Origin of the sequence: Methanosarcina mangrovi, assembly GCF_052057765.1 — an archaeon.
In the GTDB taxonomy this organism is placed as follows: Archaea; Halobacteriota; Methanosarcinia; order Methanosarcinales; family Methanosarcinaceae; genus Methanosarcina.
In genome coordinates this window covers 1,323,978-1,381,648 of record NZ_CP195120.1, presented here as the reverse complement: position 1 = coordinate 1,381,648, position 57,671 = coordinate 1,323,978, and the positions used below count along the sequence as shown (strand labels likewise).

51 protein-coding genes, 1 tRNA gene and 1 pseudogene (2 of these 53 cut by a window edge) are annotated in these 57,671 nt (G+C 43.6%); 22 read left to right on the top strand and 31 right to left on the bottom strand.

The features are described 5' to 3' along the window. Both ACSAZL_RS06305 and ACSAZL_RS06300 read right to left on the bottom strand, forming a co-directional pair. On the bottom strand, positions 1-525 hold the 5' portion of the coding sequence (locus ACSAZL_RS06305; RefSeq protein ID WP_440947857.1) for a hypothetical protein. Its footprint begins 168 nt before the window's first position; only the first 525 of its 693 coding nucleotides appear in the window; its start codon is at positions 523-525; its stop codon lies beyond the left edge, outside the window. A gap of 92 nt (positions 526-617) precedes the next feature. Then, on the bottom strand, positions 618-3,344 hold the full coding sequence (locus tag ACSAZL_RS06300) for a hypothetical protein (RefSeq protein WP_440947856.1): 2,727 nt from the start codon (positions 3,342-3,344) through the stop codon (positions 618-620). A 916-nt stretch (positions 3,345-4,260) separates the two neighbouring features. Here ACSAZL_RS06300 and ACSAZL_RS06295 point away from each other — a divergent pair. Further along, entirely contained in the window at positions 4,261-5,394 is a 1,134-nt protein-coding gene (locus tag ACSAZL_RS06295) for a hypothetical protein (RefSeq protein WP_440947855.1), read from the top strand. A gap of 81 nt (positions 5,395-5,475) precedes the next feature. Here ACSAZL_RS06295 and ACSAZL_RS06290 read toward each other — a convergent pair whose 3' ends face one another. From ACSAZL_RS06290 to ACSAZL_RS06275, 4 genes are all read right to left on the bottom strand, one after another. Next, positions 5,476-5,715: a hypothetical protein gene (locus ACSAZL_RS06290; RefSeq protein WP_440947854.1), complete on the bottom strand. Its 240-nt coding sequence runs from the start codon at positions 5,713-5,715 to the stop codon at positions 5,476-5,478. Positions 5,716-6,065: 350 nt separating this feature from the next. Beyond that, positions 6,066-7,796 (bottom strand): radical SAM protein, encoded by a 1,731-nt coding sequence (locus ACSAZL_RS06285; RefSeq protein WP_440947853.1) that lies wholly within the window; start codon positions 7,794-7,796, stop codon positions 6,066-6,068. A 155-nt stretch (positions 7,797-7,951) separates the two neighbouring features. Then, positions 7,952-8,024 (bottom strand) — tRNA-His (locus tag ACSAZL_RS06280). 165 nt (positions 8,025-8,189) lie between these two features. After that, positions 8,190-8,972 (bottom strand): sulfide-dependent adenosine diphosphate thiazole synthase, encoded by a 783-nt coding sequence (locus ACSAZL_RS06275; RefSeq protein WP_440947852.1) that lies wholly within the window; start codon positions 8,970-8,972, stop codon positions 8,190-8,192. A gap of 364 nt (positions 8,973-9,336) precedes the next feature. Here ACSAZL_RS06275 and ACSAZL_RS06270 point away from each other — a divergent pair, with 364 nt between their 5' ends. Then, positions 9,337-9,630, top strand: a complete 294-nt coding sequence (locus ACSAZL_RS06270) for a DUF5316 family protein (RefSeq protein ID WP_440947851.1) — start codon at positions 9,337-9,339, stop codon at positions 9,628-9,630. A gap of 118 nt (positions 9,631-9,748) precedes the next feature. On the opposite strand, the gene ACSAZL_RS06265 is transcribed toward ACSAZL_RS06270, so the two are convergent. Further along, positions 9,749-10,294, bottom strand: a complete 546-nt coding sequence (locus tag ACSAZL_RS06265) for an META domain-containing protein (RefSeq protein WP_440947850.1) — start codon at positions 10,292-10,294, stop codon at positions 9,749-9,751. Positions 10,295-10,435: 141 nt separating this feature from the next. Then, a complete protein-coding gene (locus ACSAZL_RS06260) occupies positions 10,436-10,732 on the bottom strand; it encodes a VOC family protein (protein WP_440947849.1) in 297 nt (98 codons plus the stop codon). 401 nt (positions 10,733-11,133) lie between these two features. On the opposite strand from ACSAZL_RS06260, the gene ACSAZL_RS06255 reads away from it, so the two are divergent. From ACSAZL_RS06255 to ACSAZL_RS06240, 4 genes are all read left to right on the top strand, one after another. Next, complete coding sequence (locus ACSAZL_RS06255; protein ID WP_440947848.1) at positions 11,134-11,343, top strand: TOBE domain-containing protein; 210 nt, start codon at positions 11,134-11,136, stop codon at positions 11,341-11,343. Between the two features lie 404 nt (positions 11,344-11,747). Further along, positions 11,748-11,882: a hypothetical protein gene (locus tag ACSAZL_RS06250; protein ID WP_440947847.1), complete on the top strand. Its 135-nt coding sequence runs from the start codon at positions 11,748-11,750 to the stop codon at positions 11,880-11,882. 17 nt (positions 11,883-11,899) lie between these two features. Continuing rightward, positions 11,900-12,460 carry a toll/interleukin-1 receptor domain-containing protein gene (locus ACSAZL_RS06245; protein WP_440947846.1) on the top strand — a complete coding sequence of 187 codons (561 nt, stop codon included), beginning with the start codon at positions 11,900-11,902 and terminating at the stop codon, positions 12,458-12,460. 29 nt (positions 12,461-12,489) lie between these two features. Next, complete coding sequence (locus ACSAZL_RS06240) at positions 12,490-12,846, top strand: hypothetical protein (RefSeq protein WP_440947845.1); 357 nt, start codon at positions 12,490-12,492, stop codon at positions 12,844-12,846. A gap of 405 nt (positions 12,847-13,251) precedes the next feature. Here ACSAZL_RS06240 and ACSAZL_RS06235 read toward each other — a convergent pair whose 3' ends face one another. Beyond that, on the bottom strand, positions 13,252-13,440 hold the full coding sequence (locus tag ACSAZL_RS06235; RefSeq protein ID WP_440947844.1) for a DUF2795 domain-containing protein: 189 nt from the start codon (positions 13,438-13,440) through the stop codon (positions 13,252-13,254). A gap of 673 nt (positions 13,441-14,113) precedes the next feature. Between ACSAZL_RS06235 and ACSAZL_RS06230 the strand changes: the two genes are divergently transcribed. Both ACSAZL_RS06230 and ACSAZL_RS06225 read left to right on the top strand, forming a co-directional pair. Next, a complete protein-coding gene (locus ACSAZL_RS06230; RefSeq protein ID WP_440947843.1) occupies positions 14,114-14,626 on the top strand; it encodes a hypothetical protein in 513 nt (170 codons plus the stop codon). Between the two features lie 991 nt (positions 14,627-15,617). Continuing rightward, complete coding sequence (locus ACSAZL_RS06225; RefSeq protein WP_440947842.1) at positions 15,618-16,445, top strand: class I SAM-dependent methyltransferase; 828 nt, start codon at positions 15,618-15,620, stop codon at positions 16,443-16,445. A gap of 162 nt (positions 16,446-16,607) precedes the next feature. Here the strand turns inward: ACSAZL_RS06225 and ACSAZL_RS06220 are convergent, their stop codons facing one another. Both ACSAZL_RS06220 and ACSAZL_RS06215 read right to left on the bottom strand, forming a co-directional pair. After that, positions 16,608-17,198 carry a hypothetical protein gene (locus tag ACSAZL_RS06220; protein ID WP_440947841.1) on the bottom strand — a complete coding sequence of 197 codons (591 nt, stop codon included), beginning with the start codon at positions 17,196-17,198 and terminating at the stop codon, positions 16,608-16,610. Positions 17,199-17,211: 13 nt separating this feature from the next. Beyond that, positions 17,212-17,757 (bottom strand): matrixin family metalloprotease, encoded by a 546-nt coding sequence (locus tag ACSAZL_RS06215; protein WP_440947840.1) that lies wholly within the window; start codon positions 17,755-17,757, stop codon positions 17,212-17,214. Positions 17,758-18,214: 457 nt separating this feature from the next. On the opposite strand from ACSAZL_RS06215, the gene ACSAZL_RS06210 reads away from it, so the two are divergent. Then, positions 18,215-18,997 carry a helix-turn-helix transcriptional regulator gene (locus tag ACSAZL_RS06210; RefSeq protein WP_440947839.1) on the top strand — a complete coding sequence of 261 codons (783 nt, stop codon included), beginning with the start codon at positions 18,215-18,217 and terminating at the stop codon, positions 18,995-18,997. Between the two features lie 441 nt (positions 18,998-19,438). Here ACSAZL_RS06210 and ACSAZL_RS06205 read toward each other — a convergent pair whose 3' ends face one another. The 4 genes from ACSAZL_RS06205 to gatE all read right to left on the bottom strand — a co-directional run bounded on the left by ACSAZL_RS06205 (position 19,439) and on the right by gatE (position 25,515). Beyond that, the gene (locus tag ACSAZL_RS06205; protein ID WP_440947838.1) at positions 19,439-20,776 is read right to left on the bottom strand and encodes an aminotransferase class III-fold pyridoxal phosphate-dependent enzyme; all 1,338 of its coding nucleotides are present in this window, start codon (positions 20,774-20,776) and stop codon (positions 19,439-19,441) included. A gap of 96 nt (positions 20,777-20,872) precedes the next feature. Continuing rightward, on the bottom strand, positions 20,873-22,351 hold the full coding sequence (locus ACSAZL_RS06200; RefSeq protein WP_440947837.1) for an aldehyde dehydrogenase family protein: 1,479 nt from the start codon (positions 22,349-22,351) through the stop codon (positions 20,873-20,875). Positions 22,352-22,630: 279 nt separating this feature from the next. Continuing rightward, positions 22,631-23,011 carry a response regulator gene (locus tag ACSAZL_RS06195; protein WP_440947836.1) on the bottom strand — a complete coding sequence of 127 codons (381 nt, stop codon included), beginning with the start codon at positions 23,009-23,011 and terminating at the stop codon, positions 22,631-22,633. Positions 23,012-23,613: 602 nt separating this feature from the next. Next, complete coding sequence (gene gatE / locus ACSAZL_RS06190; RefSeq protein WP_440947835.1) at positions 23,614-25,515, bottom strand: Glu-tRNA(Gln) amidotransferase subunit GatE; 1,902 nt, start codon at positions 25,513-25,515, stop codon at positions 23,614-23,616. A gap of 506 nt (positions 25,516-26,021) precedes the next feature. On the opposite strand from gatE, the gene ACSAZL_RS06185 reads away from it, so the two are divergent. Next, complete coding sequence (locus tag ACSAZL_RS06185; protein WP_440947834.1) at positions 26,022-26,438, top strand: nuclear transport factor 2 family protein; 417 nt, start codon at positions 26,022-26,024, stop codon at positions 26,436-26,438. Positions 26,439-27,072: 634 nt separating this feature from the next. On the opposite strand, the gene ACSAZL_RS06180 is transcribed toward ACSAZL_RS06185, so the two are convergent. After that, positions 27,073-27,585 (bottom strand): hypothetical protein, encoded by a 513-nt coding sequence (locus tag ACSAZL_RS06180; protein ID WP_440947833.1) that lies wholly within the window; start codon positions 27,583-27,585, stop codon positions 27,073-27,075. 253 nt (positions 27,586-27,838) lie between these two features. On the opposite strand from ACSAZL_RS06180, the gene ACSAZL_RS06175 reads away from it, so the two are divergent. Then, a complete protein-coding gene (locus ACSAZL_RS06175; protein ID WP_440947832.1) occupies positions 27,839-29,266 on the top strand; it encodes a PAS domain-containing sensor histidine kinase in 1,428 nt (475 codons plus the stop codon). A 175-nt stretch (positions 29,267-29,441) separates the two neighbouring features. On the opposite strand, the gene ACSAZL_RS06170 is transcribed toward ACSAZL_RS06175, so the two are convergent. Further along, positions 29,442-30,098: a DUF2284 domain-containing protein gene (locus ACSAZL_RS06170; protein ID WP_440947831.1), complete on the bottom strand. Its 657-nt coding sequence runs from the start codon at positions 30,096-30,098 to the stop codon at positions 29,442-29,444. 172 nt (positions 30,099-30,270) lie between these two features. On the opposite strand from ACSAZL_RS06170, the gene ACSAZL_RS06165 reads away from it, so the two are divergent. Further along, on the top strand, positions 30,271-30,729 hold the full coding sequence (locus ACSAZL_RS06165; RefSeq protein WP_440947830.1) for a universal stress protein: 459 nt from the start codon (positions 30,271-30,273) through the stop codon (positions 30,727-30,729). Between the two features lie 183 nt (positions 30,730-30,912). On the opposite strand, the gene ACSAZL_RS06160 is transcribed toward ACSAZL_RS06165, so the two are convergent. From ACSAZL_RS06160 to ACSAZL_RS06145, 4 genes are all read right to left on the bottom strand, one after another. Next, the gene (locus ACSAZL_RS06160; RefSeq protein ID WP_440947829.1) at positions 30,913-32,385 is read right to left on the bottom strand and encodes a 4Fe-4S dicluster domain-containing protein; all 1,473 of its coding nucleotides are present in this window, start codon (positions 32,383-32,385) and stop codon (positions 30,913-30,915) included. Then, a complete protein-coding gene (gene hdrA2 / locus ACSAZL_RS06155; protein ID WP_440947828.1) occupies positions 32,382-34,763 on the bottom strand; it encodes a CoB-CoM heterodisulfide reductase HdrA2 in 2,382 nt (793 codons plus the stop codon). The genes ACSAZL_RS06160 and hdrA2 overlap by 4 nt, the downstream gene beginning before the upstream one ends. Before the next feature lie 78 nt (positions 34,764-34,841). Next, entirely contained in the window at positions 34,842-35,081 is a 240-nt protein-coding gene (locus ACSAZL_RS06150) for a hypothetical protein (protein WP_440947827.1), read from the bottom strand. Between the two features lie 39 nt (positions 35,082-35,120). After that, positions 35,121-35,255 (bottom strand): hypothetical protein, encoded by a 135-nt coding sequence (locus ACSAZL_RS06145; RefSeq protein WP_440947826.1) that lies wholly within the window; start codon positions 35,253-35,255, stop codon positions 35,121-35,123. 677 nt (positions 35,256-35,932) lie between these two features. On the opposite strand from ACSAZL_RS06145, the gene ACSAZL_RS06140 reads away from it, so the two are divergent. Further along, a complete protein-coding gene (locus ACSAZL_RS06140; RefSeq protein WP_440947825.1) occupies positions 35,933-36,214 on the top strand; it encodes a ferredoxin-thioredoxin reductase catalytic domain-containing protein in 282 nt (93 codons plus the stop codon). A gap of 125 nt (positions 36,215-36,339) precedes the next feature. Here ACSAZL_RS06140 and ACSAZL_RS06135 read toward each other — a convergent pair. Both ACSAZL_RS06135 and ACSAZL_RS06130 read right to left on the bottom strand, forming a co-directional pair. Then, a pseudogene (locus ACSAZL_RS06135) lies at positions 36,340-36,922 on the bottom strand (IS5 family transposase); the annotation flags it as partial. Beyond that, the gene (locus tag ACSAZL_RS06130; RefSeq protein ID WP_440948958.1) at positions 36,856-37,110 is read right to left on the bottom strand and encodes a hypothetical protein; all 255 of its coding nucleotides are present in this window, start codon (positions 37,108-37,110) and stop codon (positions 36,856-36,858) included. The gene ACSAZL_RS06130 and the pseudogene ACSAZL_RS06135, both read right to left, overlap by 67 nt. Before the next feature lie 246 nt (positions 37,111-37,356). Here ACSAZL_RS06130 and ACSAZL_RS06125 point away from each other — a divergent pair, with 246 nt between their 5' ends. From ACSAZL_RS06125 to dps, 9 genes are all read left to right on the top strand, one after another. Then, on the top strand, positions 37,357-37,953 hold the full coding sequence (locus ACSAZL_RS06125) for a hypothetical protein (RefSeq protein WP_440947824.1): 597 nt from the start codon (positions 37,357-37,359) through the stop codon (positions 37,951-37,953). A gap of 50 nt (positions 37,954-38,003) precedes the next feature. Then, on the top strand, positions 38,004-38,333 hold the full coding sequence (locus ACSAZL_RS06120) for a carboxymuconolactone decarboxylase family protein (protein WP_440947823.1): 330 nt from the start codon (positions 38,004-38,006) through the stop codon (positions 38,331-38,333). Then, entirely contained in the window at positions 38,330-38,551 is a 222-nt protein-coding gene (locus ACSAZL_RS06115; protein ID WP_440947822.1) for a hypothetical protein, read from the top strand. The genes ACSAZL_RS06120 and ACSAZL_RS06115 overlap by 4 nt, the downstream gene beginning before the upstream one ends. Before the next feature lie 591 nt (positions 38,552-39,142). Next, the gene (locus ACSAZL_RS06110; RefSeq protein WP_440947821.1) at positions 39,143-39,607 is read left to right on the top strand and encodes a (Fe-S)-binding protein; all 465 of its coding nucleotides are present in this window, start codon (positions 39,143-39,145) and stop codon (positions 39,605-39,607) included. Between the two features lie 10 nt (positions 39,608-39,617). Then, positions 39,618-40,862 (top strand): formylmethanofuran dehydrogenase subunit B, encoded by a 1,245-nt coding sequence (locus tag ACSAZL_RS06105; RefSeq protein WP_440947820.1) that lies wholly within the window; start codon positions 39,618-39,620, stop codon positions 40,860-40,862. After that, the gene (locus tag ACSAZL_RS06100; RefSeq protein WP_440947819.1) at positions 40,862-41,260 is read left to right on the top strand and encodes a molybdopterin dinucleotide binding domain-containing protein; all 399 of its coding nucleotides are present in this window, start codon (positions 40,862-40,864) and stop codon (positions 41,258-41,260) included. Before ACSAZL_RS06105 ends, ACSAZL_RS06100 begins: the two co-directional genes overlap by 1 nt. 221 nt (positions 41,261-41,481) lie before the next feature. Beyond that, the gene (locus ACSAZL_RS06095; RefSeq protein WP_440947818.1) at positions 41,482-41,769 is read left to right on the top strand and encodes a hypothetical protein; all 288 of its coding nucleotides are present in this window, start codon (positions 41,482-41,484) and stop codon (positions 41,767-41,769) included. 299 nt (positions 41,770-42,068) lie between these two features. After that, positions 42,069-42,866, top strand: coding sequence for a ZIP family metal transporter (locus tag ACSAZL_RS06090; RefSeq protein ID WP_440947817.1), 798 nt, complete (start codon positions 42,069-42,071; stop codon positions 42,864-42,866). Between the two features lie 183 nt (positions 42,867-43,049). Next, positions 43,050-43,601: a DNA protection during starvation protein gene (dps, locus tag ACSAZL_RS06085; protein WP_440947816.1), complete on the top strand. Its 552-nt coding sequence runs from the start codon at positions 43,050-43,052 to the stop codon at positions 43,599-43,601. A gap of 169 nt (positions 43,602-43,770) precedes the next feature. Here the strand turns inward: dps and ACSAZL_RS06080 are convergent, their stop codons facing one another. From ACSAZL_RS06080 to ACSAZL_RS06045, 8 genes are all read right to left on the bottom strand, one after another. Then, on the bottom strand, positions 43,771-44,358 hold the full coding sequence (locus ACSAZL_RS06080) for a protoglobin domain-containing protein (protein WP_440947815.1): 588 nt from the start codon (positions 44,356-44,358) through the stop codon (positions 43,771-43,773). 101 nt (positions 44,359-44,459) lie between these two features. Beyond that, entirely contained in the window at positions 44,460-44,627 is a 168-nt protein-coding gene (locus tag ACSAZL_RS06075) for a hypothetical protein (RefSeq protein ID WP_440947814.1), read from the bottom strand. A 334-nt stretch (positions 44,628-44,961) separates the two neighbouring features. Continuing rightward, a complete protein-coding gene (locus ACSAZL_RS06070) occupies positions 44,962-48,504 on the bottom strand; it encodes a response regulator (RefSeq protein WP_440947813.1) in 3,543 nt (1,180 codons plus the stop codon). 72 nt (positions 48,505-48,576) lie between these two features. Then, positions 48,577-48,951, bottom strand: coding sequence for a response regulator (locus ACSAZL_RS06065; RefSeq protein WP_440947812.1), 375 nt, complete (start codon positions 48,949-48,951; stop codon positions 48,577-48,579). Between the two features lie 481 nt (positions 48,952-49,432). Then, the gene (locus ACSAZL_RS06060) at positions 49,433-49,969 is read right to left on the bottom strand and encodes a class I SAM-dependent methyltransferase (RefSeq protein ID WP_440948793.1); all 537 of its coding nucleotides are present in this window, start codon (positions 49,967-49,969) and stop codon (positions 49,433-49,435) included. Between the two features lie 494 nt (positions 49,970-50,463). After that, on the bottom strand, positions 50,464-53,208 hold the full coding sequence (locus tag ACSAZL_RS06055; protein WP_440947811.1) for a NosD domain-containing protein: 2,745 nt from the start codon (positions 53,206-53,208) through the stop codon (positions 50,464-50,466). A gap of 771 nt (positions 53,209-53,979) precedes the next feature. Beyond that, a complete protein-coding gene (locus ACSAZL_RS06050) occupies positions 53,980-55,905 on the bottom strand; it encodes a right-handed parallel beta-helix repeat-containing protein (RefSeq protein WP_440948792.1) in 1,926 nt (641 codons plus the stop codon). A 556-nt stretch (positions 55,906-56,461) separates the two neighbouring features. Beyond that, a protein-coding gene (locus ACSAZL_RS06045; protein WP_440947810.1) for a NosD domain-containing protein crosses the window boundary here: on the bottom strand, positions 56,462-57,671 show its 3' end. It continues 1,541 nt past the right edge of the window; the window shows 1,210 of its 2,751 coding nt (coding positions 1,542-2,751); its start codon lies off the right edge, out of view; it ends in the stop codon at positions 56,462-56,464.

The following is a 57,671-nucleotide window of genomic DNA, read 5'->3' as shown; positions in this document are numbered from 1 at the left end:
ATTTTCAGGGACAGTTTTTTCCTGAACCGTTACGTCCGGTTGAGTTACTGAACTTTCAATGACCTCAGCTCCAGAATCTGCCGAATCATCGGTTTCTACAGATCCGGAACTTGAACTTGATGTTGAGCTCTTTTTAGAACTCCCTGAGTCGGCTACCTCACCGACCGACAGTTCGATGGATAAAAACTGTTTTCCGGATTCCCAGTCATAACTCGCACCCGAATCCTCTTCGTCCACCTTAAAAGTAACTGGCTTTCCCTCGTCCTCGGCTTCTCCGGGAATCAAGAGATAGAAACCTCCTGAGGAACTATTTATGATAGCCTCTTTTACCAGCTCTCCATCAAGGTAAGCTGCAACAACAGTGCCTGTGGGAGCCGGGTCCCCATCAATCAGGGCGACTCCCTCCACTGTCATAGGAAGCAAAGGAACTGCTTCTCCCTCTGCCATACATGTAGGGACAGCTGTTAGAAAAAACAACATAAGTACAGCTGTTCCCAATAAACTATTTTTTAATATCCTGTTCATGATTTACCTCCGATTGCTACGCAAACAAGAAAAAAAGAAAAAACCTTCAGCCTGAATGGCTGAAAAGTTGCTTGCTTTCGAAATTTCACCCCTTAGTTGCCTGTATCATCGGCTCCATCGTCGGCTCCATCATTGGCTCCGTCATTGGCTCCATCGTCGGCTCCGTCATTGGCTCCATCGTCGGCTCCGTCATCGGCTCCATCGTCGGCTCCATCGTCGGCTCCATCGTCGGCTCCATCATTGGCTCCATCATCGGCTCCATCGTCGGCTCCGTCATCGGCTCCAGCTGCGTCGGAGGGATCATCGGGCAAGATATCGTCCAAGACATCGTCGGGCAAGATATCGTCCAAGACATCGTCGACTCCATCGTCGACTCCATCGTCGGTTCCATCGTCGACTCCATCGTCGGTTCCATCGTCGACTCCATCGGAGGGCACGATTCCATCGACGTAGAACTCCACGCATTCGACGGAAGCATAGGTACCGGGTTCCTTCATGAAGATCCAGTATCCCTGTCCTGGAACCATAAGACAATCAGACTCAAGTACTCCAACCGGGCACGGAGCCATCTCTCCTGCAAGACCGTCTGCACCAAACAGGTCTATGACTCCAAGAGAGATTGTACCTCCCCAACCTTCATAGCAAGAATACGTGATGAGGTTGGAGAACTTATACTCCAAACCAAGAAGACCCTGCAATGAACCTAGGGTCTCGGCCCAGGCTACAGGTACTGTGGAGGTGTGCCCTATCATCTGCCATCCACAAGCAAGGTCAAGACATGGTGGTACATCTGGAGTTGTACAGTCAAGTGACATCGGCTTGAACACTACATTGCTTATGCAGGCTTCAGGACTATAAACCCAGTAACCCTTGCATGGTTCGATGCAGTCAGGGAATACCCATTCGCAACCGTCCCAGTAAATTACTGTGCTGCACTCTCCAAAGACCGATTCCGGGTCATCGTTGAACGTAGCCAGAGTCTTGGGCACGGATTTCAGGTTCCAGCCTGCATCAAGCGTGAGGCTCATGTCTTCGTATGTCTGGACAGGCCCGCAAACGGCAAAGCAATCGTCGTAGTTGCCCGCCCAATCCAGGGCAATAACTGCTACCCAGTAGTCCTGACCATAGACGAGGGGTTCTCCACCGCACCCTCCAATATAGACGTCTGTATCAAGGGTACACACGCCGTTTTCATCATATATGGATTCGAGTGGGCTTACAGCATCTGCCAGTTGCATATCCTCAATGCATGAGGGCTCGCATTCGCTGATTAAAACCACATATGGAGTAGAATAAGGATCGTATGGGTCGAAGCAAAGATCGTCTTCGATGTTATTATCCCAGCTAACATACAGTCCGGGCTCATCATATGTATAGTACCATGTAGTCGCGCTCAGCGCGTCAACAACACACAGGTTTGCCACGGCGGCCGGAGCAGTGCAGTCAACAGAGAAAGAAAATGGCTCAGGTTGATACTCCCTGCCTGCACAGTCAGTGATGCACACCGTCCAGAGCAGACCTATACCTTCATCCACTTCTGTATTCACGGAATAGCAGTTAACCACGTCTTCACCGACAACGCACGTACCCTCCTTTACTACCTCGCCGTCAATGAGCAGTTCGTAATCGAAAGGCAGCCCTGCTCCTCCCGAAACACTGAAGTTAAATTCCGGGCATGCAGAAACGAACTCATCATCCGGGAAATTGAGGCAGACTTCAAGCCCTTCACAATTGACATAGAATTCCCGGACACCACTCGTAAAGCAGTTTCCTGCCAGATCCTCAACTTCAACGTACCAGGTGTAAGCCCCATCCTCGAAGAAACCAGATGGAACGTCTATGGCTACGAGCTCATCAGAGAACATAGTCCCGGACAATTCCTCAAGAGGTTCTCCGTTGATGTACACCTGGTAACACAGCTCCAGATCACAGTCGTCAGAGAAATCATCCTCAGCGGTGAAACTGAATGTCATTAAGGGATAGGGATAGAAGGGATCATAGTCAGGACTGCCGATAATCCCGCGGAGATCGAGAGGATCATAGGGATCTGGATTTTCGCTGATGACGCAGCCATCATCCGGAGAAATAATTACTGCACTCGGGCAGTCGGTATCCACGTAAAGGTCGAAGTCGTCAGAGATACAAATATTTCCTGCTTCGTCTTCGAGTTCGATTCTCCATTGATGATAGCCATCAGCCAGCTCAGGCTCATATGTTACATATCCGTCACAATCCACAACCCCTGTTTTCTTCTCAATATCATTGATAAAGATAGCATAGGCAATTGTATCACTCAGTTTATCGACGATTTTGATATTGAAGCATACACAGTTTGTATTGACAGCAACACCCGGTTCAATTATAGTAAACCTCGGAGCTTCGTTGTCAATCACAAAGGCGTAATAATCAGTTGCCTCAACCGCGTCAATCACAAATTCCGCCGGTATCAGTTCCGGTGGCAAGCTGCCTAAGATGGCTACAGGAGCATAGTCGCCATCTAAGATGGCTCCATATACTATCACATCAACCGCGTCGTTTACATCGCCTTGAACGGGATATGTACCACACCAGACATTACCACTGTCATCCACTGGAGTCATTAAAATGACGGTGGGATCCAGATAGTAGTCACAAACAGTAAAAGCCGCATAATTGACGGGTTCGTTGAAGGTTACAGTGATCTCTACAACATCTCCCGCCGCGAAGGGACCTTCGTCGCTGTAGACGATACTATTAACGCACAGATCAACTGGAAGCGATACGGTATCTGTATTCTCCGTATCTCCTATTGCACTTGCTGTTCCTGCTAAAAGGAACATAATTAGCAGTGCACCAAATAGCATTATTTTTTGTTTCATATTTCTGCACCTAGATTCCGCAAATGTTCAATTTGATTCTGAGTCCAACATTGGATATTATATTATATTAAATAAATTTTTAAAGTTGCGAGTTGTAGCAGATTCCAGTTAGCTTGAACACAATCCTACAAACAGTCTAGAAATTCTGAAATTAATTATCGGTTAAAAATTAAATAAAACAAGACTGTAGGAAATTTACAGTTTTTATTTATAAAACTGCTTTTCGTCTCACCTCCTGAGCTTAATTAATCTGATCAATTTTATCCTCGATTAGTAGATCAAAAAGCCACCACTTCTCCGAAACCTTTTCAGGCAGGAATGTGTTAGCCTCTACCCCCGGCGCAACAAGTCTTAACCCCATTAATTCTTGCGTAACAGGGGAATTATAAACCAACCCCGTTTTTATTACCTGAGCTGACGGGTCAGCCCGGTACATCAGACATATACCTATTAATTGCAAACTGAAAATTCGCCACCAGGCAAATTCCTATGAAATACAAATATTTCACATTTAATATAGTATATGTCTTTTTATATTATCTTGTGACGATAATATGATGTAACTTATGCAAATATTTGATATAAATCTTTCTAAAAATTATTAGACACTAAATATAGTCCGAGATAAAAAATTTATGTTTAATAATAATGATTTTTTGAAAAATAATTTTTTAAAAACCAGAGTGTTTTTTAGATAACCACAAAGAAAATATACAAATGTAGACACCCTTTACAAAAAGAGTTCACCGAAAGGAATGGAAAAAGAGTGGAAAATTAAAGGAGTTATTTTCTTCTAAAAAGTATATACTCACAGATTTAAATGTGTAAAAACATTATTTAACAAAGAACATTTCATGCTACAGGGGAGGAATTCAGAATGAAATACACCTTTCAGGACTCTACAGAACTTCCTGTTCAGAGGGACTTTATCCAGGATTTGCAGGACTTCATAAGGATTTCAAAAGAAGCCATACCTCTTGAAAAATCAATTATAGGGATAAAGCAGGGAACTAAGGAAGAGACGGCAATCTCTCAGGAAAAGCTTGAGGAGATAGAAAGGTTCCAGAAAGACGTTATCAGTTATATCGAAGAACGTGCGCAGGGAATCGAATCCGCGGAGATTCTTGAAATTAAAACAAAAACAATCGAGGCCGCTTCAACGGCAGCCCTGTTAAAAAAGAATGAAAGGCTTGAAGACATTGATAGGCAAAACAGGCTGGCACTTATGGAAGTGCAGCAGCTTGAAGCCCGGATACTCACAACTCTTGGCCCTTTTTTTGAAACAAGCATCTATGGGGCCAAGCATGCCTATTATGCTTCAGTTGAAGCCAAAGAAATGAAAGGGAAGCAGGTCAGTTCGGTTAATGGTGTACAGTACGAATTTGAACTGCACTTTGCTCATGATTCACTGAAAGTCGAGGACCTTCAGGAACTTACCTTACCCGTGTGGGCAAAGAGCGGCATCCTTTCCAGAGAAGAAAAAGCAAAGAAGATGGATGTATCCGGTTTCCATATTATGAGCATCGAGTACGAGGGAAACGGTGTCCGGACAGTACTTCAAGACAAGGATGCAGAGCACATATTCAAGGTATCTGCAGATGAAATGAGTCTCCTGATCATGCATGGAGACCATGATATAACAGGAGACGAAAAACTGGCTCCTCTCATAGATAGCGAAGCTCTCTATATGTTTATGGGCAAGCTCAAGGAGTTTTTTACGAAATCCGTTGACTTCAGAAGACTCAAGAAGATCCTGCTGGAAAGGAAAAATGCTGTTGAAGAAAATACCGTGTTTGACTGCCTGAAGATTATAGCCGGCATATACGGGAAGCTCGTAAGGGAATGCGTTGAAAGGGGGTACACCAAAGGGGAAGTCACAATTAAAATGGAGGAGCCAGGAAGCGTACGGACCGAAAAATACATTTCGAAGTCTGAAGCTGCAGGTGAACTCTCATCCATAGGGAGCGAGGGCACAGAGCTTGCCAGAATCCTGGGAGTTGCCGAAACCTGAGAAAACTAAACGTCTAAGGAAAAATCCAGCTGAGACATAAGGAAAGAACCTGCTTTCTGGAAGCTACTGTATATGAAATATTCATGCTTCAAATGGTTCTTCCTTGTAGTCTTCCAGATTTTCGATTTCTTTATAGTCGGTGCCATCAGGCAGAAAAGGCGTGAAAAGGATAACCGAACAAAGGAGTAGAAATGTCCCAAACATCCGGGACTGCGCCTCAACAGTAGCATAAAACATGAGAATTCCAAGCATAACCCACAAAATAAAGCTCAACTGAAAAGCAAGCTTAACTCTACAAATATTTTCATCACTTCTGCTCAAGCAACTCCCCCTTGAATACCCAATTCATAAATGATTCGGGATTGAATAAATAGCTGTTTATTTCAAATATTTGGAACTTTTAGCTCCAGAAATTTGAAATGTTGTCCGACTGAAAATGGATTTTCAGGAATAAAATTTACGATCCTATGAGCCAACGCGTAAAAAAATTAGTAAGAATAGAACACCGGAAAAAGAAAGAAAAAGAAAAATAAGTCTGATTCAGAGTGAAGACTTAGGGCATCGGATTTAGAATATTAGACTTTTTTATTAGACTTTTTTATTAGACTTTTTTATTAGGCTTTTTTATTAGGCTTTTTTATTAGACTTTTTTATTAGACTTTTTTAGTGCATCAAATTTCGATAAAGCTGATAATCCTTTCTCCCTCGTTTATCCTCCTGAGAAAATCCTCTCTGTCTGTATATGGAACTCCAGCAGCTATGGAATCCGCTGCTTTTTTGCCAATCCCGGGTATTTCCCGGATAAGGGCGGGAGATGCGGTGTTTATCTTCAGGGGGTAGGGAATTCCGGTAATCGAACGCATTCCGTGCCCTGTAACAGTAATGTCCGTGAATTTCCGCAGGGGTATAAGGGCAGGAACCCCCACAAGTAAAGGGTAAGAGCCAAGCTGCCTTCCGAAAGTGACCCCCCGGTCATGCACTTCGCACATTACATCCCTCAGTACCGTTCCTTCCGGCACGACCCGGCGGAGCATTGGAAGGTCGATATTCTTTCGGACCTGTTCTTTATAATCCAGAAAGAGTTTCTTATGCTTCCTTGCAGCTTCATCCCTGCCATACATCGGAGTTCCGGGAAATGCCATAACCTGCCGGATATTGATTCTGCGGAGAAGCAGCCCCGAATCAAGCACCTGCTGCAGAAAATCATAGTTCAGCTGGAAGGTTTTTTTCGTTTCCCCCATCAACCCGTGAACGAAATTAATGCCCGGAAGAATTTCCGGAAGCCCGTTTACCCCGCGCCCGGCTCCCAGTCTGTTTACCAGTTTTATCGCCTCAAAAACCTCTTCGGAACTTGCCTTGAGGGAATTTGCTGCAACTACTTTCGGGTCAGCGGTCTCCATGCCGAAGGCTGCTACATCTCCGGAAGTGTGATATTTGATAATCGTCTTCAGGATCTGCTCAGACTCTTCCGGATATGTTGCCAGGGTTATGGGGTTTGCATTATCCATGTGGAGGACAGAAAGCTCGGGTGCGGAATTCCGGATTCCGCGGTAAAGCTTTTCAAGAACCTCAGGCACGGGTTTCGGGACTGGCCCTCCGGCATCTGTCCCGTGGTAAGAGAAAAGATCAGGCTGCCGTCCTATCCTGAAAAAGCGGGCTCCATGAGAATAAAGTGCAGAGACCTCGGAGACAACATCCTCTACAGGCCTGTAGTCCGAAGCCCCATAAAATGGTTCGGTGCAAAAAGAGCAGTGTACCTGCCTGCCGCAGCCCCTGTAGGTTTCGAGTTCGCACATGAAGTAAGGGTAGTCCGGGTGCTGCCGGATCAAAAAAGCCCCTTTCGGCCCCCAGCGCCCGATCTCAGCTGTTGTCCTGAAACGATGGTCAACGGATTCCGGGGTTCTCAGCTTTGCAGGACAGCTTTCACTGCTTCCTCTTTCGCTCCCATCGGCTCCTTCCTCAAAAAGATCGTAAGTAAAAGCTTCGATATCCATTTTTGCAAGTACGGCTTCTCCAAGGCTGATCCCGCCTTCCGTCCCCTTTGCAGCTCTTCCGCCTTCCCTGCTGAAACCGAGCCTGATAGGGCCGCCTATGACCTTTATTCCGTTTGCAGCCCGGAAAATGGCTTCGATCTCTCCCGGCGTGATAGGGGATGCCCGAAGATATTTTCCAGGCACGGTCATGCCTGCAATAATGACCACAAGGTCTGCTTTTCCGATAAGCTCGCCATCCCCGGGAGGGTTTTCCCGCAGGGTATCGATTGTCAGGTAGTGAATTTCTTTTTCGGAAAGCCCGCGCTCTCTCAGAGCTCCTGCTATGTACCGGGCATAAGGAGATAGATAAGGAGGAACCCCAAGGCAGGCGGGTTCGTCCACGTAGCCGTCTATGATGAGTGCTTTCATATCAGTTCTCGTTTCCTTTGTTTGATAACTGAAGATTGGAATATAGAGCGCAGCTGGATATTAAATTACAGGTGATAGAAACTTCATAAAATCAGAGATGAAGAGAAAATCCAGAAAAGATAAGTCAGGAAAAGAAACATAAAAAAAATCTTTAGGGCCGGGACCGAGAATCGAACTCGGGTCGTAGCCTCCACAGGGCCACAGGATGGACCTCTACCCTACCCCGGCCACAGGGTCTGGTACTTCAGGTTTGAAGCAACCTATAGAAGGAGTTTTTTTATATAAAGTTTTTGCCGGAAAAAGCATGAGCCCTTTTTAAGAAGGGGCAGGAATTCTGTCTCCGGCATTAAGAAACAGTAAAAGTCCGGTTCTGGACCGGGCTCAACCATAATATCAGATCTTTTTGAGTCTGTCAAGAGCAAGTTTTGCAGCCTTTTCTCCGGAAAGAAGCATCCCTCCGAAGACAGGACCCATTCTCGGGGCACGGGTTGCGGCATTTGCAGCCATACCTGCGACAATCAGCCCGGGATAGATTTCCTGGGTTGCATCCACAGCCAGGCGCTCGCCTACTTCAGACCACATCGGTTTTTCCCCGAGCAGCCCGAGTTCTCCGATCTTTGCGTTCGGGATCTTCCGGAGAATCGTATTGCAGACAACTGCATCATGGCCTGTCCCGTCAATTACGAGTTTTGTGCGGATCATGAGCGGGTCCACATGCAGACGCTGGGTTGTGACAGGGCCCCAGTTGATAACTATGCCGTTAACCCTGTCATTTTCCCGGATCATGACGTCTTCAAAACTCACAAGGTTAAAAACCTCAGCCCCCGCCGAAGTTGCCCCAGCTATCAGTTTCCCGACGGATTCCACGGAGTTTGCCACATAATACCCGGACTCGTACTCCTTATACCTGATCCCGAAGTCGTCCAGGACATGGCAGGCTTCTTCCTGCACAACAATGCGCGGAAACATCATGCCTCCGGCCCACATGCCGCCCCCGAGTGACAGCTTCTGCTCATAAATGGCAACCTTTGCCCCGGCTTCAGCCAGGTACTTTGCAGCCACAAGGTTTGCAGGTCCCCCTCCTACGAGTGCTACATCGATGTCCGTGTAGTCAAGGAAGGTTTTAGAATACTCATCAAATATTGCCCGTGTGATTATGACTTCGTCGAGTTCCATTTTAATCTCTCATAAAGCTTCTACGGTTGAAAGTCCGGGGGAAATTGCCCGGCGTTTTAAGAGGAAATCAGGGAATTGTTAACCCAGATCCGTAACATTAAAATTCACATTTTGATACAGGGCATTGCTTTTAAAGTTGTTGGAATCTGTGGAAAAAGAAAGTAATTCGCAAAAGGTTCTTCCGCAAAAGGTCTCTTCTCAATATACAGGGACTTCGAAAAGGAAATTCAGATCATGCAATTGCTGAAACCGTGCAGAATACTCGACTATTTTCACAACAAATGACCTGCTTTCCGCTGAGAAAGTCGAATCCACCAATAAATTATTATATTCTCATCACAAAATAAATGAAGCGGTGGAAAGGATGAAGAGTTTACTTATTATCGATGCGGGAATTTTTATTCTTGCAGCTGTCACAGCATTCCTGAAGGGAGACCCCGGGTTTATTATAGACATAATAGGCTTAACCGGTTTGATTTTTTTTGCTATAGCGGGAGTTTTGTCAGGTTCTTTTGTGAGTGGGGACCGGGTAAGGGCAAATTATGAGGACGAATATAAAGAGCTCAAGGAGAAAAATAGATTGTCAAAAAATTTATTTTATGTTGGGCTCTTCAACATAGCTATATCAGTACTTACTTATGAATTCACACTGCAGTGACTTGACATCATGAATTGAAGATCTCAACATATTGTAAAAAATTGTATTGAAGCTATATATTTGTTCGAGCCCCGATCTACCAGATCCATTTTTAGATCAAACATTTTTAGATCAAATTTTACCGCTCAACCTCTCCCCCATTTTTAAAGAACATTCTGTCACCTTCGGTTCCGGGATACAGGACAAGCTGGCCGTCCTCCAGAGCTGCTGTCTCCACACGGGGTAAAAGCGGCAGATATTCCGCCTCCATAGAGTCGGGCCCACAGGCCATAAGCGTCATGGCAGCCGGACCGATGGTTAAATTGTTTCCTTCCAGGGTGTAGTTCCCACTGCCGGTATTGCAGTCAGCTTTGATATGATAAGTGCCGTCAGGGAAGAAGGCAAGCGTATAGTTCTCAGGGTCAGGTATCATTAACTGGTTTCCGGTCATGTCAAAAGACTGGAAACTGGTCCACTGCCATTCGATACCGGTAATATTCTCAACATAAACCGGTTCAAGCCCTTGAGTAGTGTTTTCTGCAGGTTCAATAGTAGGTTCAACAATAGTATTCTCTGCAGGTTCAGCAGGAGTTTCTTCCTGCTCAGTACAGCCGGGCGAGAAGGAGAACAGAGCTAAACTCCCCATAGTAAGGAGCAAAATCATACCAATTGATGCAATTTTCATCTTCAGTATATCCCCTGTAAACTGGTTATATGGAATGATGCATCATTCAAATATATCCCTTGTTTAAGTTGGGGGTTTGATTTGTAGTCATCTGAATAGTTTTTTAACATTTTGAGGAAATTATAAACAAACCTGGTTGCTTCATATTTTGCCTTTTTTCCTTTTGACAGACTGGATGCAGTTGCCCCAGGGGTCTTCCAGTACGGCAAGGTTATCCCCGGGGTCTTCCAGTACGGCAAGGTTGTTCCCGGGTCTTGTGACAGGGCATTTTTCGATAAACTTTGCACCGTTTTCTGCCAGGTAATCTATTTCATTGTCCAGATTTTCACTCTTGAGAGCAGTATGGAACCGGAAATTGTGCATTATTTGTTTTTGCAGAGGCTGCACGTCAGGAAGTTTCCCCAGTTCGATCATTACCCTTTTATCTGCGTCTTCCATAAAGGCAACAGCTTTTTCATCGTCTTCAGCAGCGAATTCGAACTCAAAATCAGGGACTTCCCTATATCAGTTTGCCATTTTTATCGGATCGCTCACAATTATGCCGATATGTTCTATACTATATTTTCTCATTTTTCAGTACCTTCTTTCTTTGAGGCAACATTTTCCGGTTTTTGAAGCAGGATAGAACCAGATATTTACTTAAGTTTCCTTTTTCAACCTGAGGGGATTTTTTCATAGAGCTTTATTCTTCGCACAGATGGAGGAGATCCAATCCTAAACACGAAAAATGAAGTTTGAAAGTTCAGTAACTAAGTTCAGAAAGCCAGATTCCTATGCTTCTTTAATTCACAAGACCAACCTTTATTGATTAACAAATAAAACCTGAATTGGGGACTGGAATGAAAATAAGCGCACGTAACGTTCTGAAGGGTAAAGTCAAAAGGATAACTCACGGAATGGTTAATTCGGAAATCATAGTCGAACTCCCTGGTGGTGTGGAGATTACTTCCATTATCACAAAAAACTCGGCTGAACATATGGGTTTAAAAGAAGGGAGTGAAATTTACGCCGTAATTAAAGCCACAAGCGTAATGTTAGCCTCTGACTAACCGGCATCTCTGACTGACCGACATGTTCATGGCATGAACAGTTCTGATACTGAATGGTTCTGATACTGAATGGTTCTGATGCTGTGAAATTCCGGCGCTGAATGTTTGTGAGGCTGAATTATTCTGGTGCTGCATAATAGAATGTATTTGGCAGGGCAGGTTATTATCGATCTAAGACAGTTCCCTGGGGACTTATTTTTAACAGGATAAATCTATTTAACTTGGATTCATAACAGGACAAATATAACAGACAAATATAACAGAACAAATATAACAGAACAAATATAACAGAACAAATATAACAGAACAAATATAACAGAACAAATATAACAGAACAAACTACATTGATAATTTTTTCCAAAAGTGATATGTAAGTATTGTTATTGAAAAAGGGGGAGTTAATTTTGGAAAAAGAAGATAGAAAACCATCTTTTCAACCTGAACCGATACCTGAACCGGAACCGCAACCGGTTCCTTCACCCGAACCGATACCCGAACCTGAACCGGAAACTGAACACAAGTCCGAAAAAACAGGATAATACAGAGCAAGTACAGCATGATCACAAAAGTTTACATTTCCCATTGCGAGCAGGACGAACCGCTTGCTCAGGAACTTGCACGGGCTCTGTGGACAGTGGAACTGGAGAGTTTCTCAGCCCTGTACAGGAAAGCTCGGATCCTCTCCCTTGCTGAAAGGATACGTTTCGGTATCCGCCAGTCAGACTGCGTTATCCCGATTCTCACCCAGGAAGGAGTTCTATCCCCTGAGGTGAATCAGGAGATCGGGCTGGCAGTAGGAGCCGATCAGTTAATTATTCCGCTGGTAGAGGCAGGAGTCGAACTGCCGATCCTTATACGCCATCTCCAGCCGATTAATTTCTACTCCGAAGCCTATGAGGATGCTCTGGGAAAACTCATACAGAACATGAGGCACCTTACGAAACTGGACTGGCTGAAGATAAAGTGCCCTTACTGTGGTGAGGAAATGACTCAGTATATCTCTCCTGAAGAAGATGTGGAAAGATCGCTTCTTGCAGGAAAACACCTTGAGACTATCTGCAGCTACTGCCAGAGAATTATTTACCTTGACCCGAGAACCTTCAGGCCCACACCCTGAGTCTTTTATACAGGAAGGAAGGCGAATTCATGGAGAAAAGAATCAAATATGAACCCGGTAAACCAGTGATTGCTCAGTCCAAAATGGGAGAGGTTACGGTAAGTGAATTCGAAGTCGGGGGTATAGAAGGTCTTACTCCTGTAGAAAAGAAACATCTGCTGTTACAGCTTTCCAGAGACAGAGTAAAAGATAGTTCTTCCGGTCCATGGGAAATTGTTGATGTCCTCAGGGAAGAATGGAGAACAGTCAAAGCTACCCTGGTTCAACCCATAGAACTTGAGATAAGAGATACGGGAAAAGACGAACTTTTCAGGGTGTGGTTTGATATCACAAAGCTAGAAAGAGACCTTGAGGCAGCAACCTTAAACAATAACCTGGATCAATAAACTGAAGCAATAAACCAGAGCAATAAATTGGATCAATAAACTCGATCGATAACCTGTATTCGACCTATAAATAGGCCATAATAGTTCATAGTATCTGATAAAGTATCTGATAAATATAGAATAATTGGGCTAATAAGACCGTTTTTAATAAATCTAAAAAATGATTTGAAAAAAGGGAAGCTAAAAGCTTCCTTGTTCTTTTCTTGTATCAGGTGGACGGCTGTGAACTTTTTCCAGGTAGCATTAATGCCGGGAATTTCTTGAATCCGGATCTTTTCTCGATCTGTGCGTCTTGCAGGTTATCCTCTGTGTGGAATTCCCGGACAGTTTAAAGCTCTCTGAAGCTCAATCAATTTTATAATTTAAGCTACCTCCCACCTGAGAGCGGACACACTCTGAGCAAAATTATTTTCCTGAGAATGCCTTGCTGACATCGGCAGCGTTGGTGTACTCCTTCTCTGGAAGTTCTTCAAGAACCTCCAGCACCTTACTGTCGGCTTTGTGCTTTTTAGCGTGTTCTATAAGCTGCTTTTTCTTCGCAGGATAATCCATATTCTTTAAAGCTTTCTGAACTTCGATAGGACTTGTTTGCATAAAATTCCCCCATTATGGTTTATTTTCTTGAAACCTTTGTTGATATGAGCAACCATGATTGCTCTCTGCTAGAAAAGGTTATTTCAGAACGCATACAACCCCACTACCGGCATCGTTTTTAAGCTTTAACAGGATTAATCCTGCTACAGGACAATTGATGCCTACATAATGCATTCTGAACCTTTACTGGATTTATTCTCGTAAATCATCCCATAAATTTTCGAATAAATTCAGTATTTAACTCGGTTTTTTCTATCTAAATATTCGAGTTCAAGGATTCGGGTAGCAATTACTTTTTTCCTTAACGTTGCCCACCCTTCATTCAGTATTATGCAATATATATTATAAAAACGAATTCAACTCAAACGTTTGTTAGAAGATAACTATTCTGGGCTGGTAATTTCTCATTTTTTGCTGGTCTGGATGGCTAGTATTTCTGCAGGTTCTGAATTTCTTGAATAAACCTCATTCAAAATGTCCTGAATTAGCTCCGATTTAAGTTTAAATTCCAATTTAAGTCTAAATTCCAATTTAGGTTTAAATTCCAATTTAAGTTTAAATTCCAATTTAAGTTTAAGATTTGTATGGATTTTGTGGTCTAATCCGAAAAATATGCCTGAAAAGGGTAGAAAAAGCTCTCGAATAAAAGTCCTCGTATAATTGATATACCATCGTGACAATTCTTACAGCCATGAATAGCAGCAAATCCGAAGATTCCGTTTTACCTTCTCACCTTTCTGACCGTGCAGCCCGCGAAAATCGTGAAAGGCCACCAGTCCGGCAGTCCACTTCTACCTATGAATCTTCTACTTTTTCAAGCCCTGCCCTTGACCAGCTCAGGGGACTTTTACCTGACTTTAACAACCGGCTCTCTCCGACGCGAGACCTGGGGCTTTCTCCCTTCGGGCACTCCCGCCTGAGTTCCGAAGCCCGCCCAAGGCTGATTTCCGACTCTGCCCTCGGACTTGTATCCGGCACTCTTCCCGGTCCGCTTTCCGGGCTCAAAACCGAAAACCCTGAAATGCCGGTCGGAAAAGGGCTTGAGATCATGCCTGACCTGCCGGGGAGGACTCTTGCAGGAGATAAGGTAGGCTCGCTCACCCTTGGGGCGGACCTTCCGATTGGGCTTATTGAGAGCAGGCTGCTTACTCTCAGGCCGGTTGAAGAGGAAAAGAAAGAAAAGTGAAAGCAGGAAGAAAAAAATCGTCAGTAACTTCAATTCAGGGGCAGTAATACTGTTCTTCTCTTTTAGTAGTCCGTAATTTCGGAAAAACACGGAATCGAAGACCAGGGCCAGTTTCTCGTGTCTCCCGTGTTTTATCTCTTCATTTGAGCCTGGGCAGAAGATTTTCTTAATTTCCGATTTATCCCTTAATAAAAAATAGCTGTTTTTTAGATTTGCTGCAAAAAATAGGTTAGATAACGAGTTACTTCATAAAATGGGTTACTTCATAGCTACCATTATCCCCAAAAGGCTTACAGCCACTGCAATTACAATTATAAAAATAAGCAAAGCTGAACTATTGTTCTCCACCCGGTCATTGCTCTCATAATTCATACTATTAAATATGCGGCTGTGTTTAAAAAACTTTTGTTAGTTTGCTGAGGCTGAGTCTATGAAAATCACAATCATTAGCCTTTTTCATACCTTTGATGGCCGTAAATTCATCCGTTTACTTATTATATTTATTATAATATTCTAGATGACTATCTATCTTTTTAGAGAATTCCTTGCCATCAATTAGGGGTGACAAAAAAAGATGTGAAAGGATAAAAAGGACATCTGGAACTTAAAATCTGAGATTTTTCAGATCTATAAAGTCTGTATTATGACAATAAATTCAGGTAGGATTTGAAATGTTTTCGAATGAAAATAATAAGTGAACTGGGATTTATTAGAAAAAGGAGTTGTACTTCTTACGCAACCCCGGTTTTATATCCTCTCTTTTTCAACGTCTTTTCGGAAAATCCCGGGCTGAGCAAGGTGACAATAACGGTTCAAGACAGCTATTCCAGCTGCACGGTTTTTATTTTCCCTGATGGAACTTTTTTCATGTTGCCTTTATGCCTTTAAGATTCATGACAGTAAAATATCAGGTAAATCACCACGGATGCCATCAGCTTTTTCATTATTGTCTTCTTATCGATATGCAGGGAACTTTTCGGGGGAGGAAGTTATGAAAGATGAACGGGTTGTGAACGATGACCAGGACGCATATGGTCATGGAATCTATGACTGCTTTATAGGGAAAGGTAGCTTTGAGCTTGTAGAATGCGAATACGGGCACTTATGCGTATCCAACGGCCCCGGTGAGTATCTTTCCGGATACGAAGACTGGCCCTTGCACCAGCAAAAGGCTATGCACTACGTGAAAGGGCGGGTGCTGGATATAGGCTGCGGAGCTGGGAGGCATGCCCTTTACCTTCAGGAAAAAGGGTTCGATGTCCTTGGCATAGATATGTCTCCCCTGGCGGTGGAGGTCTGCAAGCTGAGAGGCCTTAAAAAAGTAAAAGTGATGTCCATAACCGGGGTCGGTTCCGAGTCAGAGGGATTCGGAACTATTCTCATGCTGGGAAACAATTTCGGGCTTTTCGGGAGCTTCGAAAGGGCAAAGCTGCTGCTTAAAAAGTTTCATAGAATTACGGAGAATAACGCAAGGATTATTACCGAGAGCACTGACCCGTACAACTCGACTGATCCTTCTTACCTGCAATATCTGGGGTCCAACAAAAAGAGAGGCAGGATGCCCGGCCAGCTGAAGGTCCGCGTTAAGTACGGGAGCTACGTGACCCCGTGGTTTGATTACCTGTTTGTGTCAAAAGCTGAAATGAAAGAAATAGTGAAAAGCACCGGCTGGGAAATTAAGGAATTTATAGATTCGGAAGATCCGGAAGACTCGGTATATGTAGCAGTTATTGAAAAAGAATCTGAAAATGAGTCTGAGAAGGAATCAGGATTTATAAGCAGGCTTGCCGGCATGAGAAAAAGAAACGACTGTCAATAACTCGCCTTTTCCATAAGGAGTTTTTATTGTTTGAAGGACGGATTGAAAACTGCATGATGACCTGGAAAAGAACTGGGTCACAGGCTGTTAACATTAATCAAACCGATCAATTCCCACCAAACTTCAAAAAAATAAGAAGGACTTTTGTGCCCTTTTTGAATTTTACTTGCTTTCTTGGATAACTTCACGCAACTCTTGCAGAGAGATATTCCGGTACCCTTCCATCACCTTCGGTCTGATCGCGTGATCGTCTACTATTTTGAACTTTCCATGTGCCCAGGATGTCACCCTGAAGTGTTCACCACCAAGCTTCTCGGTAAAGGGGTCTTCCCTAGTCAGGAAAAGAAGAACCTTTTCACCGGGTTCGAATTCTGCTTCGTCCGTAACTATAACCCTATCTTCACCTACCTCACCCCCCATTACTCTCACGGTTATTTCTTCTGAGAGTTGTGGGTTCTTAAGGTATTCTTCAACTCCTATAATGACATCTGTATAGATACGCTCGTCATCGACTATTATCGGCTTTTTACCATTTGCAGTCGTCCATTTTCCTGGGAGTATTTCTTTGACTTCCCCTATAACGATCACATCTGATTTATTTGCCAGATAGGAGTTATTCAGCACGCGAGAATCCCATTGTCCTTCAGAATAAATTGTGACCGGTTCCGCAGCCTTTCCATCCATGAAGGTTAGTATACCTCCCGCTACGAAGAACAGGAACAGTGTGCCAGCTAATATATTTTTAGTATTCATCTTACCCCCACCCTTAATAGATATAGTTGATCCCATTAATATCGTCCTGTGACAATGACCTCACAGACCCATCGTAAATCCAAAGCATAACTGTACCATCAAGATATGTATCTCCCAGCGATAGCCAATGACCAAACTCGTGCAATGCGGTAGTTTGAATATCGTAAGGTGGGTACGACGAGCTAGAAGAAGTGGTCCAGCTTAAAGCACTATTAATATCTGTAACAACCCATTGAATGGAAGAACCGTAAGGTGCTATATCTGAAGTTGCACAAGGTCCGTCACTTCCAAGGTTTGTCCAATCAACCTTAGAAGTAACTTCCCATGAATCGTAGTTGAATGAGAAAGATGATCCAGCGTCACTCCATGTATCTGCTGCATCTCTCACACACTGCTTATAGTCACTTGGAAAATCCGTACTAAATCGCCAGTCAGCTGTTCCAGAAGTCCACTTGCAACCATTGTATTCGTAAGCATTAGCAACTGGTAATAAAGCTGTTAACACGATAAAAATAACTGTTAGCCTGAAAATTTTGCCCAGTTCTTTACTTCTTTTCATTTAATCTCACCTCTATATCTTATTCCCGAGGCAAGATCAAGTAAGCTTTAAATATTCGCAAAGCTATCGTTCCCTTGCCTCAGGGCATGTGAGGTTCAAATTTACTTTGGAGGGTTCGTTTGAACTTCACATTCAAAAATCTCTCTTAATCTTCTCCTATACATTTATTACGGTGATGAATTTTCATCGCTCTGATTAACATTCATTAAATCGGTTCTCTTTTTCATCAAAAACAACGAAATTTTATAGCTCTAATTGATGTCAAGAATTTGACCTACTTTTAGCAAATAATCTGTATATTTTTTCTTCACTAAGCTATAAAATTAACAAAAAAATAGCAACATGCATGCCCCAACAAAAGAAAAGAATATATTACGTCAAAACAATTTGATAAGAAAGTAAGAAAAAATCTGCAGATGCGGCAACAGGAATGAATCATTTCAAAGTTTATAAAGAAATGAGGGATGATGTTCAGGCAATATACAGGTCAAGACTTCTAACAGAGATACTTCTATCATTAAATGAGGGCAGCAGAAAACTTTCCCAGCTGCGTGAAAATACCGGAAGCACGTCTCAGGCAATAATTCCGAAGCTCAGGAAACTCGAAGCAGATCACCTGATAGAAACAAAAGGACGTGAGTATTTCCTGACGCCAACAGGAAAAATTGTGGCTTCAGGAATAGCCGACTCTTTTGGAACAATTGGTACAATCAATAAATTCAGATATTTCTGGTCTACGCATTATATTGAAAGAATCCCTGATCCCCCGCTAAAAGAAATCAGATGTCTTTACGAGTCCGAAGTCCTCAAGGATCGAGGTATTAAAGTCCTTAATGTCTACAACAACCAGTTAAAAATGATTAAAGAGGCAGATCATATATACGGCATATCGTCTGTGGTAACCGAAGGATATGCTGATGCTATCTCTGAAAGAGTGAAAGAAGGAATCCCTGTCGAGCTTATAGTTCCTCTTCACGTTGCAGAAGAATTGAAGCAATCACCTTACGTAGAAAAACTAGCCGCATTGAAAAATTATAAGAATTTTAAATTAATGCTTATGAACGAAGATATTAAAGTCGGGCTCATTGTTACGGATAAACGCCTGGCTTTGAGCCTGTGCAAAAAAAGTGGCATTGAGTACGACATCAGTACAGGTTTGTTCAGTTCTGACCCGAAGGCTATTAAGTGGGGAGAGAGGCTTTTTGGATATTATAATACTCCCTCCATAACTTATCTGTGAATTTATCATTTTTGTCTTTGGTTATCGGTATTTACCGTGATTTATAGATCGCATCTGAAAAAGTGCGCGCACCTCAGTATTTGATTGGCATCTCAGTATTTGGTGAATTTAAAGACTCTTTCTTTTTGTTTTTTTCATTAGCTGACGCCCAATGATCTGAAAAGTCAATTCCAAAAATCGATTTGCAGAAAAAGCTCGCAAATCTTTGATCTTTTATTCTATCTCTATCTTTTATTCTACCTTTTTATCCTACCTCTTTTCCACTTCTTTCCGGAAAGGCCCATGCTGCGCATTGTGTCAATAACCATTTGAGACAGCTATTCCGGTTACAATCCGACTTCACGGGCTTTTTCTACCTGACTGGCTTATCGGGATTTACTTCGAGGGCTTACGGGATTTTTTCGAAAAATCTTAATCTTTTTCTCTTTAACCTTGCCACCCTTACTTTGCTGCTCTTCTCAACGCCTTCTCAAATTTATCAAGCCCGAGGTCGGCTTCTTCATCGGTCATGACGAGGGGAGGGGAAAAGCGGATTACGGAGTCTCCGCAGGGGAGGAGCAGGACTCCTTCTTTAAACGCTTCCCTGATGATCCTGTCTCTTCGGATGGGGTCTATGGATTCGTCGGATTTTACGATTTCTGCACCTATCATCAGGCCGAGGCCGCGCACGTCTCCTATGCAGGGGAAATTTTCCTGTAGTTCCCTCAGACGCTGCCGGATATGCGCTCCCATTTCTCTGACGTGGTTTTCCGTATTTTCCTTTTCCAGAAATTCAAGGGAAGCCAGGGCTGAAGCTGAGGAGAGGAGGTTTCCGCCGAAGGTGTTTGAGTGGACACCGGGAGGCCAGTCCATGAGGGTTCTGTCTGCGAGCATTGCGCCTATGGGGAGGCCTGAGCCAAGGGCTTTTGCAAGGCAGGTAATATCAGCCCTTACCTCAAAGTTTTCCATGGCAAGGAAGGGGCCTGTCCTGAAACAGCCGGTCTGGACTTCATCGGCTACAAGCAGGACATCATTATCCGTGCAGATCCTTTGCACTTCTTTATGGAACTCCTGGGGAGGGACTATGTACCCCCCTTCCCCCTGGATAGGCTCGATGAAAACGGCAGCAGTATCTTCGGGGCTCAGTTCTTTTCGGAAAATAAGGTTTTCAATCTGCTTTGCACATTCGACTCCGCAGGAAGGATATTCAAGATTCAGGGGACAGCGGTAACAGTAAGCGTAGTGGGTGTGCACTGTACGCATGATGGGGAAGTGCTCCCTTTGCCGGACTTTGGAGCAGGTCAGGGAAAGAGCTCCCAGGGTCCGGCCGTGAAAAGCATTATAAAAGGCGATGAAGTTCTGGCGCTTTGTCTTCCACAGGGCAAGTTTCATTGCAGCTTCCACAGCTTCGGTCCCGCTGTTGCAGTAAAAGACTTTTGAGTAGCCTGAAAGCTCCCTTAGTTTTTTGGCAAGCTTTAACGGAGGCTCGGCAAAAAAGTCCCCGTACCCGCAGTGGACCATTTTCTCCAGCTGGGCTGAGATGGCAGCTTTAACCTCGGGGTTTGAGTAACCTGCATTCATGACCGCAATCCCTGCAATGAAATCGATGTACTCTTTTCCGTCTATGTCTTTGACGATGGAACCTTTTGCCCTGTCAACAACAAGCGGATAGGGTCGGGATACGCATGCGGACATTACATTGCAGTCCTGTCCTACGATCTCCCTGGCTTTTGGGCCAACCACATCAAGCAATCCGATTTCCTGTTCGAAAAAGTCAAGTTCTGTTTCCTGTTTCCTCATTGAGTCCTCTGATCTTTCTGTTTTTTCTGAATTTCTCCGTTTTTCAAGCCTTTCCGGTTTAACGTAATCCAGAATACTTCCCCCTCTTCCCACATTTCATTCCGTATCTATCTGGGCTCTTTGCAGCTTGCCGCTGTAGTCTACGTACACGGCTTTTACCTCTGTGAATTCTTTGATTGCTTCTGTTCCCGCTTCCCTGAAACCGTTTCCTGTCCCTTTTACGCCCCCGAAAGGGAGGTGGACTTCAGCCCCTATTGTAGGGGCATTGACGTATGTGATTCCTGCTTCTATCTTTTTAACTGCCCTGAAGGCTTTTCCGACATTTTCAGTGTAAATCGCCGAGGAAAGCCCGTATCTGGTATTATTGGCGACTTCAATTGCTTCTTCAAGCCCTGAAACCGTAATGATGCCGAGCACAGGCCCGAAGATCTCTTCCTGTGCAATCCTCATATCCGGCCTGACATCCGTAAAGATGGTCGGCTCAAAGAAATAGCCAGGAAGCCCGGGATCCATGGTATTTCCTCCGAGCAGGAGAGTTGCACCTTCTTCTTTTCCTATCCTGACGTACCTTTCTATTTTCTCAAGCTGAGCTTTATTGATTACAGGCCCTATGTCCGTTTCAGGCAGAAGCCCGTTTCCTACCCTGAGAAGTTTTGTTTTTGCAAGCAGTCTTGCCGTAAACTCATCCTTTATTTTTTCGTGCAGGATCAGCCTGCTTGTAGCCGTGCAGCGCTGGCCTGTCGTCCCGAAAGCCCCCCAGAGTACGCCTTCAAGGGCAAGTTCAAGGTCCGCATCATCCATGACAATTACCGGGTTTTTGCCTCCCAGCTCCAGCGAGACCCGCTTCATGGTTTTTGCACATTCCTCCATGATCCATTTCCCGGTTTCAAGGCTCCCTGTAAAGGAAATTGCTTTGATCCGGGGATGCCGGACTATGGCTTTTCCGGTGCTTCCTCCGGGTCCGAGCACAATGTTTACCACTCCCGGAGGCAGCCCGGCTTCCATCAGGATTTCGACGAGTTTAATTGCAAGCAGGGGCGTATCGCTTGCAGGCTTGAACACGACTGCATTTCCTGCTACCAGGGCAGGCATGATCTTCCAGCTGGGAATTGCCATAGGAAAGTTCCAGGGGGTTATCATGCCCACAACTCCTATCGGCCTGAGCACGGTCATGCAGAATTTATCTTTGAGTTCAGAGGTCGTCGTCTCCCCAAACATCCGCCTGCCTTCCCCTGCGGCATAAATGGCAATATCTATTGCTTCCTGCACATCTCCCCTTGTTTCGGGCAGCACCTTTCCCATCTCTTCCGTCATGAGTCTGGAAAGGTCTTCCTTCCTTTCCTGTAAAATGCGAGCCGCCCTGAAAAGCACTTCAGCTCTTCTGGGTGCCGGAACTTCGCTCCATACCCTGAACCCCTCTTCTGCCGCCTCAACTGCCCTATCCACATCTTCACTTCCGGCTACCTGTACCGTGGCAAGGTTTTCAAGAGTAGCCGGATTGATGTCATCAAAAGTTTCTCCGGTTGCCGAGTCTCTCGACTCCCCACCTATATGCAATTTATACTCCTGAACCACATAATCCCCCTGAAACAATGAGTATAATACCACTTATATATATCCAGAAAATGGTTTCGGCTGAATAGAAACATTTTCAGGGTCTTCCAATGTTATTTTCCTAACTTTCCTGCAGGAATAGCAGGGAAAGCATGGATGAGTTAAAAATGGGTAGTTAAAAATGGGTAGTTAAAAATGGGTAGTTAAAAATGGGTAGTTAAAAATGGGTAGTTAAAAATGGATAGTTAAAAATGTTAAGTAAAAGTGCTCAAAGATATCCAATCTGTATTTGTAATCTTACTAACCCGAATTATTGTTAGCTATCTGCCAGATCCGCTGTGAAAGTTCGGAGTACTGAGCTTTAGGGTCTCCCCTTTTCTGAATAAAGGAGTCTACGCCGTTTTCGATAGCTTGGCTCTTGATTTCCTCTTTGCCCACTCCCGTAAACAGGATAAATGGGATATCAATTCTCTTATCACGGATAGTTCTCAGAAACGAAATGCCGTCCATATAAGGCATATCATAATCCGAAACTACTACGTCATAGGAGAGTTTGTCTAGCTTCTCAAGAGCCTGTCCTGCGGATTCCACGGTATCAGAATTTATATCATGGAACACCTCTAAAAACGTCTTTGACAGCTCTAAGAATACTGGGTCGTCGTCTACAAGCAATACTTTCATGGGGGTTTTCTCCGCAACGTTATGATTTGCAATATATAAGGAATATCGCGTTCTTCATATATTGTTAAGAAATTTTGCAATTCAGTTGCATTTTTGGTGGTTTCTATATGAGACCAATATATGCTAAGCTAAGGTATAATTTCATACTCATATCCCCCTTTTGCAAGCTCAACCCCGGCAGACAGGAATTAAGTCGTCTGATATCGTATGGTTTTGAAATACCATTAGAGCATACTTCTCAACTGAGTTTTTATGCTATAAGTAAGAAGATCTTTTAGTTAATATAAAAAGTTATCTTACGTAAATAAGTTCTCCTATAAGCTACCTGGATTTTATAACAATTTTATTTGTTTTCTGCAAAGAATATTTTTTTATTTTTAAAAAAATTCTGGAAGATACGAAAGAGTTAAGATAGAAAAAGTAGGAACGAAAAATAAGGTAAAATAACCGAAAAGCAGAACCTGAAGATACTAGAAAAATTGAAATTAAAATCCGGAAGGAAAAGAAAAACAGAAACTGAAGATACTAGAAAAATTGAAAGTAAAATCCGAAAGGAAAATAACAGAAAACCTGAAAAGAAAAAGAAAAAACAGGTCAGGGTTTTATCCCTGATTGATAAAGTTATCTATCTCCTTTTTCAGCATATGGCTCAGGATCTTTCCGTCAACTGTGCCTCTGTACTCCTTCATGACAATGCCCATGAGTGGACCGAGGGCAGCAGGCCCTTTATCTTTGATGAAATCTCCTTTTTCCATAACCATCTGTTTTATGAAGTTTTCGACTTCCTCGGGGTCAAAGGTGTTCAGGCCGAGCTTTGAAATTGCCTGCTGGACTGTCAGTTCAGGCTCTTTTGCAAGGGCGGTCAAAAGGTCCTGAATGGCTTCTTTTGCAATTTCCTGGTTTGAAATGGCTGCAAAAAGACCTTTGAAGTGTTCATCTGTGAGGTTATCCGTCTCAACCCCGTTTCTCCGGATTTCGGGGACGATTCCCACAAGGGTCCTGGCAATAAGGGTTGAGTTAACATTTGCATCCTTCGCATAGGTCTCCAGAAGGATCTCGAAGAGGGGAAGATGCCTTGAGTAAGCCACTTTTTCGGCAAGTTCTTTATTCAGGCCGCTTTCGGAGGCAAACCTTTTTGCCCTTTCGGTCAGAAGTTCCGGACGCTCTATGGAATCAAAATATTCCTGTGAGATTTCTATCTGGGGGACATCGGTTTCAGGGTACATCCTTGCCGCACCCGGGAGGGGGCGCATATAAGCAGTGTTTCCGTCGGGAAGGGCTTTTCGGGTCTCTTCAGGGATTCCCTCAATGACTTCCTTTGCCCTGTTAATTACTGCCTCAATTGCAAGCCTGGCTTTTTCGGGTTCATCTGCAACCATGATGAAAGCATCATCAGGGCCTGCGCCGATCGCGTCCCTCACAGCCTGGACTTCCTTTTCGGTTATCCCATAGTTCGGAAGCTCATCTGTGTGGAAAAGCCCTCCGACACCTGCAGTCTTTGCCCTGTCCGAAAACTCGGTTCCCAGCCTTCTTCCGGGCTGGACTTCCTTGCCCACAAGCCCGTTAAATTTCTTCAGGAGAGCAGCAAGGATTGAACCTTTCTTTACGCCCTTTTGCAGGACTTTGGACTTCGTGTCCATGAAAAGCCCTGTTACATCATAAATTTCCTCGCAAACAAAGGCTTTTCTCTCAAGGAGTTCCTGCCTGATAAAAAGAAGGTTCAACTGCCGTTCAACTTCCCTGCGGACGATGTCTTCTATGAGGTCAAGGGCCTGTACTCCCTTGATTTCAACCCTTGCCCCTCTGGCAATTGAGATGTTTACGTCCTGCCTGATCGTGCCAAGTCCTCTTTTTACCTTTCCTGTAGACCTGAGCACCATCCCTATGTATTCTGCAACCTCCCTGGCGTGCCTTGGGGATTTTATATCAGGCGCGGTTGCAATCTCGACAAGCGGAATCCCTAGCCTGTCCAGGGAATAGACTATCGAGTCTCCTATTTCCTCGATTTTCTGGGCGGCTTCCTCTTCCACGCAGAAGCTGTCAATCCCGCAGCGCCCGTCCGAGGTTTCAATGTACCCGTCGCTTGCCAGAAATGCGGTCCGCTGAAAGCCACTGGTATTTGACCCGTCAACAACGATCTTTCTCATCACGTGCATCTGGTCGACAGGCTTCATGTTGAAAAGCTTGGCAACGCCGAGGGAAATGTCCAGGGCTTCCTTATTGAGTTCACGAGGAGGTTCCTCGTCGTTTTCCACAAGGCAGGTCGAGTCGTAAGCCTTGTAAATGTACTTCCTCCTGATCTTTGTCTGCTCCACCGCAGCCCTGTCCTTTTCTCCCATCTCACTTTCCGTAGCCCTGAGATACCTGAAAAACTCGAAGTCCGAATCCTCGATGTCCCTGATCAGGGTAGGACACCTGCAGAACAGTTTCTCTTTTGAGTCCAGCTGCTGGTGAATTTCAAGCCCGGCTTTCAGCCCAAGTTCACTGTAATCGTATTTTTCCATATTTTCACCCGAATCTAAGCAGGAGGCGCCTTAATCCTTTTCAAATCTCTCTAATTTTTTCCTTTAGTCTTCCCTTTAGTTTTTCTTTAGTTTTCCTTTAGTTTTCCTTTAATTTCCCTTTCAAATCCAGCTCTCTTTGCTCTTCCTTCACTTTTAAGCCCGTCGGCTCGCTATTTCCTCTTCTTTTTAAACCCTCTTTCTGCGCTTGTTTCCTCTCTTAGCTCTTTTAGGTGCTGCATTAGCAGTTATCGGGAATTGTCAATAAGAAACTGAATGTAAAAGGTGCGGTAGAATGTATAAAGGTATCTATTCCGGAAATCCGGAAAAAAGACAGAAAAAGGAATAGCAGAAGGTATTGAACTTTTTCCTTTTGCTTTTTGTGTGTGGAAAAGGAATATCTCACATTTTTTCCCTGCAAACACGGACCGTACAAAACTGTCAAATGTTTTATATACATTCTTTCCAATCTATTTGCCAAACTAATAGATTATCTTGAGGAAGATAGTGTGAAAGCAGATAATGTGACTGAAAAAGCAGTCAAAGCTGTCCTCGACAAATTTGCAGAGAGTTACGCCAGTCGCGACCTGAATAGTGCAATGTCCCTTATTGCGCCAGATGCTGATGTTGTTATTTACGGCACCGGTGCGGACGAGAAGCGGGTAGGTCCGGAAGAGATTAAAGCTCAGTTTGAACGCGATTGGGCTCAAATAGAGGACCCAGCTCTCGAGTACAAATGGATTTCTATCTCAGCAGCCGGTAATGTTGCCTGGGCAGCTATTGATGCCGTTTTCATGGGAAAAATGGATGGACAGAACCTTAAATTCCAGTCAAGGGTCACAGAGGTGCTTGAGAAGCGCAAGGACAGATGGCTCATAGTACAGGGGCATTTTTCTTTCCCGGATCAGAGCCAGTTTTTTGATTAAATGATCCTTTCGGGAAATTAAAACGATATTTAAAATTTAGGTCGTCCCTCTTTACATGGTTGATATTTTTGAAAAAATAAGTCTGACTCAAATTCCTGAATTTTGCCCCGTACAATGTCATTCGCTTTATTGTGTCGTTCTTGTCCCGCTCGACGCAGGAGAGCGGTCTTTCCCAAAAAGACAAAGAAGATATAGAAGAATGAAAACAACAGATTAGCAAGTAAAAGCTGCTGTAGGCGTTTGTGAGTTTAAAAGAAGAAAAAGAGCTAAAACGGTACCAATTTCAGTATCATTTCTCATTCATTTATTCTGCTTTTTTTCTTTTGTGAAGGGCCGCCAGACAAACTGGCGGAGGCGTTTATGTTTACCTGTGAGTTTTAAAGAGATCCCCCAGATCAAGATATAAAATTCGCTTGTTCATTTTTTGCGTTGTAGAAGAGAAAAGTTCAGCCCTGCAAAAAGTAGAATCAAAAAACAAAAGATCTTAGTTTCAGATATAGGAATAATATCAACTGATTAATACAGGACCACCAAAATTTATTATTCTATTTTTTTACCTATTCCGGATCACACTCTCAAACTTCCAAGATACCTCTTTTCATACTTACTCTAATAATCAGATTTACTCTAATAATCAGATCCAGTAATTATGGACGTAAGATTTTGTCTGCTGGATATATGGAGTGGCGTACTTGAGGCAAAATGGTACGATCGCCAGTGTAGCAATAACATTGCCAATGAACCATCCTTCAAATGTCACCAAAAATTCAGTCCACGGGACCATGCCGTCCATGACTAACATTAAGGCACCCCACAAAGCACCGATAAAATTGTTAAGCAGACACCCGAACAAAAGGAATATTCCCATGTCCCTTGTTGTCCTTAGCCTTATGTTGACCCCGAAGTATGCAAAAGCCACCAGGGGTATTAGGACCTGCCAGAGATCGGCAAGTGACCATACAACATTTAATGAAAAGGGCATGTCAGCAAGGATTCCTGCTCCTATCATACAGCCAAGATAGGCAGAAACCCCTCCCCATATTCCATACCAGAGGGCGAAGACGATCATAAAAGCGACTGCAAAATACATAGTGGATACGCCGGGTGCAGGTGAGATAGGAGAGGTTACCACTGCAAATCTTGACAAAAGTGAATTTACCAGTATTAAGAAAAGAAAAATATTCAGGTGGGTTGATACCGACTCTATATCGGGGATTATATCTTCTCCTTTAATTTTATTATAGATTTAATGCATAGCCAATCCTCTAAAAGAGATATCGGTAATGGTATAATTATATATATAACATTCTTATTATATATCATATCTGCGGCAGATCTAAAATAGTTGTATCGGCATTGCAGAGATTCATTATTTTGCGGAAATTGCATTACTGGAAGTTATGGCAATGAAAAGCGATCAAGAGGACATGGACCCGCTCCGACTAAAGGAATGGTTCGCAAAACCATATTCTGTGGCTGTGACAACAATCTTGCTTTTTTTTATAGTCCTTTATCGTGCCTGGTTGTATATTGCAAATTGGCTCGAAAGTGTCCTTGTAAATGGACTCACTCCCGGTGATGTGACTTTTATTAAGACGCTTACATTTATTCTGGTTCTTCTGATTGCCAATATAATATATATGGTTCTCAACAAGCAAGTAGGTCTTTTAAGAACTGTTGAAGTTCAGGAGAAAAAGCTTTACCTGTGTGAACTGAAATTTCAGAATTTTATTGACAATGTGCCAGAGGTTGCAGTCCAGGGCTTTGATCCGGATTATACTGTAATTTACTGGAACACTGCAAGCGAAAAAATGTACGGGTATCCCAAAAATGAAGCCATGGGGAAGAAACTGACCGAGCTTATAGTTCCCTGTGAAAATAAAAATGATTTTTTAAAGATCATTGGTTCCATGCAAAAAGATGGAACTTATGTCAGTGCATCGGAAAATACTTTTTTAACGAAGAAGGGGGAAAAAATCCCTGTATTTTCAAGCTATTCAGCCGTCCAGATACCTGAAGACCAGCTTGAGATATTCTCCATGGAAATAGACCTTACCGAAAGGAAAAGAATGGAGCAAAATCTTCTGGAAGCAAAGGAACTTGCTGAGGCTTCAAACACTGCTAAAAGCAAATTCCTGGCAGGTATGAGCCATGAAATTCGAACGCCTCTTAATGCGATCATTGGCTTTTCCGATCTGCTTATTGAGAACTACGCAGGACCCTTAAATGAAAAACAGATGAAGTATGCAAAAAACATATCCATAAGCGGCAAGCATCTGCTCGGCCTCATCAATGACATACTTGACTTATCAAAAGCAGAAGCCGGAAAAATGGAACTACAGTATGAAGAGATCTCGGTTCCCCTGATAGTCAGGGAGATAACAGAAGTTATGAGGCCGGCTACAGGCAGCAGGGGAATAACTATCAGCACCGACATAGAACATGATGTTGATATAGTAGAGGCGGACTGTGGTAAGTTAAAACAGATACTGTACAACCTCATAGGGAACGCTAGCAAGTTCTCAATTGATGGGGGAAACATTACAGTAAGGGTCAGAATAGTTGAAGAGTTTATTCAATTCGAGGTTGAAGATAGGGGCATAGGGATAAAGGAAGAAGACCTTTCCAAACTTTTTAAACCTTTTTCCCAGATTGAAGGGTCCGATGAAAGGAACACTGAGAAGAAGCATGAAGGCACAGGTCTGGGCTTATCCCTTGTCAGGAAACTTGTTGAACTCCATGGAGGGGATGTCTGGGTCAAAAGTGAGTATGGAAAGTATAGCATCTTCGGTTTCAGCCTTCCACTTCAGCGCTCTGCTGTCAAATGAGCAATTTAGCTTTGATCTCTCTCCATGAAATCATATAAAATCAACTGAAAATTGATATGTAAAAATCCATCAGGCTATTCAGTTCAAATTAATGGAAATTTGTTATTTCAAAGAATTTCTACAAAGCCATAATTCCCTATTTGATGGTCTGTAAATGGATTAGGGATTTCCCCCTTCAATCCAGCAAAATCAGCGTATACGGTACCGGAGCCGTATCATCCATCGGGAACTTTTGAAGCGGAGCGCCAATTTTTTCCAGGGTTTTGTCCATCCTTACCCCGAGCCCCATAAGGCACGGCCTGCGGAGGGTCGGGTGATGGCAGGGCCCGCCTGCGCCCGCGCACTTTACGTCGGAGTAGTCTTTTGTAGCACACCAGGTACACATACCTGGAAAGGTGGCAAGGGCGGTGTTATATCCCAGGGTCCAGGCGAGTTTTTCGAGTTCCAGAACTCCGGGCTGAATCATTTCTTTTCGGTCTTTCATTATTGTTTTCAGGTTATTCTGGAACTGCTGTTTTACAGCTTCGTCTTCAGGCGGTTCGAAGCTGTATTTTACGAAATTCTCGCTGACTTCCCGGGAGAAGACGTTATCGGAGTTCCATTCCACGAGAAGGGCCCATTCGTAGTCGGCAAGCATTTTTTTGAACTCGTCCACTGTCGGGATAAAAGGGGGACAGACACGGCTTCCGTAGCCATTGCAGCCAAAAATGCATTTCAGGACAGTTCGATCTTCTACCACGATATTTTCTGCGGGCAAGAGTCTGAGACTTTTTGCACCCAACTTTTTTGCCTTTTCTTCCAGAAGCCTATAGTTTTCATCATCTATCTTCATAGTTTATATTCGTATAATCAAGAACAATAAGTTATGCTGCACCGGGATGACCTTTGTCCAGTTTTCTGCCCTTTTCACTCTTCCAGAAATTAAATTTCTCTTCCCTTTTACTCCTTATAAATCCGATGCAATTATATTTCTTGCAGGTGAATAAAGTAATTGGGGTTACTGAATGGGAATCGTCAATTTCAGGAAAATAATGATCGCAACCGATGGTTCGATCTGTTCCAGGATAGCTGCTAACTATGCGATAGAGCTTGCCCGTTTAAGCGGAGGGACTGTTTATGCGGTATATGTGGTGTCCACGGATTATTTCTCTTCGATGGCTGTGGATTTTGACTGGGAAAGGATGAATGAAGCCCTGAAAAAAGAGGGACATGCTGCCGTCAGTTATGTAAAAAGAGCAGGAGAGATGGACAGGGTCGATGTGGACCCCATTCTGCTCGAAGGGCATCCGGCAGACGAGCTGATCCGTTATGCTGAAGACAACGAAATGGACATCGTTGTCATGGGGTCCCTCGGTAAGACCGGGCTTGACAGGCTGCTGCTCGGCAGCGTGGCAGAAAAAGTTGTCCGGCACTGCAAGGTACCGGTAATGGTTATAAGTGAAAAGTGCAAGGCCCGAAGTTGATGGTCCCAAGAATTACATTCAACCTCAGGCTTCTATTTTCTGCATCCGGCATCAATCGATTTTTATTCAGCAGACCTTCTTTTGCATTTCTTCATTTAGCCGGCAAAAGATGGTTTTTTAGCTTAGATCCAGTTTACGTCCGGTTCAATCCAGCCCTCAATTAGCTTAAATTCAGCTTTCAATTCAGCCTTCGATCTTCTTTTTCACGGCTGCGGCAGTGCTTTCCGGAGAATCGGTTTCCCAGAGTTTCCTGACCTTTGCACTCTTAAGGACAGGCATGAGAGAATCGATTTTTTCCTGTACGGCTGCAAGCGCCTCTTCATCGGTACACGGGGGCTCTATACCCATAAACTTCTGGGCTTTGATGGTTTCCGTTTCTCTGAAGACGGCGCGGTCAACTCCTTTCCTAACTCCGGTCTTCAGGGACTCGATTGCATCTCTCCACTGGGAAGCCCAGGGGGTATCCGGGATCTCGGTGTGGTGGACATCGGTTCTTTCCACTTTTATGGCTCCAAGGTGGCAGGCTTTCACACAGGCCCCGCAGTACATGCAGAAATCCTCGGCAAAAGCAATCTTTCGCGGGTCTTCGGGGTCTGTAGGCACGTACCAGAGTTCCGAGGGGCAGACATTAAAGCAGCCGCGGCAGCCCTGGGGGTCGCACTCTTTCAGATTAAGCTCAATAAGGCTCAGTTTCCCTTCCATAGGCTTTTGCAGGTCCACAGCTTCGTAGGGACAGACAGCCTGACAGCGGGCACACTGTGTGCATTTCATGTCGTCAACTGTTACCTTGCCTTCCACCTTCGGGGCTTCGCAGGGACGTTCCCCTTTAACCTTTATTGCCTCTTCCGGGCAGAGGTCCTGGCAGAGTACACAGTAGTCACATTTATCCTCGTCCACAAGGAGCTGCTCAAAAGGCACAGGGTTATCAGGGGTAGGTTCGCGTTCAAGCAGGATGAAAGCGTCGCAGAACCGGGCGCAGATCCCGCAGAAGTTGCATTTGTCGGGGTCAATTTCGATTTCGCCCTCCGCCCCTTCCTTAAAGGGAGCTATCTCTTCTTTTTTCGGGAAGGTGAACTCGACTTCGATTGCGTCCTGCGGGCAGGCTCCTTCACAGAGGGCGCAGGGGAGGCATTTCTCATTAATGTTTACAAACGTATCGTATTTTGGGTACTCTTTTTCATCGGGGACCTCTCCTACGGCTTCGAAAGTAATGGCATGCACAGGGCAGAGATTTGAGCACATCCTGCAGAAGGTACATTTATCAAGGTCCATCATGACAGGAGGGGCATCAAGCCCGGTTGCGATCTCATGCATGGGGCCCAGTTCAAGAGCTTTTGTGGGGCAGATATCCACACAGATCCCGCAGCCGTTGCAGCGTTTGTAATCGTAATCGAGGGTCTTGAGGGACTTCTCGGTGGCCTGCGTATAGAGGAAATGGCTTCCCTGCAGGTCCATGCTGGTCGTAACCGTGAGCTTTTCCTGGTTTTCTTCTTCTGTCTCCGCCTCTGCCTGCTCCTCAAACTCTTCGGATTCGATATTTTCAGTTGTTTCATTTTCTCCTTTTTCGGACTCTTCATTTTCTCCGGCTCCGCAGCAGCACCCGCCGCATACCTGAGTTTCCTGCTCCGGGCACTCTTCGGGATCTTTTTCACTCATTGTGCCACCTCCTCTATCCCGGTTCCAGCACATTCCTGCTTGAACTCGCTTCCTATGGGCCCTATTTCTTCGAGTTCCTTTACAAACTCGTTAATCGTGTTTGAGAAACGTTCTCCTTCGGCAGCCGAGATCCAGAGGGTTCTGAGTCTTTTCGGGTCAAGCCCGATTTCCTTTATGATCTCTTTTAAGACGTCCATACGCTTTTTCGCATCAAAGTTTCCGTGAATATAGTGGCATTCGTCCATCCTGCAGCCCGCAACAAGCACGCCGTCTGCTCCGCCTTTGAGGGCTTCAAGCACGAATTCGGGGTTTACCCTTGCCGAGCACATGGTACGGATTACCCTGATGTTTGTCGGGTAACGGATCCTTGACATCCCTGTAAGGTCAGCACAGGCATAACTGCACCAGTTGCAGAGGAACGCCACAATAAAGGGGCTCTGGGACTTATGCGCAGTTGCCTCCCTGACCTGGGCAAGGATCTGCTCGTTTTCAAAGTTCCGCATCTGGATTGCCCCTACAGGGCAGGCGGCACTGCAGTCCCCGCAGCCGTAACAGGAGACTTCGTCCACTACAGCTTTCTTATCCTCAATGCTGATCTTTCCGAACTTGCAGACTTCCACACATGTCCTGCAGCCTATGCACTTATCAGGGTCAACATGGGCTCCCATGGGATCGGCTTCAAGTTCCCCCGTCCCGAGAAGCTGCATAACTTTGGAAGCACAGGCACTGCCCTGGGCTATGGAGACCTGGATTTCCTTGGGGCCTGAGGCACAGCCTGCAAGGAAGACTCCGCTTACAGGGGCATCCACTGGACGCATTTTCGGGTGGGCGCTTGCAAAGAAGCGGTCAGGGCGCCGGGCAAGGTTAAGCATCCTGCCTATTCCTTCCGCAGCCTTTGTCGGTTCGTAGCCTGTGGAGAGTACAACAAGGTCGTGGGCTTCTTCTTCAACACTGGACTCCAGGGTATTTTCGTAGCGGACAACGGGCCTTCCGTCTTCGCCGGCATAGACCTCGGCAACCTTTCCGCGGATGAAGTCAACACCCATTTCCTGAGTCCTTGTGTAGTATTCTTCGTACATCTCCCCAGCAGCCCGGATATCGATATAGTGGATCGTAATGTCAGTATCGGGATAGCGTTCCTTTACCATCTGGGAATTTTTAAGAGCTGCCATACAGCAGACCCTTGAACAATATTCGTTGCCTACGGTTTTGTCCCTTGACCCCACACACTGGATGAATGCAACGCTTTTCGGGGGCTGGCCGGTAGAAGGCACAAGGACTCTTCCTCCTGTCGGTCCTGCAGAGTTCAGCATCCGTTCAAGCTGCATATTCGTTATGACATCGGGATATTTCCCGAACCCGTACTCCTTTTTCCGGGAGGCGTCAAAGAGCTGGTAGCCTGTAGAAACTATTACGGCCCCGGCTTCGAATTCTATTTCCTCCGGTTTCTGTTCGTAGTCCACGGCGTCGGCAGGGCAGGCAAGCTGGCAGAGCCCGCAGCCCACACAGTGGTCGGGGTCTATAAGCACAACCTGCGGAACGGACTGGGGGATTGGCATATAGATAGCCCGGGTCTTTCCGATCCCGTAATTCATGGGGTTTTCGATTTCAACGGGGCAAACCCCGGAGCAGAGGTCGACGCAGCCCTTGCATTTGTCTTCAAGCACGAATCTTGGTTTGCGTTTGACTTTAACATGGAATTTTCCGACCGATCCGGAGATATCGGTAACCTCGGAATATGTGTAAAGAGTAATGTTGGGATGGTTCTGAACTTCCGTCATTTTAGGGGCAAGCACGCAGATAGAGCAGTCGTTTGTCGGGAATACTTCATTCATCAGGGCCATTTTGCCTCCGATTGTAGATTCCTTCTCGACCATGGTTACGGGAAAACCGGCTTCTGCAAGGTTTAAAGCGGCTTCGATTCCTGCAACCCCTCCCCCTATGATAAGGACATTCCGGCTGGCTTTTGAACTCGTTGCACTCAGTTCCCTGAGGAACCGGGCTTTTGCAACCCCCATCCTTATCAGGTCAAAAGCTTTCTGGGTCGCCATCTGCGGGTCATCCGCATGCACCCAGGAGCACTGCTCCCTTATGTTTACCATTTCCATAAGGTAAGGGTTAAGGCCGGCTTTTTCCATGACGTGCCTGAAGGTCTTTTCGTGCAATCTCGGGGAACAGGCAGCTACCACAACCCTATCGATTTTGTTATCCTTTATGTCCTTGATGATGCCTTCCTGCCCGGAATCGGAACATAGAAACTGTACTTCCCGGGCAAGCACCACATCTTCCAGTTCGTTTGCCATTGTCTCAAGGGCTGAAACGTCGATTACTCCTGCAATGTTCAGTCCGCAATGGCAAATGTAGACTCCGATTCGCATGCTTGTTGACTCCTTATATTTGCAAATATTCTTAGGATTGAGTTCTGATATATCTTTTGATGTACCCAAATATATAATTTATAAGTTAAAATTTCGAAAATTATAATTCAAAAGACTTTTCTGCACATAATTTACGCCTGTGCAGTAAAAGTAAGGTCCTGTATGGTTCCGGTTCAGCTTATTTTTTTCAAGAACCTGGAAAAGCTTTCCTTTGGTTCCTCCTTTTAGTTCTCCATTCAGGTTTCCGTTCGGGTTTCCGTTCAGGTTTCCATTAAGGCTTTCCGGGCACCTGTGGACTCTGTGTTTTATAAATCCCAATATAAATTTTCCCTCAAACAGGATAAAAATGTAGCCGTTTTATACAAAATCAAAACCTTTATTTTGTAAAGGTTTTCCGAGCCTCTGCCCTGAAGCTTTTCCATAATAAATTCTATCAAATTCAAAAACACTAGCCTGAAATCGTAGCTTTTTAGTTTCTCCGGTGGCTTTCATATTACCTTTCCTTATCTTTATTTGTAGATATGAACAGAAATATTCAGGAAAGCTGCAATTTCATCAATATTCAGGGCAGCTACAATTTTATCATGCTGTAACCCCGGAACGTTCCCGGATAAGAGAGCAGTTTACGCTACACCATTTTGCATTACATCATTTTTACACTATAACACTTAATGCCGGATGATGAGCTATTTAATTGTAGAATCTGTTTGATTCACAATTTTGGAGAAAATATTTATACATATTTTATATATTATGAGTAATATTTATATTATGGTTATGCTAATTACATATATATTAAGTTTCGGATTCCTGTCAAGGCATGTGTTTAAGTTCCCTTGAGAGAGTCTGGTTGATCTGAGAGAACAATCTCAGACTGACTGGTCGAAGATTTTTGGGGCTCACCAATTAATTTATAGTTTGAGAACTTAATCCGTAATCTATCAGTCAGCGTCGAATTGTTATTTAATAACTTATGTATGCGGGAATTTTCCTGAGAGCAGGGGTCTAATATAATTCTCCAAAATAATTCTCAAAAAATCTGAACGGGTTACAGTTCTCCGGCAATTGTGCCAGAATAGGAGGGCTCCTGACACTCTACCTAACATTTCCGTGTACGATCTTCTACGAATAACCAGTATCACTCTTACAAAAACAGGAGGGAACTCTACATGAGTGGACATGACGAATTAAAAGATAAGATGTATGAATGGACAGAAAAATACGCAAGCAAAGCAGGTTACAGGCTTAACCCGGATAAAGAGGCTCTTGATTATGTTCTTGACGGGCTTGCTTCAAGGATTGAAAAGTTTGGGAGACGTTACTGTCCTTGCAGGATAGTAACTGGGGACGAGAATGAGGATAAAAAGATAGTTTGTCCCTGCATCTATCATAAAGATGAAATTGAAAAAGACGGAAACTGCCACTGCGAACTTTTCTTCAAGCCCTCCTGATCGGACTTCGTTCTGCCAGACCTGCTCCAAAGACGGGCTTTAAATGTTATCAGCGAAGCTGTGAGAGGACAATCTCTATAAATACTTTTTGTCCTTCCAGCCTCTCAAAGCTTTTCACTTAGAACCTATCCGAAAAGTCCTGCTGCTCCGAAAGTTATCCATGCGCATGCTAAATGAAGCATAGCAAGGTAATTCTTAATTTTCTATTCCCATCTAATCAGCAGCCTTCTGAATCTATTCAGCCATGAATGTGTCCTTTCTACAACCCACCTTCTTGCCCTAAAACCTGGTATCTCTTTTCTTATGTTTTCTTCTCCCCGGCTCTTTATATGTGCAGTATAGCCATAGTTGTTGACCAATTCTCTGATATCAGGATAATCATATCCCTTATCCATACAGATATTTTGAATTCCATCTTCTGGAAAAGATCTTTCAAAAATTATGGCATCTAATGTCTTTTTCACAAGCATTTAATCGTGACGATTAGCTCCATCCACAACAACAGAAAGTGGTATTCCTTTTGCAGCAGTTAATATACTTCTTTTTGTGCCTTTTTTGCCACGATCAGTAGGATTAGCACCTGTTCCAGCTCCACCCAATGGTGCATTTATCAAGCTCCATCAATTGCTTGCACTCCCACTCTAGCCCTTTTTCATTATCGTAATCCAGCAGACCAGCTTGCCACATTCGTTCAAATAATCCATCTTTCTACCACTCTTGACCCTGCCCTTGCTACAGGAAAAGCCATGCAGGAAGAGTTTATTGATTCTTATGAAAAGAAGGTCCAGATCCTCAAAGAAAGAGTATGCGAATGCCGGGTCTGACCGGAAGTTTCCAGAAACCCGCGAATCCACATAAAACCCATAAACTCCGAATTTTTTCGAAGAACATCTCAATATTTGAGAATTTTCTTAGTTTTATCAAGGCGTCGATTTTACAAAATATTATATATATTGTTATCGATAGTTATTAATATAATGATAGAAGAGATAGAGAGACAAAACGGATACAATGAGAAAAGCTGTTAATGACCAATATAAGAAGCAAGAGAATGGAAAAGTAAGGCATCAAGACAGTGAGTATTCAAAATACTACTCTGGACCGAATAAGAATCTAAGGAACTTCAAAGGACTTCAATTTCAATGGCTCTTGTGCTGGATAAAGAAGAGATATGGGTTTTTGAATGCATAAAAGAAGCCCATATAGACAAGGGATTTCATATTCGGGACGTTATAAAGAAAGCCAAAACCGGATATGGATTATCAAGGTCGACAGTTTACGAAATAGTTGGTTATCTGGAGTTTCACGGCCTTATAAAGACTAATAAAGCCGGGAACAGAGAAATTGACGAGTCAGTAACTTATTTTGTAACTTGTCTTGGATGCGGGAAGGAAATTCCGGGAAGCGAATACGTCAAAGAAAACGGAAAGCCTGTATGTGAGGACTGTTACCTGGAAGGGCACCAGAAAATAAAGTTCGCAGATCCTCTAGCAGTGCGTTCTAAAAAACTCTTCAGAAAACATCACGGGTTTGAAGGAACCGACGGCCTGACCGACCTGCAAAAAGAGATCTATGACTTTATCCTGGAGGAAGGAGGAGCAACCCCCGAAAAGATATCGAAACTTTTCAAACTCACCCTGCAGGAGACCAGGAACCAGCTTGCATTATTGCGGCACTGCGAACTTTTGAAGTGGAGAAAAATAGGAGAAGAAATGTATATGGTACCTTTTGACTCTTGAATTTCTTATATATTGTATATATGTACTTTGAAGCTTTTTGAGGTGAGAAGTTGACAGATAAAACAGAACTGAACGAAAGGATGAAAGAAATGGCCGGGGAACTCCCGGGAGTGATGAACGCTATGATGGGGCTTCATTCCGAAGTCGTCAAAGACGGAGCTTTAAGTGCCCGGACAAAAGAGCTGATGATGGTGGGGATTGCAGTTGCCCTGCGCTGTGAGCCCTGCCTCTGGAAGCATGTTCCCGAAGCCGTAAACCTTGGAGCAACAAGGAAAGAGATCATGGAGGCGGTCAGCACTGCAATAGTGATGGGAGGAGGGCCTTCAGTAGCTTACGGGTCAACGGTTGTTCTCAAAATTCTTGATGAAATGAATGTTTGAAACTTCGGAGGGATAAAAGATTACAGAAGAAAAAACCGAGTGTTCGGTCTGCGGATGCAAACTGGAAAAAGAAGACATTTACGAAGAAAATGGCAAGGTTCTTTGTGAAGACTGTTATATCGAAGGCCACCATAAAATCCAGGCATGTGACCCCTGGGCTGTCCGCTCGAAAAAGATTTTCAGGGAAGAAGCCGGGCTTGAGGGGGCTGAAGGCCTGACTGAACTGCAAAAAGCCATTTATGATTTCATCGTCTCCAGGGGAAGAGTAAAAAAGGAAGAAATTGTCGAAAAATTCGAAATATCTTCCCGCGAAGCCGAAAACCAGTTTGCTCTCCTGAGACATTGTGAGCTGGTAAAAGGCCAAAAAAGAGCCGACGGCGTATATCTTGTACCATTTGACGCCCGATAGATTAAAAAACATGAATTCTTATAAAAACGTAAATTCTTATTTTTTCCTTTCCGGATGAGCAGTTAAATTGAAATTCATGTCCTTCAGTCTGCAGAAGGCAAAAACCTTATCTGGGAACATGAAGCCTGTTAACATTGGAACTCAAAATTAACATTGAGAATTAAAAAGCAATAGTTTAAGGTGGATTAAATTCATCTCTTTAATAAATCAATTAACATTGTATTCCAATGCTCTTAGACACTCAATATTCTTAGATCGCATTTCCTTCAAACCGGATATTCTAATGAGTAATTTCCGGTTCACACTACTGGCCTTTACGGATACTATTTCCATGGTGTGGTATTGACCTGCCATTTCTTTAATTTACTATAGGATAAATTTGATTCAAGGGTGACCTGAAATGACAAATGCAATGGAACTCTATCAGATGCTTCCAAAGACAAACTGCAAAAAATGTGGAAAAACCTCCTGTATGGCGTTTGCAGTTGCCCTTATGGCCCGTGAGCTGACGCCTGAGGACTGCCCGCCCCTGAAAGAGGAACCAAAATATAAAGAAAACTACGAAAAGATCAGCGGCTTTTTCAAGCCGTCGGAAGGAGCAACCGAAACCGGACTGATAGTGCATGAAGACCTCTGTTTTGGTTGCGGAAACTGCGTCGTTGCCTGCCCTCCTAATGTAGCAAACGATCCCTATGGAGTGGGCTCGGGAAATGCCCCTACGAATCCTAATAAGCTGGTCCTGACCGTCGAAGACGGAATTGTTAAAGCCCAGAACCTGGGGGAGTGTCGCAGATTCGGGAAGAACAAGATCCTCTGTAATGGCTGTATAGTAACCTGCCCAGTAGAGGCAATCGAGTTTGTGTGAGGCGGAAAGGATGGAGAAAAATTATTACGTATGCACAGGCTGTGGAATGCTCTGCGACGATATCGAGGTCGAGACTGAAAAGAACATCGTAAACAAAGTCCATACCGCCTGTCGGGTTGGGGTAGCCCACATGAAAGAAGGCAGGGAGAGTGCAATCTTCCAGGTTGACGCTAAGCCTGTTGATGAAGCAACTGCTATAAGCGAGACTGCAGCTATCCTGAAGAATGCAAAAAGCCCCCTGATATTCGGGCTTGGGACCTCCAGCAATGAAGCGCAGAAACTTGCAATCGAGCTTGCAAAAAAAACCAATGCAACCATTGACGATCCTTCTTCATTCCGCCTGGGGAGTGTGGTTGAAGCCCTCCTCCAAAACAGGTTCAAGACCTGTACTCTTGATGATGTAAGGAATAAAGCTGATGTTAATATTTTCTGGGGGACGAACCCTTCGGACTCTCACCCCCGCCACCTTTCGAAACATTCCTATTTTCCCAGGGGTAAGGAAAAGCAGCGGGGCTGGGAAGAAGAGAGGACTGCAATTGCAATAGATGTCAGGAAGTCCCATACTGCAAAGATCTGCGGAAACTATTTCTTCGAGATCCCGCCAGGGGGAGATGCCGAGTTCATCGATGCCCTGATTGCAGCCCTTTCAGGAAAGCTTCCGAAAACCTCCTATAACTTCCCCCCAAAAAGAATCCTTGAACTGGCAAATATACTTAAAGGGGCAAAGTTCGGAGTGGTCTTTGTAGGGCTTGGTCTGGTTTACTCCCTGGAAAACCTGGAACCTCTTTTCCGGCTTATGGATATCCTGAACGAAAAAGCAAATTTCCACCTGATACCCATGGTAGGGTACTCCAACACGCGGGGCTTCAATGAAAACCTCTTTGAAGAAACAGGATACGTAAACAGTGTAAAGTTTGAAGACGGAGCCGCGAAGCACGGGCCCGAGTATTCGATCGTTGAATCTCTTAAAGCAAAAACCGCGGACACCGCCCTTATAATCGGTTCCGACCCGTTTTCAAGCCTTCCCAGGTCTATTGCAAAGAACCTGCTTGAAATTCCCGTTATCTCGCTAAACCCCTGCGAAACCCTGACTTCCAGAAACGCGAAAGTCTATATTAATACTGCAATCAGCGGAGTTGAGTCCGGGGGGACTGCCACGCGTATGGACGGGGTAAAGGTAGACTTCAAACCTGTTGTTGAGACAAACCGGCTCTCGGATGAAGCTGTTCTCAAAAAGATAATGGAGGCTCTCTGATGGATTTCGGATCTTTTCTTAAAGCCCCTGAAATAAAGGTAAGGATCATAACCTACAGTGATATCTTCCAGGACAAAGCGATGGTTGAAAACCGTTTTGGAGAAGAGTACAGGAACCTTTCTGCCGTAATAAAACTGGATCCTGCCGACCTCAAGCAGTTGAACGTGAAAAAAGGCGAAACCGTAGTCCTGAAAAACTCCTTCGGAACGATTGTGGTCAAAGCTGAGGAGTCCGGATACGAAACCCCTCACAGGGGCATTGCGTATATGCCTAACAGCCCCTGGTCCAATATGCTGGTCTCGGACGAAACAGGCGGTACGGGTGTTCCCAAATTTAAAGACATTTCCGTAACCGTTACCAGTGCAAAAGGAGAAAAAGTAACCGAAATAGGGCTTTAACTGTTTTTGACAGGCTCATAGGTTAAGAGAAGCCAAAAGGTAAACTCCAAAAAGTAGCTTTCAAAGGACAGCTTGCAAAAGACAGCTTACAAAGAACAGCTTGCAAAAGACAGCTTACAAAAGAGGATTTCCAAAATAAATCTTAAAAACGGAAATTTACTTTTTCTGTTTTTATTTTTCCCCCTTTTCAGTTTTTTCTAAAAACCAAACCGGATGAGAGTATGGCTGACGTACTCCTGAAATTTAACAAGATCTTGAAAAACGGAACCGTTTTCTACAATTTTGAAGGCTTTGAAAATGTAAAATCCAGGTGGGAACTGCCCTGTGAATACCTGTCTGGCTCTCATTTTGCGGCCTGGAATGGAATTTTACTTTACTCTAACGGGAATGCTGTAAAAACTTTACCTCCAGGCAGTGTGATCTCAGAAAACGAGCATCTGGAACTGATGAAAATCGTCGAGCTCGGGAAAAAAAGACTGAGAGAAATACAAGCTAAAATGAAGATTTGACGGAAGAGTACCGAAAAAAAACATGCCGAAAAAAAATGTAGCTTCAGAAATGATGGATCTTAAATTCGAAACAATATTTTCTATTCTTATATAATATTACCGTAACATATTCATTTACAGATCTTAATTTCAGGTTTTCAATGTTAGTCAGATTTAATTTTAGTTCCCAGCTGTCATGCTTCCCAGGATTTTGATGTGAACTTTGGAAACGTTTGTATTCAAAAAATGTGGCTGCGAATACTTTAGAAGGATTACTTATCCTGAATGTACATAAGGGGGTTGGAGATATTATTTATTTTTTGCAGCAGTTGCACCCACTGGAACAGGCACTGCTTGCAGGAATTTTCACATGGGGAATGACTGCGCTCGGAGCAGCATCCGTATTTCTCACCAGTGGGGTTAGCAGGAGAGTGCTTGACTTGATGCTGGGGTTTACAGCTGGTGTAATGATCGCTGCTAGCTACTGGTCCCTGCTCGCTCCAGCTATTGAAATGTCGGAAGGCAGGAGTGTTCCGGCATGGCTTCCTGCCGTACTGGGCTTTCTTCTGGGAGGCCTTTTCCTCAGGGGGATAGACAAAATACTTCCTCACCTTCAATTTGGCTCTACGACTGAAGCTGCCGAAGGCTTAAAAACATCCTGGAGGCGAAACACCCTGCTGGTTCTTGCCGTAACACTGCACAATATCCCTGAAGGACTTGCCGTCGGGGTTGCCTTTGGAGCTGCAGCTTCAGGCTACATGTATAGCCTTCCGGCAGCCATTGCCCTGACTACGGGGATCGGGATCCAGAATTTTCCGGAAGGGCTTGTGGTTTCCGTTCCTCTTCGGCGTGAAGGCATGTCCTGTTTTAAAAGCTTCAACTACGGTCAGGCTTCCGCAATAGTCGAACCTATTACAAGTGTGATCGGGGTCGCAGCAGTTATTCTGGTACGGCCTATCCTGCCATATGCTCTTGCCTTTGCCGCAGGCGCCATGATCTTTGTTGTGGTCGAAGAAATAATTCCCGAGTCCCAGCACGGAGGGAATGCCCCCCTTGCAACAATAGGTACGATGATGGGCTTCTCGGTGATGATGGTTCTTGATGTGGCTTTTGGCTAAGAATTTATTTCAAACAATAAATGACAGAATAAGGTACTTACTTTTTTTATTTTTAAGATTATAGATGTAGGATTGTTTCAAAATGGATATATAAGGCCAATTGTAATATATCAATAATTTAATAAAATCATAATAATAAAAAGAAAATAGATAAAATCGAGAACTACAACAGGAGTGATTAATATGGCAAAAGTGGCAAGAGAAGTTGTAGAGAAGGCCGGAGTTGACATTGAAAAGCTACTAGAACTTTTAATCAAGAATGCTTCTGCCGAACTCACAACTTACTACTACTATACCATACTGAGGTTTAATTTAATTGGCCTGGAGGGGGAAGGGATAAAAGAGATTGCCGAAACGGCCCGGGTCGAAGACCGGAACCATTTTGAAGCTCTTGTACCCAGGATTTACGAACTGGGTGGAAAACTTCCCAGAAACATGAATGACTTCCACGATATTTCCGCCTGCTCACCGGCGTATCTCCCGGAAGACCCGACAGACATACAGGCAATGCTGCAAGTGCTTGTCAACGCAGAAAGATGTGCGGTGAGAGGATACACCGAAATCTGCAACTTAACTGCCGGTAAAGACCACCGCACCTATGACCTGTCCCAGGCGATCCTTAACGAAGAAATCGAACATGAGTCATGGTTCTCCGAATTCCTCGGAGAAGGACCTTCCGGACACTTCCTGCGCAGAGGCGATACTTCTCCTTTTGTCTCCAAGTTTTTGAGATAATGCCAGGATTTCAGATAGTGGTAAGGTAGAAGTGGGAATGCAGACAAAGAGAAGCAGATAAAGAGAAAAACAAAAAGAGCCTTAATTTAATTAAGGCATTTCTCTATTTTTTGAAAAAATTTCCCAGGCAGTATCGAAATAATAAAGAAGTTTTGAGCTTTTGTACCCCTCAGAAATCACCAGATTTCACATATGGGTAGCTCCATAAAGCTACCTGGAGTGTAGTTGCTTTAAACCAGGCCTGATACATCTTTTCTACTTCCTCGGGAGTGTGTCCCTTCCTGGCAAGGAAAGGTTTCATCGTTGCTGTTATCGGGTAGATAAAAGCTACAAGGTAACGGTAGCCGATGTTTGGGACGGACTCTACATTATCGGTCCGGTTCTTCTTGGTTCGATGATGCCGCAGACCAATCTCATATTGATAGTCCAGCCAGGCCTGGTCATAGCTACGGTTGCAGGTATCAAGAATCCACCTGGAGAAACGTTTTCGAACGGCAGCAAGGTATTTTTCATCAGGTGTGCCGTCCGGACTGGTAAAATAATACAGTAAATGAGGATGTGAGCCCACAAATCCATACCAGGTATCAAGGATCTCCTCGACCTGGTCTTCCAGCACTTCTCCGGCTTTCTGGAGGTACTCTTCATCTTCTGCTGCAAACATTACGGCTTCTTTTAAAAGTTTCAGGTCTTCCAGGTTGAAAGGAGCCCTGTTTTCGGTTTCTCCATAGGTGTAGCCCGAAATTTTTTCCATAGACATGGGTCTTAACCCCCCCAGTTTTATTATTCCCTTTAAAAATATGAGTGAAAAATACTCTGTTTTTTTCATTTATTATTATATTAATCCTGGATATTAAACTTTCAATCCCCGAATCCACAAAATGTTTTTCTTGCTGAGATAACCGCAAAACTCCCTGTCCCTGACCCTTTTTGTGGGAGTTCTGTCCGCTCTATTTTCCCCGGCTGCCTGAAAAGGGTCTGGCAGGTCTTAATTTCTTCAAATCCGAGTTTTATAAGCCAGTCTGACACTTCCGAAGTCGAGAGAAATTTCGCCTTAGAAGAGAACCTGCCCTCTTTTTTTCTCGATTCGTAAAAAATCTCTGTCTCCGGGTAGTGTTGTCCCGGTAAATGAGTATATGAAGCTGATGAACCTTATTAAGATCGGAAAAAAAGGTTAAGCGAAATACAAAGTAGGCTGGAGGTTTGACAGCATTTCGCTAAAAAAGTATCGAGAGCAGGAAATAGAACTGCCTGTAATAATACTCCATGCCCAATACTTAACCGATGACTCATGACATGCGCTTAAATTCTGCATACTGCCCAGGCCCGGCATCCGATCTAGCACTGTCAAAAGTTCATTATTTTACACATTACAGTTGTCTGATTCAGATTTCTGTATGTTTCTCATATCTTTCAGATTCACTTTTCGAATCTGCCTGATGCACATGAGCAGGTCTTCCCTGGTAAACATACCTTTATGCACGATACTGGACACGTGCTCATCCAATTCCTTTATTTCACACGGACTCAGGTCCTTTGCAGTACAGATAATTATGGGAGTATCTATAGTTTCCGGCCTGTTCTTAAGAGCTTTTATCACATCAAAACCACTGATATCAGGCATCATGAGGTCCAGAATAATCACTTCCGGTTGTTCTTTGAATGCAATATCTATGGCTTCCTTTCCTCCATAGGCCTTTAACACATTGAATTCATTTCCATTTAGCATTTCAGCTACAAGTTCCACTGCACTTTTTTCGTCGTCCACCACAAGCACACTGAGAGACGATTTTGCCACCTTTTCTTTGATCTTTCCCAGTGTAGAAAGGAGTGTATCCTTTTGAATAGGTTTGATGAAGTGATCCACAGCTCCCCATACGACACCCAGATCTCTTTCATCCAGCATGGAAGTGATTATTACTGGAATGCCACGGGTTTGTTCTTCCAGTTTCAAGTACTTAAGTACATCCCAGCCGTTCATTCCAGGCATCATAATGTCCAGAGTAATTGCAAACGGTTTCATCTTACTGGCAAGTTCGAGTGCCTCTTTTCCATTGGAAACAGATGCAACACGGTAACCTTCCTGAGTCAGGGTAACCTCCAACAACTCCCTTGAAGCATCATCATCCTCTACCACAAGTATCAGTGGCTCATCACTGTTACTATTCACCGGTTCGATTATTTGCGGGATGTGGATAGTTTGTGCAGGGGTACTCTCAGTATCCTTTATTTCAGTATCCTTTATTTCAGTATCCTTTATTTCAGTATCCTTTAACTCAGTATCCTTTATTTCAGTATCCTTTATTTCAGTATCCTTTATTTCAGTATCCTTTAACTCAGTATCCTTTATTTCAGTATCCTTTATTTCAGTATCCTTTAACTCAGTATCCTTTTTTATCGCTTCTGCATTCTCTTTTATCACTTCTTCGGGGATCCTTTTATTTAAGCCAGCTACTAAAGGTATCTCAAAAGTAAAAGCCGTGCCTTTCCCAACTTCACTTTCAAACCACATCTTCCCCTTATGCATCTCTACAAAACTTTTAACAAGGGAAAGCCCAAGCCCTGTTCCTTCATACATGCGGTTTGTAGCAGAATCAAGCTGTATGAAAGGTTTGAACAGCTTATACTGGTCCTTTTCAGCTATCCCTATGCCAGTATCTCTTACGGTAAACTGTACCGTTTCTCCATACATTTTTGAGGAGATGATTATCTTTCCACCCTCAGGAGTAAACTTAATGGCATTGCTTGCAAGATTGAAAAGAATCTGTTTAAACCTTATTTTGTCAGCATATATGTTTACAAGTTTTTCGTCCATGCAGAACTCCACTTTAAGCCCCTTTTTCTCAATAAGGGGAGATATTAGCTGTTTTACTTCATTAAACGTTTCTGTAACAGCAAAGGTTTCATAATTCAATTCCATCTTACCTGCTTCGATCTTGGAGATATCAAGTATATTGTTTATGAGAGCAAGCAGATGTTTCCCGCTTATGGATATATTGCCCAGGAACTTCTTCTGCTTCTCAGAAATCTCTCCAGCGTTGCCTGCTATCATCAGGTCAGAGAAACCTATGATGGAATTCAGTGGAGTCCGCAGTTCATGACTCATAGTTGCAAGGAACTCGCTCTTGGCACGATTTGCAGTCTCTGCCGTAATCTTGGACTGGATAAGGCTATCCTCTGCTTGCTTTATTTTAGTCAGGTCCACAAAACTCTCTACCAGATACTTTTTATCTGAAATTGATATAGGCACCACGGATTTCAGGATGGGAACCCTGTTTCCATCCTTATTGATCAACACACGTTCAGATCGATCAATTTTCGCCCTCGAATCAAGGATGGGGCATTTCCCTTTATCTGCAGGGCAGATGAAATTATGACAGGCTTTACCAATGATTTTCTCCCGGGGGAGACCAATCATCTCCTCAGCAATGGGGTTTGCATCAACTATAGTGGATGTTTCAGCGTCTATGAGAACAACACCGCTAATGATGCTTGAAAGTACAGTCTCCAGCCTCTTTTTGTTTTCCTCTTCAAGTTCTCGGAGTCTCACACTTGTAATATCAGTGGTGCAATATACGGTACCTATCATCATCCCATTCTGGAGTAATGGTCCTGCGTCCCAGTCATAGACAGCTTCATAATTTTTAAGGCACAATGTCGCCTGATATTTATCCGAGACGCTTTTTAATTCCTTAATCTTTGCAGAACCTCCACTGCCATCACCCGACTGTGCGATTACATGCTCTATCACTTTTGCCGCACTGTTCTGTGAGAGTAGATCTGCGCTTATGTTCCACATTTCAATAAATTTATTATTCATTATGAGCCTGGAATTCACACAATCTATCATTATGCCTGCGTTCATGGATTCAAGACTTGATTCGATTATGTCGAGGTTCTTAAGGACTTCCTCCTTTTCTTCCAGGGTTTTGAGCATGCGGTTTATATTCCCAGCAAGCTCGGAAATTTCGTCTTTACCTTCCATATTTATGCGGGAGGAAAGTGATCCCTTTTTAGTGATATCTGTAAGGTTAGTGCTCAGCAAAGATATGCGAGATAACACAGATTTTTCTAGAGAAAACGAAAGGACAAGTTCAAATACCAGTCCCATAACAAGAATTGAAACAAGCAGATATTGTATTGCAGACCGACCCTCTTGATAGACATCTCTCGGCATCTCAACGTCCAGGGACAATACGGGTTTTCCATTTATATCGTTCAGTACGGTTGTCCCTACAACCGAAGATTCGCTCACATAATTTATATCAAGGCCACTATCATCTTCTGAAGTATCTGCTGTGATGGTAGATGATTTTACACTGTCAGATGGTACTGAACTTTCTTGATTGAGGGCTTCTGCATTCAAGGACAGACTTGTTGTTTCTGCAAGCTCTTTTATCAATTCCGCATCAATAAACTTTGCAAATATGAGGGTACCTGCTATTGGTCCCTCTCCGGAACTCTTTGTAATAGGGTGGGAAGCGATCAGTAATGGTCCTTCAGGGGAATTTATGATTCCGGATATCTGGCTGTCGGGTGCAGGGTGAGAAAAAAGAAGTTCATTTGCAGCGATGTAATCAAGAACCGTGGTCGAGACGTTTGCGTGTTCAGTAGTACCCTGCTCTACTACCGTAGCATAGTGGAGCTTGTTTGTCGAGTTATAAAATAATACTATATTGGCATCAAAATTGGTTACTACCTCAGGGCCAAAGTTACTGTCGACGTAGCCGCCATATTGCCCCTGGACAAAAAGATATGTATCGTCCCATATAGCGTAATCATCGACAGATGCCTTCAACGTCTCTAACCTGGCATCCATTGCTGCTGCTGCCCTTTCCATATTCCTGGCTATGTAGTCTTTTTCCAGTTGTTCAAAGCTTTTTCCCATTATCTGTTCAGTAGCCACTAACATAAATACAGATAGAAAAATGAAGGTTATTCCAAGAATTGCCAGTGTCTTTTCGCGTATCTTCATGGATTACGTCTTCCCATTGCCTAAAAAAGTATTTAGCTCATCCATGAACTGGAATACATCTATGGGTTTGGAAATATAACCGATGCATCCTGCATCGATGAAACGCTGTTTGTCACCTACCAGCGCCTGTGCGGTTAAAGCCACAACCCCTATTTGCTGCGAAGCTGGATTCTCCTTAATGTGTTTTAAGACTTCCAGCCCTCCCATTCCTGGCAACTGGATATCCAGTAATATAAGGTCAAAGAGAGAGTTACTGATCCTGTCGAGTGCCTCTAGCCCGTCTACAGCTTGTGTGACTTCAATTCCGTTCGATTCCAGAAGACATGTCACCAATTCCATATTCATAGGATTATCTTCCACTACCAGTATGCTTGTCATGGAACCTCTCAAATTAAGGAATTTTCTTATCTATGTGCTATTGACTTTAGAGCAAAAATTAGTTCCAAGTTTCGAGCATTAATACTAAAATCGATTCCCTGTTCCATCTTCGCATCAATACACGTTTTTGAGAAATGTCGTTGAATAGAGCAATTTGTCTTAATCCCTTACTTAATTGAAAATTGATGGATTTATCGAAATTATCAAATATATATTATTTATTCGCGTGCAATTGAGATCAATATTTAGAAAACAATAGATATATTATTATTTAGATAAAACTTTTTTAATATTGATATATTATTATACAACCCGTATTACATAGGGACACAGTTGCAGGATCAACACATCTTTATTATTCCCAAAATACCCTTAATGGTGTTACTCAGCCTTTTGCTCTGCGCTTCTGTGGGATAGAAACACAGATCCCGTGCATGAAAATGTAAGCATCCTTTATACTGGAAACTTAATTATGAAAACATCAGGCATGCAATGATGGACGACAAAACAGTGAAGAGCCTGGTTTCCTTGCTGAGATAACCGCAAAACTCCCTGTCCCTGACCCTTTTTGTGGGAGTTCTGTCCGCTCTATTTTCTCCGGCTGCCTGAAAAGGGTCTGGCAGGTCTTAATTTCTTCAAATCCAAGTTCTATAAGCCAGCCTGACACTTCCGAAGTCGAGAGAAATTTCGCCTTAGAAGAGAACCTGCCCTCTTTTTTTCTCGATTCGTAAAAATCTCCATAAAGGCTGTTTCTGTCAAGTATCCCTATGACGATCTGCTTACCCGGCTTAAGGACCCCTGCAGCTTCACGGAGCGCATGTACCGGATCTTTGAAAAGAGAAAGGGCAGCTACGATCAAAATAAGGTCAAAACTCTGTTTTTTGAAGGGCAGGGACTCGGCAACTCCGAGCAAGGTTTGAATGCCTCTTTTTTCTGCTATCTCTGCCATTGACCTTGCGGGTTCAAGCCCATACTTTATTCCGAGAGGAACTGCAAATCTGCCTGTGCCGGCTCCAATTTCAAGGGTTTTAAGATTTCCCGGATTTTCCGGGATGAAAGTTTTCAGGGCAAGAAGCTCGGATTCGTATGCAGGTTTATATTTCTCATACCAGGCATCGTATTCTTCTGCATATCCTTCAAAGGCTTCCCAGGGCTTTATTAAGGTCCCTCCTGATGAATTTTCACCTTTTGATTTACGGTTATTGTAATAAGTTTGGAATCCGTACCATCCCTACCGGATGAGATCTGATTTACCGTACAGGTTCCGGGTGAATATTTGATTGTGAGAGAAAATAAGGTGAAAGGCCACTCCTTCACCATTTGTTTTTCAATATCCGGGCCTTTCAGTTTTTCTTTTGCTTCAGGTTCTATTTTTGCTTCAGGTTCTATTTTTGCTTCAGGTTCTATTTTTGCTTCAGGTTCTATTTTTGCTTCAGGTTCTATTTTTGCTTCAGGTTCTATTTTTGCTTCAGGTTCTATTTTTGCTTCGGGTTTTACTGATGCTTTCGTTTTTTACTTTCTTTTACGCAGAAATACTGCAAGCAGGCAAGCTATTCCGAAAGCCGTTTCAAACCCCGGAGCCCTTACAGGTTCTTCCTGTTCAGGCTCTTTTTCAACTTCGGATCCCATACTTTCCATGCCTTTTTCTGCAATTGAATCGGTTTCCTGTTCAGGCCCTATTTCGGTCACATCTTCTTCAGGAAGGTGTTCCAACTTTCCTGTTATTGCAAAGGAAGAGAAGCCCGTCGTTTCGGCTGTGAAATACAGGTACCTGTCATCCTCCCCTGAAAGGCTGGCTGGCAGCTGTTCCCATTTTGTATCGTTATACCGGTTCAGGGTAATGGAAGTCTGATCTATCATTTTATCCTGCAGCCAGGACTTTTCAACCTTGAAGCCGATTGCAGGGTTTTCGATGTTCTCTGAGCTTGCAATTTCGCCATTTCCGACCCACACGTTAAAGGACTTGTAGACCTCATCCGAAGGAAGTTCGGAAACCAGTGCAGACTTATTCTTTAACTGCTCAACTATTGTTGTGGTTTTGCCCAGGGTCTTTTTTGCATCAAAGCTCACATATGCAACGCAGGTTGCGTTCTTTGTGAAGTCAAACCTCACTTCTTTTCCATTTGTAATGAAGACCTGGGAAAGCTCTTTAACCTCAACGTTTTTTGCAGGTTCGGGGGAACCGCCACCACCACCTCCACTGCTGCTTCCGCTGCTGTGGCTGCTTCCTCCGGAACTGCTCTCTTTCAGCACCTTTATTTCGAGGGTTTTTGAGACCGTGCCGTTTTCATTGCTTGCAATCAGGTTAACGGTATAGGTCCCCGGAGATGTGTACACATAAACGATGGTAGGGGAGCTCACTTCGATCTGTCCGTCATCGTTAAAGTCCCAGCCGGTTTCGGTTGCGTTTTGCGAGAGGTCGGTGAGCAGGATGGAAAGTGGTGCGTAACCACTGGTGACATTGGCACTAAAATCTGCTACAGGAAGCCATGAATTCACGTTTTCCGCTTCCATAACAACTATCGTATCAGTTTTTGAACTCGTGCCGTTCCCGTTGCTCACTCTCAGGTTAACGGTGTAGTCTCCTGGAACTTCGTACACATGAACAGGATTTTGAAGATCCGAGTCCCGAGTCCCGTCATTATCAAAGTCCCAGCTCCACGAAGCTGCGTTTTGCGAGAGGTCTGTGAACTGGACGGAAAGAGGTGCATAGCCGCTGGTGATATTGGCGCTAAAATTCGCTACGGGAGGCACTGACTGAGCCGGAGCATAAACAGTTATCGTAGCAGTCTTAGAAACTGTACCGTTTGCATTGATTGCAGTCAGTTTAACTGTGTAGGTTCCTTCAGTCGAGTACACATGAACCGGATTCTGCGTGCTGGAATCTACCGTACCATCATTTTCAAAGTCCCAGTTCCTTCCGGTTGCATATTGAGAGGTGTCGTTAAACTGGACGGTAAGAGGCGCGTTTCCACTGCTAACATTGCTGTTGAAGTTTGCAACAGGAAGTATAGCCTGCTGTTGGCTGGATACGGATACAAGGGGGAGATAGTCGGTAAAATACTCTTCAGCATATTCGTTATTTGCAATGCCGTCTCCATTATCATCCTGTGCTGTCTGAGAAAAACCCTTTCCTGCAGGAGCTGCCCAGAAATTGCCGCCGATATAGGATCCTCCGACAATGTTTGTGTCTTTGGTTTTCGTTGTATTCCAGGTATTTTTTTTGTTGCGAATATCTGCATTATAGGTATTATTGAGATAGTTATTAAAAACAAGGTTATCATTGCTTCCGGCACACATGAATAAGCCGGAAACACTATTTAAGGCGACCGTATTGCCCAAGACCTTATTTCCGTCGGAGGAATCCAGATGAATCCCCCTGTAGGTATTATTAGCTGTATTTCCAGAAATGGTATTGTAATTAGAGTATGAGATCAAAATCCCGTAGTAATTATTTTCCGAGACATCATTCCCTGAAATTGTGTTAGTGTGCGATGTTCTCAGGTAAATACTTCTACTGTTATTGGTTGCTATGTTGTCGGTTATTTCGCAATTGTTGGAATTTGTAAAATATATACCATAATTACTGTTTGAGTTTGCAGTGTTTCCGATAACCTTGTTGTAATTGCTCGAATTCTCCAGTACAATACCGTATCCGTTTAAATTTGCAATATTGTTTGAAAGTATATTTCTCTGGGAGCGTACGAGATGCATTCCATATTGATTACTCGAATCTGCCCTGTTGCCGGATAAGGTGTTGTATTTTGAGTCCTGCAGATAAAATCCCTTGTTCTTTCCGAGGACGACATTATCGAGAACCCTGTTGTAATCCGAATACCTCAGATACACCCCAATGTAGTTGTCCGAAAGATCGTTATTGGTGATATTGCAGTTACTGCATCTGACGAGGTAGATCCCTGCTGCACTTGTAGATTCCACTCCCGTAATTTTAAATCCGCTAATTGTTGTGTTATTTACTTCCGTGTAAAATACATTTGTACTTGAACTCCTGGCCGTAATTATTGTGTCTTCAGGTTTCCCTGTTTCTGACCTGATAACCAGATTTGGTGTTGTAGTGATCCTGATATTCTCGGTGTATGTTCCGGGTTTTACGATTATTACATCGCCTGAGCTTGCACTGCTCACCGCAGCCTGTATAGATTTTCCTTGCTCGACAACAATCTCATCCGCCGTTCCCATACTCGAACACGCAATGAATATCAGCATACCCACCAGTAAGGTGGCTAATCTGCGCATTTAATTTCCCCCACATCTAAACAAAGTTACCGTTGATACTTCTGATAATAAGTCGGAAATTAAGCGTTCAACAATATAAATATATTGGATTACAATAATATTAATTGAAAGTTATAATTGTACTATATTATTGGAAGAACTACAAAACTAATAGTCTGATTTATCAAAATTAATGCAGATACATTTATGAAAGTTCTTAAGCCAATTTTTAGATTTAAACTACATGTCAAAGGATATCGAAAAAATTCCAGTTTCTTCCACTTCTCCAAAGTTGCATGTTTTCCAGCTATTTAATAAATCAGCTTTACTCTAAATGTAAAGAAATTTTATCATGCCTCAAAACAGGTGTTATCTCCTGTTTACTGATCAATTTTAGTAACCAGGAATTAGATTCAGATTTTTAATAAGTAAAATCGAATAATGGGATATTGTAAACAAATTTTTTCATATTAAGTGGAAAAAATATGTGGCTTTCGGAGCCTGCAGGACGACCTAACAAATACTTCCTTCAGGAAAGAACTTTAAAATTCGGAAGATTAAGATCTTATGAAAAAGGTAAAGGAAAAAAGTATAAGATAAAGAAATAATCGGGATGAAGGGAGTCATTCCTTAATCCCGTCTCTTTTCGTGTTGGTCGAGTATTTGGTTGCGGTCTCTATGAAACCAGGCTTTATGTCAGCTCCTTTTCGTTGATTCGCAAGTAATTGTTTTTGCTTAGTTTGCAGCTGTCTCTAATCAGTCTGTAGATCTCTCTGATTAAACTATAGATGTTTACATTTGGTCATCCGTAGATTCTGTTTGATTATCTATGGATATTTCCGTTTGATTATCCATAGACTCCGTTTGGTTATCTGCAGATATCTCAGATCCATCTGTGGACTCCGTTTGGTTATCCGTAGATTCTGTTTGGTCATCCGCAGATATCTCAGATTCATCCGTAGATTCAGTTTGGTTGTCTGTTACATCTACAGCAGTTGTGGATTCTCCTGGTTTAGAGGCAGCTACAAGCGGGAGGTAATCCGTATAGCCACTGGTTGCGATATTGTACACTCCATCTGCAATGCCGTCTCCGTCCGCATCCGTTGCAGTCTGCGAAAAGCCCGTGCCGTCGGGTTTTGCCCAGAGGTTTCCTCCTATATAGGATCCGCCCGCAATATTCGTGCCTGCAGTTTTTGTTGTGTTCCAGACGTTTCCAGAGCTTCCCGGTTTGATATCTGCGTTAATGTTGTTGTTCAGGTAGTTATTGAACACGGTGTTGTTGTTGCTTGTGGAAGTCATATAAAGGCCTGAAACACCGTTTGAAACAATATTATTGCCTGAAATCGTATTATCACTTGAAGTGCTCAGGTGGATACCCCGGTTGCTGCTGGAAGCTTCGTTTTCTGAGATGTTGTTTTCTAAGGAATAAGTCAGCAGGATTGCATATTCGCTGTTGTCCAGAACAGTATTGTTCAAAAGCGTGTTCCTGTTCGATTTTGTAAGGAAAACTCCCCTATTATTGCCGGAAGCTTCGTTGCTGTTTAAGTTATTGTTGCTCGAATCTTTGAGGTATATTCCGTAAGCACGGTTATAGCTGGCTATGTTGCCGGTCAGGTCGTTATAGTTGCTTGAGTTTTCCAGAACAATGCCATGATCAGCGTCTTCGCTTACATTGTTGTTAGAGAGGACGTTCCATCCCGAGCGCAGCAGGTAAGCTCCGTACCTGTTTCTCGCAGCACTGTTGTTTAAAAGCGTATTGTAATTGGAATCCTGCAGGTTAAGCCCTCTTCCTCCGTTCTGCACACTATTATTAAGGACGGTACTGTTGCTTGTAAAAGCCAGGTCTATTCCAATTGTGTTGTTCGCCAGTATGTTCTCGCTTACATTACAGTTAGTAGAGTTCAATAATGAGATTCCGGAGACGATGTTATCCGAGACCGAATTCTTTAATACATTGTTGTTTCCTGTGGATGTGATCTGGATACCTTTTCCGTTATTTGAAGCCAGATTTCCGGAAAGCATGCTTTCCCCAGCCCTTAACAGGAAAATGCCCCTGCTGTTGTTCAATGCTGTGTTGTTTACCAGGTTGTTACCACTGGAATCCTTCAGGTAGATGCCGTAGACCGTGTTGGAATCTGCCATATTGCCTGTCAGGTTGCTGTTACTTGAACTTGCAAGGTAAATGCCATAATCTCCATTTGAGCTTACAGTATTGTTTTCAAGGCTGGCATTACCGGAGCTTTCCAGGACAATTCCGTGATCAGCGCTCATACTTACTGTATTATCTGAGAGCAGGTTACCCTCGGAGGCGAGCAGATATATTCCAAACCTCTGATTCGAAATCGTGTTTCCTGAAACCCTGTTATAGTTTGACCTCTCGATATTAATTGCCCTCTTACCATTTACTGCCGTATTATTGAGGATAAGGTTATAAGTCGACTGTTTAAGGTATATTCCCAGGGTATCGTTTTCTAACCTATTATTTTCGATGGTACAGTTACCGGACCTGATAAGGTAAACCCCTGCACGGTCGGTTCCGGCACCATTAATGCTGAACCCTGTAATTGTTACGTTATTTGCTTCGACATAAAATACATCCTCAGCTTGACTGTTTGCTATAACTGTAGTATCCCCGGGGTTCCCGGAAGCTGATCTTATTATCAGGTTTCCCGTTGTTATCCTGAGATTTTCAGTATAACTTCCGGGACTTACGACAATCTCATCCCCCGGAACAGTATTGTTAACTGCATCCTGTATTGATCCTCCTGGCTGGACAATAATTTCAGTTGCAGTTCCGATGCCCGAGCTTAACGTAAAGACGGTTAAGGCTAAAAATAGAGCGATAAATCTGTGTATATAAATCCCCCACGCCGATATTTTTTATTATTTAAATTTAGATTCTCCAACATAAAATAAACATGAAATAATATAAATCTATTAGAAAATAATATCAGAATAATATCAATAAAAGTACACGGAGAAGAGCATCAATCCCAATCCACTGAGCCAAACTCAAGAATATGAGTCATAAAGTAAGACGAAAGCAGTGCCGGAAAAAGAATAAGGTAGAAACAAAAAGAAAAGCAAACCGAAAAAAGAAAAGAAAGAAAAACAAAAAGAAAAATGAAAAGAAAGAAAATCAGAAGCAAAAAGAAAAACAAAAAGAAAAAGAAAAAAAAGAAAGGAAAAACAAAAAAAGAAAGACGAAGGCATCAAACCTCCATCATTCTTTTTTTTGCGCCTAAATTTACTATTTTTTTCTTTAATTTGCTGCTTATTTTCTCTTATTCAGGAATACTGCAAGCAGACCAGCCACACCGAGAACCATCTCAAAGCCCGGCATGCCTCTACTTTCTCCCGGTTCGGTTTCTTGTTCAGCTTCCGATCCCGTATCCTCTGTGTTCTCTTCAGAGTTATCAGGCTCGCCTTCCGGCTGTATTTCAGATACGACTTCTTCCTGAGAGGCACTTGCCTTTCCTGTTATCGCAAAGGGAGAAAATCCCGGGGTTTCGGCTGTGAAATACAGGTACTCGTTATCTTCCCCTGAAAGGCTGGCTGGCAGCTGTTCCCAGGTTTTGTTGCTGTATCTGTTCAGGGTAATGGAAGCCTTGTCGATCTTTTCATCCTGCAACCAGAATTTTTCAACCTTGAAACCGATTACAGGGTTCTCTATGTTCTTTGAGGTTGCAAACCCGCTGTTTCCAACCCATAAGTTAAAGAATTTATAGACTTCATCCGAAGGCAACCCGGAGACAAGGGTAGATTCATTCTTTAACTGCTCAGCAATGGTTGTGACTTTACCTGCGGTTTTCTTTGAATCGAAGCCTATAAACATAACACAGGTTGCGTTCTTTGTGAAGTCAAACTGCACAGCTTTTCCGTTTGTAACGAAGACCTGGGAAATTTCCTTTACTTCAATGTTTTTTGAAGATTCGGGAGAACCGCCTCCACCGCCACCACCGCTGCTTCCGCCACTGCTTCCGCCACTGCTTCCGCCGCTGCTCTTCCTCTCCACGGTTATCGTCGTGGTCTTTACGTCCGTACCGTTTGCATTGATTGCGGTCAGTTTAGCTTCGTAAGTCCCCCTGGAAGTGTATGTATAAGCAAAACTTGCCTCATTAGAGTCCTCTACTCCGTCATTGTTTACATCCCAGCTTCTTGAGGTTGCATTCTGTGAAGTGTCAGTAAAGAGGACTGTAAGGGGATAATAGCCGCTGGTGACATTCGTACCGAAGGCTGCTATGGGAAGAATTTTAGTTTCATTTTCAGTTTCATTTCCTTCGTTTTCTTCCAGCACGGTTATAACAGCAGTTTTCCAATCCGTGCCGTTTTCATTCCTTACCGTCAGATTAACTGTATAATTTTCTGCTACTGAATAGATGTATGTTGTATTCCGATCAGTTGAACTGTTCCCGTCTCCAAAGTCCCAGTTCCATTCTGTTGCATTTTGAGAGGTATCTGTAAACAGGACTGAAAGAGGAGCA

Coding starts and splice junctions, on each gene's coding strand:
- ACSAZL_RS06300 (WP_440947856.1), bottom strand. CDS start 3,344: ATGTTCCTTTTAGCAGGAACAGCAAGTGCAATAGGAGATACGGAGAAT.
- ACSAZL_RS06295 (WP_440947855.1), top strand. CDS start 4,261: ATGAAATACACCTTTCAGGACTCTACAGAACTTCCTGTTCAGAGGGAC.
- ACSAZL_RS06285 (WP_440947853.1), bottom strand. CDS start 7,796: ATGAAAGCACTCATCATAGACGGCTACGTGGACGAACCCGCCTGCCTT.
- ACSAZL_RS06275 (WP_440947852.1), bottom strand. CDS start 8,972: ATGGAACTCGACGAAGTCATAATCACACGGGCAATATTTGATGAGTAT.
- ACSAZL_RS06270 (WP_440947851.1), top strand. CDS start 9,337: ATGAAGAGTTTACTTATTATCGATGCGGGAATTTTTATTCTTGCAGCT.
- ACSAZL_RS06265 (WP_440947850.1), bottom strand. CDS start 10,294: ATGAAAATTGCATCAATTGGTATGATTTTGCTCCTTACTATGGGGAGT.
- ACSAZL_RS06260 (WP_440947849.1), bottom strand. CDS start 10,732: ATGGAAGACGCAGATAAAAGGGTAATGATCGAACTGGGGAAACTTCCT.
- ACSAZL_RS06255 (WP_440947848.1), top strand. CDS start 11,134: ATGAAAATAAGCGCACGTAACGTTCTGAAGGGTAAAGTCAAAAGGATA.
- ACSAZL_RS06245 (WP_440947846.1), top strand. CDS start 11,900: ATGATCACAAAAGTTTACATTTCCCATTGCGAGCAGGACGAACCGCTT.
- ACSAZL_RS06240 (WP_440947845.1), top strand. CDS start 12,490: ATGGAGAAAAGAATCAAATATGAACCCGGTAAACCAGTGATTGCTCAG.
- ACSAZL_RS06235 (WP_440947844.1), bottom strand. CDS start 13,440: ATGCAAACAAGTCCTATCGAAGTTCAGAAAGCTTTAAAGAATATGGAT.
- ACSAZL_RS06225 (WP_440947842.1), top strand. CDS start 15,618: ATGAAAGATGAACGGGTTGTGAACGATGACCAGGACGCATATGGTCAT.
- ACSAZL_RS06220 (WP_440947841.1), bottom strand. CDS start 17,198: ATGAATACTAAAAATATATTAGCTGGCACACTGTTCCTGTTCTTCGTA.
- ACSAZL_RS06215 (WP_440947840.1), bottom strand. CDS start 17,757: ATGAAAAGAAGTAAAGAACTGGGCAAAATTTTCAGGCTAACAGTTATT.
- ACSAZL_RS06210 (WP_440947839.1), top strand. CDS start 18,215: ATGAGGGATGATGTTCAGGCAATATACAGGTCAAGACTTCTAACAGAG.
- ACSAZL_RS06205 (WP_440947838.1), bottom strand. CDS start 20,776: ATGAGGAAACAGGAAACAGAACTTGACTTTTTCGAACAGGAAATCGGA.
- ACSAZL_RS06195 (WP_440947836.1), bottom strand. CDS start 23,011: ATGAAAGTATTGCTTGTAGACGACGACCCAGTATTCTTAGAGCTGTCA.
- gatE (WP_440947835.1), bottom strand. CDS start 25,515: ATGGAAAAATACGATTACAGTGAACTTGGGCTGAAAGCCGGGCTTGAA.
- ACSAZL_RS06175 (WP_440947832.1), top strand. CDS start 27,839: ATGGCAATGAAAAGCGATCAAGAGGACATGGACCCGCTCCGACTAAAG.
- ACSAZL_RS06170 (WP_440947831.1), bottom strand. CDS start 30,098: ATGAAGATAGATGATGAAAACTATAGGCTTCTGGAAGAAAAGGCAAAA.
- ACSAZL_RS06165 (WP_440947830.1), top strand. CDS start 30,271: ATGGGAATCGTCAATTTCAGGAAAATAATGATCGCAACCGATGGTTCG.
- ACSAZL_RS06160 (WP_440947829.1), bottom strand. CDS start 32,385: ATGAGTGAAAAAGATCCCGAAGAGTGCCCGGAGCAGGAAACTCAGGTA.
- hdrA2 (WP_440947828.1), bottom strand. CDS start 34,763: ATGCGAATCGGAGTCTACATTTGCCATTGCGGACTGAACATTGCAGGA.
- ACSAZL_RS06145 (WP_440947826.1), bottom strand. CDS start 35,255: ATGAAAGCCACCGGAGAAACTAAAAAGCTACGATTTCAGGCTAGTGTT.
- ACSAZL_RS06140 (WP_440947825.1), top strand. CDS start 35,933: ATGAGTGGACATGACGAATTAAAAGATAAGATGTATGAATGGACAGAA.
- ACSAZL_RS06125 (WP_440947824.1), top strand. CDS start 37,357: ATGGCTCTTGTGCTGGATAAAGAAGAGATATGGGTTTTTGAATGCATA.
- ACSAZL_RS06110 (WP_440947821.1), top strand. CDS start 39,143: ATGACAAATGCAATGGAACTCTATCAGATGCTTCCAAAGACAAACTGC.
- ACSAZL_RS06105 (WP_440947820.1), top strand. CDS start 39,618: ATGGAGAAAAATTATTACGTATGCACAGGCTGTGGAATGCTCTGCGAC.
- ACSAZL_RS06100 (WP_440947819.1), top strand. CDS start 40,862: ATGGATTTCGGATCTTTTCTTAAAGCCCCTGAAATAAAGGTAAGGATC.
- ACSAZL_RS06095 (WP_440947818.1), top strand. CDS start 41,482: ATGGCTGACGTACTCCTGAAATTTAACAAGATCTTGAAAAACGGAACC.
- dps (WP_440947816.1), top strand. CDS start 43,050: ATGGCAAAAGTGGCAAGAGAAGTTGTAGAGAAGGCCGGAGTTGACATT.
- ACSAZL_RS06080 (WP_440947815.1), bottom strand. CDS start 44,358: ATGTCTATGGAAAAAATTTCGGGCTACACCTATGGAGAAACCGAAAAC.
- ACSAZL_RS06065 (WP_440947812.1), bottom strand. CDS start 48,951: ATGACAAGCATACTGGTAGTGGAAGATAATCCTATGAATATGGAATTG.
- ACSAZL_RS06055 (WP_440947811.1), bottom strand. CDS start 53,208: ATGCGCAGATTAGCCACCTTACTGGTGGGTATGCTGATATTCATTGCG.